Source organism: Herpetosiphon llansteffanensis (assembly GCF_003205875.1).
GTDB lineage: Bacteria > Chloroflexota > Chloroflexia > Chloroflexales > Herpetosiphonaceae > Herpetosiphon > Herpetosiphon llansteffanensis.
The window spans coordinates 1-57,671 of record NZ_PUBZ01000044.1; the positions used below are offsets into that span (position 1 = coordinate 1).

The following is a 57,671-nucleotide window of genomic DNA, read 5'->3' on the forward strand; positions in this document are numbered from 1 at the left end:
GGGGCTGGGGATCAGGAAGTTTGACTATTGACTATTGACTATGGGATTTTGATAGTTGCAACAAATTTCCGCTAGCCTATAGCATTATTCTCCTTCGTGTCCTTCGCGCTCTTCGTGGTTGAGACGCGATGGATCAGGCTATGGGCTATGGTACCCTTGCAACTCCATTCTACGGTTAAGACCTGAGAATCATTCCAATCGTGATCCGATGGTTGGTGGGGCAATTCTGGGTACGCTTATGGCTAGGGGGTTCTCCAACATTTTGCGGAGGAATACACATGGATACGTTGACCGCAGCACGGGCGCAGATGGAAGTCTCGCTCGCGTTTCACATGGTCTTTGCGGCGCTAGGCATTGGCTTTCCCTTGCTGATGGTGATTAGCGAAGGATTGGGCTTGAAAACGGGGCAGGCTCATTATCTTGCGCTGGCCAAAAAATGGGCCAAAGCAACTGCCCTTACCTTTGCGATTGGCGCTGTTTCGGGCACGGCGCTGGCATTCGAACTGGGCTTGCTCTGGCCAACGTTTATGGGGTTTGCTGGCAGCATTATTGGCTCGGCGTTTACGCTTGAAGGCTTTGCCTTTTTTATCGAGGCAATTTTCTTGGGGTTGTATCTGTATGGCTGGAAGCGACTTTCGCCGCTGGCGCACTGGCTAACCGGCATTCCGGTGGCGATTAGCGGCATGCTTTCGGGAGCATTGGTTGTTGCGGCTAATGCTTGGATGCAAACGCCAGTTGGCTTTGATTTGGTCGATGGCAAGGCAGTTAATGTCAATCCGCTTGCGCCGTTTCTCTCGCCTGCGTGGCTTGATATGGCGCTACACTCAACTTTGTCGTGTTATATCGCAACTGGATTTGCAGTGGCTGGCGTGTATGCGATGGGCATGCTCAAAGGCCGCAACGATCGTTATCATCGCTCGGCATTAACGATTAGCCTTGGTTTGGCGACAGTAACCGCCTTGTTGCAACCAATTAGCGGCCATATTAGCGCCCAGCGCGTGGCCAAAGATCAACCAGCCAAGTTGGCCGCCATGGAAGCCTTGTTTGAAACCCAAGCTGGCGCACCCTTGTTGATCGGCGGGATTCCCGACCCTGAAACTGGCGAAATTCACTTTGGAATCGAGATTCCCAAAGCGTTGAGTTTTATGGCAACCAACGACTTTAATGCAGAATTACGCGGTTTAAATAGCTTTCCGCCTGATGAACGGCCAAATGTGGTGATTGCCCACATTGCTTTTCAAGTGATGGTTGGGGCTGGATTTGCCTTGATTGGCTTGGGCTTGTGGTTTTGGTGGCGGCGCTGGCGTGGTAATCTTGTTCTGAGTCGCAAACTATTATGGGCATTAGTGCTTGGCTCGCCATTGGGCTTTTTGGCCTTACAAGCAGGCTGGATTGTGACCGAGGTTGGCCGCCAGCCGTGGATTATCTACGAGGTGATGCGCACTCGTGATGCAGTAACCACCGTTGATGGCGTGCCACAGGTGTTTTATCTGTTTAGTTTGTTGTATATTGGGCTGGCAAGTGTGCTGGTTTATTTATTACGTAAACTTGCAACTGGCTATCCAACTGAAGCAAACGAAAGCGAGGCGACCAATGCCGCTTGAAGTGATTGTGGCCGCAATTGGCTTGCTGGGAGTCATCACCTATGCGATTTTGGCTGGAGCAGACTTTGGCGGCGGCATTTGGGATTTATTCGCGTGGGGGCCACGGCGGGCACAGCAACGTGATGCCATTGCCCATGCGGTTGGCCCCGTGTGGGAAGCAAATCATGTTTGGCTAATTTTTATTATCGTATTGCTGTTTACAGGCTTTCCGACGGCCTTCGCCGCCTTGAGCGTTGGCTTATTTGCGCCCTTTCATATTGCGCTCTTGGGCATTATTCTGCGCGGGGCGGCATTCGTTTTTCGGGCATATAGCCCGCAAAAAGCGCAAGAGCCAAGCCAAAGTAGCCAACGTTGGGGCACGATTTTTGGCGCAGCCAGCGTGATCACACCAGTGATTTTGGGCATGGCTTTGAGCGCGGTTTCTGCAGGCCAATTGCGGGTGATTGATGGCGTTGTGCAAAGTGAAGGCATTGTTTGGCTCACGCCGTTGGCGATTGCCATGGGCTTATTGGCCTTGGCGTTATGTGCCTATCTCGCGGCGGTGTATATGACGCTTGAAACCCGCGACGAACTGCAAGCAGATTTTCGCCAACGAGCGTTACTCGCAGGCACAGCAGTGGTTGGCCTCTCGCTTTTGAGTTTGCCCTTGCTGTATTTCAAGGCCCAACATTTGTGGGATGGCTTGATTAGCTTGCGGGCTGCGCCTGTGCTGGCGGTTGGAGTAGTTGCAGCTTTAATTTCGGGCTGGGCCTTGTTGCGTTGGCGCTTTCAACTGGCACGCGGCGCAGCAATTGTGCAAATTAGCTGCTTGTTGGCAGGCTGGGGCATTGCCCAATATCCCTATATTATTTACCCCGATGTGACCTTGGCAGCAGCAGCAGCACCGCGAGCAAGCTTGATTTTTATTTTGGTGGCCTTGCCGTTGGGCTTGTTAATGTTGTTGCCATCGCTGTGGTTTTTGTTCAAAGTGTTTAAAAGTGCGCCGCTTGAGGATGTATAGACTGCGATCTATAGTATGAGATCGGGAAACGTAGGGGGCATATGGCCCCCCTGCGTTGCAAAAATATGCATGTTGTGGATTACGTATCTCTCTAGTGCCCGATCCCCGATCCCCAAATCTCACGGTTGCGGCTGAGTATCAATTTCGAGCCAAGCGCCACGATCGTCGGGGAATATCATTGTCAGAATTGCAAATTTCTGGCCGTTAATCACCAAAGGTTGCTCCAACGAAACCGTTTGTTTTTCGCCAACGACCTCAAATTGCTGAGGGCGAACCTCGATGATTGCCGTGGTTTCGCCGCGTTTAAAACTGGTTAAGTGCAACCAAACCCCTGGCTGAAACTCGCTTGGTGGTACACCTCGTTTCAAAATAAAACTATCGGGCTTGGTCTGCGCATATTCAGGCAGGGCTGGGTTGGTAATTGAGGTTGGTTCGGTAGTCATACCACATGCTCCTACTATCACGAACAAACTTAACATCAAAATTCGTTGTAAAAGCTGCTGCATGGGCTTTTAGTCCTTTTCGTTAACTGCAACTTGATGCTCATTAACCTTAAAGTGATCATTGGATGCGGAAGTAGGAGGCAAAAGGTGCTCAATCAATCACAAATGAATATACCAAAAACTGCAATCAATTGTCAATAACATAGCGCTATAATAGTCGTTTAGATACAATTTTTAGTATTTTTTCTTGTTAGGAATTATTGAGGCATTGTATGCGAGAGCAGAGCGGATGTAGTTTCCACCAACAAAAAACGCAGGGGTTTTTAAGCCTCCCTGCGTTTCAACCATGCGCTGAAAAAAACGTTTATTCTTCTTTGGGGGCTTTAATTTGGACAGTGCCTTCTTGGGCAGGGAAGCGGCCAGCAGACATGCGTTCGTAGAATTCGCGCAACACTGCAAAATCGGCCTCAATATCGCCTGTTGGGTGCAGTAACGGGCCAAAACCAAGCACTTTGCGTTTGTAGTTGATATAGCTCATGCAAATCGGAATTTTGGCGTTCAAAGCGATATAGTAAAAGCCTGTTTTCCAGTGATCGGTTGCTTTGCGCGTGCCTTCAGGCGCAACCACCAAGACCAATTTTTCGTGGCGTTCGATCTCATCGACGACTTGTTGCACCGCGTTGTAGGTTTTATCGCGGCGAATCGGAATCCCGCCCAACCAGCGCATCAAGGTTTTAAAGGGAAAGCGAAACAGCGAATGCTTGCCAATCCAATAAATTGGCAGTTGGCGCGAAAAGGTTGCCAACAACATCACCGCAAAATCCCAGTTTGACGTGTGATAGGCCCCAATCGCAATCCATTTTGGTTCAGTTGGGATTGTACCTTCGACGTGCCAACCAAAAACTTTGAGGAAAAACTGCGCGAGCCAACGTAACGGACGGCCTGGTTGTAACGACATCCGCGATGGACGAAAGCCACGAAATCGCTTCATTGATGGTTCCTGTTGGGGCGGCAAGCCTACACCTGCCGCCAAAGGCTGAATTAGAGAGCGGTTTTGATCGCCGCTACGATCGCATCACGCGCCACTGCTTGCTGCTCGCCAGTGCGCAAATCTTTCAATTGCACCACGCCAGCAGCCAAATCGTCGGGGCCAAGCACGAGGGCAAAATTGGCACCCTTGCGATCAGCCTCTTTGAATTGGTTGGCAATTTTAACTGGATTATAGGCGGTGAGCACGCTCAGCCCTGCGGCGCGTAATTCGCCAGCCAAGCGCAAGCTTTCGTTCTGAAAATCGCTTGCAAACAGCGTTACATAGGCATCGATCGTGCGTTCTGGGCGTGGCCCCATATTAAGCTCAAGCATCAAATCAAACAAGCGCTCAAGCCCAAAGGCACAGCCAACCGTGGGTAACGAACGCTTGCTGAACATGCCAACCAAATTGTCGTAGCGCCCGCCACCTAATAACGATCCCATCGGCGGTGAATCGAGCACGGCTTCAAAGACACAGCCCGTATAGTAGGATAAGCCACGAGCCAAGCTGGGCGAAATCGTAAAGCTATCTGCCGGCACACCAAAGCTGGTCAATACATCGCAGATGGTGCGCAACGCTGCCACGGCGGCCAACGCAGGCGCATCATTGGCGAGCACACTTTCCATCTCGGCTAAAACTGCATCAACCGAGCCGCTAATGCCAACAAAATGCAAAACCCGCTCGGCAGCTTCAGCACTCACACCGCTTTTGAGCAATTCGTTGCGCACGCCGTCGTTGCCAATTTTATCGAGCTTGTCGATGGCGCGATAGACACCGCCAGCCTCGTTTTCAGCAACCCCAGCTACGCGAGCCAAGCCACTTAAAATCTCGCGGTGATTGAGCAAAACCTTTGCGCCAGTAAAACCAATCGCCCGCAAGCCTTCGACCACCACCGCCACGATTTCTGCATCGGCGATTGGGCTATCTACGCCGACGATATCAGCGTCGAGCTGCCAAAATTCACGGTAGCGGCCTCGGGCTTGGCGTTCGCCACGGAAGGATTGACCAAGTGCATAGCGTTTGAAAGGCATAGTCAATTTGCCTTCGTTTTGGGCCACAACCCGCGCCAATGGCACGGTTTGGTCGTAGCGCAGGGTTAACGCATCGTCACCATATTTCAAACGATAGAGCAATTTTTCTTCGTCGCCAATTTTGCCCTCAAGCGTGTCCGAGTATTCGACAATTGGCGTGGAAAGTGGTTCAAACCCATAGCGCTCTAAAACACCAATTAAGGTGTCGGTGATAAAACGCCGCAAGCGCATGGCTTCTGGCAGGTGGTCGCGCATGCCTTTGTAGGCGCGAGGAGTAATTGGCATAAATTCGGTTCCTTATGACAGGGCACAACGCCCCAACAGCGCTAGCGCTTGAGCGAAACGCCAGTTAAATCAAGCTCGCCCAAGGCAGTAATGGTGTAGCCATCGACATACGATTTTACCAAGGAATAATCGACACTATGCATCAGCGGAATAACCACAAAATCGCTGAGCAATTGTTCCTCTGCTTGGCGATAGAGTGCGCCACGTTTGTCGGCATCAGCTTCGGCCTTGGCTTGCTCAATCAATTGATCAAATTGGCTATTGCTATAGTTTGTGCGGTTGTATTGGCCATTGCTGCCAAACAACACCTCTAAAAAGTTCTGGGGATCAGGATAATCGGCGATCCAGCTGAGATCGTACAAATGGTAGTTATCGCGTTCGAGCGCTGCCAAATAATCGCCAAATTGATCTTGACCACGAATTTCAATCGTCACGCCAAGCTCATCTTTGGCAATTTGGGCTAGCAAACCAACGCCGCTGCCGCTGCTATAGCCAATGATCGGCGGAAATTTATCGACGCTGCCATAGCTCGATTCGCTGATCAATTGTTTGGCGCGGGCAATATCGGCGCGTGGCTCAGGCAAGCGCTCTGGCTCAGCTCCAGGCATACCAGGCGGCAAAATCCCACGGGCAGCAACAACCGAACCATTGTAGGAAACATCGGCCAATTTCACCCGATCGATCAACAAATAAAAGGCTTCGCGCACTTTGGGATCGTCGAATGGCGGTTGGTTGACGTTCAAGCCAATGTAGCTCAATTGGAGCTGTGGCGTGACGCGCAATTCAGCGTGTAATGGATCAGCTGCATCATTAATCCGATCAAGATCATAGGTGCCAATCGCGGTTACGTCGATTTCGCCTTGCTCGTATAAACCCAACGGATTGCTGCCTTCAGCGCCAATCAGATAGGTAATGCGATCCAATTTGGGGGCGCTGCCATAGTAGTATGGGTTAGGCACAAGCTCCATGCGGCGGCGATGGTTCCACAAATCGAGGGTAAACGGGCCAGAGCCATTGGGCTTTTCGCGCCAAGCGCTATTGCCCTCAACCGTGCGCCGATCAAGCACAAAGGCTGGTGGGTGGGTCAATTTGAGCAAAAACAGCGAGCTTGGCTGGCGCAGCGTAATTTCGATCGTCTGATCATCAACGACCTTGACCCCGCTGAGTGAGCTAGCTTTGCCAGTTACTTTTTCGAGCACGCCAGCAATATCATCGAGGTAGGTTGGCGAAACAATCGAACCAATACTGGGGTCGGTCGCTCGCTCGAGGCTCCAGCGCACATCTTCGGCAGTCAGCGGCGTGCCATCTGCAAAGCGAGTATTGCTGCGCAATTTGAAGGTATAGACCGTGCCATCAGCAGAAACATCGATCGTTTCGGCCAAATCGGGCACAGCCTCAAGATCGTTGTTGAGTGTTACCAAGCCACTAAACATCAAGCGCGCAATAAAGCCGCTGGTCGTATCGCCAACCAAGGCGGGGTCAATCGTGGCCGGATCGTCGCCTAAAGTCAGAATAAAGTTGCCACCACCGCCAGCTTGGCTTTGGGCGGCTGGAGTTGGCGCAGGTGCAGGCACTGAAGTTGGGCTGTTGCCAACTGCGCAGCCAACCAAACTGGTCAGCAATAATCCCACAATTGAAAGACGTTTAAACATAGCACTTCCTCGCTCAGATCCCGTCCACAAGCGACGGTTGAACTATTATAGTACACACAAATGGCACGAAGAACGCCCTTCGTGCCATTCTAGGTCAGCAGCAAATGGCTTATTGGGCTGCGGCAAACAGCTGATCGATCGTATCGGCCAAATCAAAATCTTTTTCGGTAATGCCCTTTGCATCGTGGGTCGAGAGGGCAATTGTGACCTTATTATAGCGAATGTCAATATCCGGATGATGATTGACTTCCTCAGCAGCATCGGCAATCTGCCGCACAAACTCAATTGCAAATGGAAAGGTTGCAAGGCTGTAGGTTTTGCTAATTTGGCCATCGACGATCGTCCAATCGCTGCGTTGCTCTAATGCTTGCTGCAATGCTGCCTTCGCCAAAACTGGCATAGTCACTCCTTTGTCGACACTTGGCGCTACATGGCTCCAACCACATCGGCATATGGTTCGCCACACACCACATGATCATACAATTCACGAATCTCGTGAGCGACGGCGGCCCAGCTATAGCCTTGGGCTGCTCGCACGCCGTTACGGCCTAATTGTAAACGCAATGGCTCATCATTCAAGAGCAAACTAATTTTTTCGGCCAAAGCTTCGGGATCTTCGCGCGGCACCAATAGGCCAGTTTCGCCATCGCGCACGGTGTAGCGCAACCCGCCAACGTTGGAAGCGATCACAGGTGTGCCACAAGCCATGGCTTCGAGCGCCACCATGCCAAATGATTCGTAGTGTGATGGCACCACGACCATATCGGCGGCGCTATAAAACAAAGGCAATTTACGCTGATCTTGCGAGCCTTGGAAGGTGACTAAATTACCAATGCCCAATTCGCCCTGCAAACGCCGCAAACGCCGCATCTCACTGCCCCATTGATCAGGTGTTTCGCGCCGATCGCCGCCAATGATGGCCAAACAAATATCGCCACGCAAGCTTGGTTGTTGCTCAGCCAACAAGGCTATTGAACGCAACAACGTATCAATCCCTTTGAGCGGCTCGATGCGGCCAACAAATAGCAACATGCGATGCGGATGCGGTGGAACGCCTAACTCTTTGCGTGCAACATGATGATCAATGGGGTGAAAATGATCAACATCAACCCCACAAGGCACAACCACAATTCGTTCCATGTCGGCGGCATAATGTTCGAGCATTTGGGCGCGATCAAGCGGCGTGGCCGCCACCACTCGATCAACCTCTTGCAACAACATGCGTTCAATTGCGATCCGTTGCTCGGTTTCAGCCTCATCGCCTCGGGCAATCGTATTTTTCATCGCGCCCAAGGTGTGAAACATATGGATGACTGGCGTGCCCCAAGCATGGCGCAACTCGAGCGCGGCAACGCCAGAGAGCCAATAATGGCTATGGACCACATCGTAATGAATATCTTCGCCATCAGCCACGCAGCGAATCCGATGCACAAACTCTGGCAGATAATCTAAAACCCAATTTTTATCGTAGGGTGCGGCGGGACCAACCCGCACCGCAAAAACGCGCACATTGGGCGCGAGATTGGTAATCAACGGCGTGTTTGGGTCTTGCGAACGGGTGTAGATATCGACTGCAACCCCTTGACGACCCAACTCACGGCTTAATTCACGAACATAGACATTCATTCCGCCGGCTTCTTTCCCACCCAAAGCAGCCAGAGGGCTTGAATGGACACTCAACATTGCAACGCGGCGCACAGCTACCTCCCGTGTGTGGTTTCTGCCATCAGCATACCACGAAACGGGCCATGCCTTCTGAAGGATGAAGGATGAAGGATGAAGGATGAGGGATGAGGGATGAACGCAAAAGTCAAAAGTCAAAAAGAACAGAGAACATAGGGAGTTAAATTTAACGCAGCGGCGCAGAGAAACGAGGCTATGGGCTGTTGGCTATTGGCTAGCGGAACATTGATTAAAATCCCCAACAATCTCACATAGCCAAAAGCCTAGAGCCTATAGCCTCATCTTCGTGCCCTTCGCGCTCTTCGCGGTTTCATGCTTCGTGGATCAATCCTTTAATGCAGAGGCGCAGAGCGACCGAAGGATGAAGGATGAAGGATGAAGCCTATAGCCCCATCTTCGTGCTCTTCGCGGTTTCGGGCCTTCGTATCCTTCGTGGCGAAAAATCTACCTGATCCCCGACCCCTACCCCTACTCCGCAACCGCAATCGGCGTGCTGGTTGGCAGCGGCACAAGTTCGGTCGGGGCAGCGCTCAGAATCGTACACGGATCATGGTCTGCATCGCAAATTCGTGGCAATTCAGGCGGAACCAACAGCGAATCGGTATCCAAATAGCCTTGATCATACAAGGCTTTGGCTGAAGCGCGGCCTTGCCAACGCCAATGCCATGGCTCGCTGGTATAGCCCATCAATTCATAGGTAATCAACTCGCCATCGCGATATTTGATCGGATACGATTGTACCCAGCCATATTTATAAGCATTAGCATTCAGCCAATCCTTCAAGGGATCGGGAATGCGGAAGCCAATTTCAGGAGCGCCTTGGGGTAAAAGATCGACCGTTAAGCCAGTTTGATGCTCGCTGGTGCCAGGTTTGGCGCTATAAGTTGCGGCGTAGGCAATCGCCTGTTTACGGCTAATCGGTTTGCCAGCTTGGGCGGCGCTACTCAGTTCGTATTGCACCCAGCCCTCGAAGGTGTTGGATTGCTCTGCATACGAACGATAGGCCGAACGAATTTCCAGCGCAAAACCATCACGGCGGGCAGCATCGATTAACTCTTTGAGGTCAGCAACCGCTTCGCTACGCAACAATTGGCCCGAACGCGAGCCACGCACCCCAGCCAAACGCAAATCAAGCAATTCGGCGTTGGCATCGAGCGCCGGAATCAGCGGCACAATCGTCGGGGTTGGAGTTTGAGTTGGGCGCGGCGTATTGGTTGGAGTTGGCAACGGAGTGCGTGTCGGCTTGGGCCTTGAAGTAGCACTTGGTGCGACCTTAGCATGTTGTAAAGGCACTTGGCGATCAACAAGCGCTGCCTGTGAAACCGTCCCACAGCCACCCAACACCAGTAAACCACATAACCCAGCCAGCAAAGACTTCACGCGAAAAACCCCAATTCGTTAGCCAACGCTTGCGATTGTACCAAAACCGCGCAATTGTGCAACTAGCATGCATCGTTATTGTGGTTTAGCTTTGGTCTGAATTACACTAACGATTTGGGTTGTGAAGCCAGCATTTGGATGAATTGTAGTTTTATAGGCTCCAAACTCCTGATCTGGCAAAAACAACACTTTGAGTACTATACTCTGATAGGAAATGGCGATCACTCGTATGGGTGATGTTAAGGGGGACATCTTTCGACTATAATCACTAGTGAGGATGATTTATCCCTCCCATTTACCATCACATTTTTGAGAGAACCATCCAAAAAAAATTTTTGGTAGGGAGAAACGAATGGCAGCTCCTATCAGACAGCTACATCAGGGAAGTTGGGTTCGACCAACGGCTATGCTCAAGCAGAGTATCCACCAATGAGCCGCCAAGCTTTTCGGCAGCTATGGTTTGCGAGCATTATCCTGAGCCTCATGGCTGGATGTATGACGATGAAGACGAGTGAAACAACTATTTTACCCTATACCCCTCAACCTTTACCCGCCCTAGAAGGCACGCCTGGCAAATATAGTGGCTTGGCATGGCTTGATCAGGGTTTAGTCGTTCAGGCGACAATACCAAGTGCACCATCAGGATTTCGGTTCTTTTGGGTTCAACAATCGATTGATCTCAGCAACCTAGTTGCAATTCCTGATGCCCCTGATGCAGATCTGACGTTCCATCATCGCCCAGAGCGGTTGCCTGATGGGCGCTTAGGGTTGATCTATGAGACGGGTATGAAGGTCATTGGCGCACCAACCGATCAACAGGGCTATGTTGCGTTTGATCCAACCAGCAATACCTTGACCGAATTAATTCCGCGACCGGCTCCGCGCGAGATTCTGGGCCATGGTCGCGTCAGCTGGAATCCAACCATGGATCGGGCTTTGGTCACTGATGCGCAAGAACTTGGCTCGCGGTTTTATTGGTGGACGGCAACAGGTGGCTTTGAACCACTCGATCTCGATGTCGCAGTAGCGCAGTATTTTGCCTGGTCGCCTGATGGCGCAACGATCGCCTTTTTTGGCAAACCACAGATCGGCTCTGGTGGCCCCAGCAGTGCCTTATCAAGCCCTGCCAATCTGTATTTGATGGATGCCGATGCAGGCAATCGGCGCATCATCCTTGAAACGGCCTACAACATTGCTGGCTTACAATGGTCGCCTGATGGCCGCTGGCTGGTCTTGGTTGCCCGCCTTGATGGTGGCCGTACTGTCGTGTGGTTGTTGAACCCAACCACGGGCGAACGCTTGCCGCTCACCCCACCAGGCAGGTATCAATGGCCTGCATGGTCGCCCGATGGCAGCCAGATTGCCGTCATTGCCTATGACCCCAAGAATACTGGCCAACGCGACCAGGATTATATCATCACGCTTGCTGTGCCACCCGAAGCCCGCTAACCCAGCCTAAAACGAAACAGGCAAGCCAACTCATTCTTGGCTTGCCTAGTGTTGAGTAAGCGAATTGCCTGCCTAGGGAATGCGCATGGGCATGACTAAGTGCAGATATTCATCGCCGCCAATTGGCCGAAACACGCCCGGCGAATTGGGAGTTTGGGTTTCCAAGGCCACTTGATCGGTATCAATTGCGCCAAGCGCTTCTTGCAAATAGCGCACATTCAAGGCCAATTTGCCATCGTCGCCATTGATTAACGCACTAATCGCCTCAACCGATTCACCGATTTCGGCAGCATTGGCATTAAGCAGCAAACGGCCAGGCTCGCTGCCATCGCCGCGCTCCATTGTCAAAGTGACAATGTTGCCAGCAGCCTGCGAGAACAGGGCAATCCGTTTGACGGCGCGGCTAAACTCGGCAGTTGAAATCACGCTGCGGGTGGTGTTATTGCTGGCTGGTGGCACAAAACGCTCGTAATCAGGAAACTTGCCATCAATCACCCGCGAAACAAAATCAACAGTATCGCTATGAAAAATAACTTGCCCGCCATTGGGCGTAATACTCATTGCAATCGGGTTTTCGCTGTCGCCAAGGGTGCGGCCCAATTCGGCCATAGCCTTGGAAGGAATCACCAACTCTGCATCGTGGGCCACTGCTTCGGGCAATTCGATTGTGCGCACCGCCAACCGATAGCCGTCAATCGCCGCGAAGGTTGCTTGCGTGCCGCTCAAACGAATCAGCACCCCTTGTAAAATCGGGTTGGGATTGGTATTTTCAGCAGCTGCTGCAACCACAACTTGGCCCACAACTTTGCGCAACAGCTCAGCTGGAATATAGGCCAACACTGGTTCGTCGCCAAGCGCAGGCATCGCCGGAAATTCATCAGCATCAATGCCTTTGATATTGGCTTTGGTGCCGCGACAGGTTACGGTTAAGGTCTGCGTGCGCGGATCAACTTCTAATTCAACGGTATCATTGGGCAAGTTGCCCACCAAATCCGATAATAATTTGGCTGGAATCGTAATTGCGCCATCTTCCTCGACTTTTGCGCCGACGAGGGCGGTAATTCCAATTTCAAGATTATTGCCAGCCAATTTGAGCCGACCACTTTCGGTTGCCAACAGAATATTTGCAAGTACAGGCAAGCTTGAGCGGCCTGCAACAGCATGGCCTGCCAAGGCTAAACCACGCTTTAGATTCTCTTGAAGACACGCTAGGCGCATAGAAAACTCGATCTCCTTGCCGCGATGCGGCAACGATAAGATTGCTACATCACTAAATGATCTAGCTCGTTATTATAGCATAATCGTTCTAAGGCGTTACCCATTGGGCAGTGTACGAACCATCATCAGCCCAGTTAAATTGAGCACGATAGTTGCCATTAAATTGTAATTGCAGCCAATCTAAACTGCGAATCGTGGTTGCAATCAGGCAAAAGTTTGGCCGCCCAACTTCACTTTCTGCCAGCGTTGGTTCGCGATCAAGCAAGGCTTGATTAAGCCCATGATTTGGCTCAGCACTGATTTCTCCGGGCGCAATGCCACAGTAGCAGCGTCGCCCCAACACTGCACTTTTTTGCCACGCCGCCTCAACCAACGCATCGCTGGTATGAATTTCGGCCAATGCTCGAATGCGCAATTGCAAACGCGCAGCAGGATGATACAACAACCAACTCACCCGTGGATCACGTTCGAGCACAGCAAGCTTGGGCGAACGCAGATCGCTGTGAAACCATAAACGCCGCGTTGTCGGATCAAACCCGCGCAGCACAACCACCCGTTGATCGCTGCCATGCTCGTCGCTCGTCCCAAGCACTGGCGTATGGAACGGATCATGGCGAGCATGGACGGCGTGTTCAATCAAGCCCCAGGCATGCTCCAGCAGCATTTCAAAATTGACTGGTTGGCTAAAATCCAGCGGTTTTGCTAATTCAAGGCTCCTACTCATAGGCATTCTCCTAATTATTGCAAAGCTTGGGCTAAAAATCGCATCACGTAGGGCTGCACTTGCTGGTTGCTCACGCCATGCAGATTGAAATCAAAGCCATGGTTGGCCAAGGGCAATTCAATCATGGTATAGGGACGATTGGCTTGCGCCAAGGCATCGGCGACGACATCTGCATCAAGCGGACGAATAAATTGATCGCGCCCACCATGCAGTAATAAGGTTGCTGGAGTTGTTTGATTGACCCATGTGGCAGGACGCGCTTGGCGGTAGGCTTCAGCATGCGCTTCGGGCGGCCCACCAAGATAATCATCTAACGCTCCCGGCGCAAGCTCAGGCTTAATCACGTTGTAATAATCAAGCCGCGTTGGCGCATAATAGCTGACCACAGCTCGTACGCTGGTATCGGGCGCATCGCAACTGGGAGCAATGCTGGCATCGGAATAGGCTGCGATCAAGGCTAATTGCGCCCCAGCCGAGCGCCCAACCAAGCCCAAACGCTGCGGATCAACCCCGAAACGTTCTGCATTGCGCCGCACATAGCCAATTGCACATTTAACATCGCTTACCGCCGCCGGAAACTGGGATTGCGGCGCTAAGCGATAGCTAATATCAAACACAACATAGCCTTGGCCCGCCGCCCAACGATTCCAAGCTGGAATATCACCTTTGCCGCCACCGCGCCACGAGCCGCCATGCACCACCACCAACGCCGGAGCATTAACTGGCGCAGTTGGCGGCACATAAATATCAACCAGCAACGACTCGCCTGCCACCTCTGCATAAACCGTATTTTGTTCGCGCAATACACCTTGCGGCGCATCATCGCCAAGAGCAAATTGGGTTAGGCGGAAGGTGCCAGCCCCAGCATCAACCACCGCTGGCTGATTCGAGCGCACCCGCAAATCGGTCAATAAGCCGCGCAGCAACATGCCTGCAATAATAAAAAAGCTGATCATCGCCAGCAAACCCGTCAAACGATTGATCAAGCGCCATACGCCGTTGGGCGGTGCAAGCCCAAACAAGCAGCCAACCCCAACCAAAAGAACCAGTAAAAACCATGGTGCCCATTCTTGGGCCGCAATGCCAAGCTGAAAAAAGATAAAATTGGGCGCTGGTAAGACCAGCATCGCAGCACTGACCAAGGCCAACAGCACAATTGGCAGCATAATTGCAGTTAAGGCGATACGCACACAGGCTCCTTTATAACGGATTCGGCGTTATTGTACTGCCTTTTGTCCGAGAATTATAGCCAGCAGAATGCCCAATTACTGTCACAATTTTCACTTGTTTTTTTGAAGTTAATACTTGTATTTTTATAGTTAAGCTGCTAGAATCAACGCACAAATGTTTCATTTCAGCACACCATTTCCAGCCAATAGCATTGAGCGCTTGTATTTTCGTGATTCAAGGAGCCTACTATGACCAAGATTGCGCCGCAGTCAATCGCGTTTGTCAGCAACGAGGCATCAACCATGCCCACGATTGTTGATCGCCAGAGCTTCCAAGCCAACGTCGATACGCTACGCATTCGCGAGAAAGCACTTACCCGTGAGGCCGATGCGATCGCCGCCGAACGTCGTCAGTTGCCAATGGTCGAGGTCGATGGATTAACGCCGGTGGTTGGACCAAACGGCGTAGTTCCTTTGATCGAGGCCTTTGATGGTCGCCAACAGCTGATAGTCGCCTATATGATGTGGCACGAGGGCAAATCGGCAGCCGAACAATGCCAAGGCTGCACGATGGTTATCAACCATATCCCCGAACTAGGCTATTTGCACAGCCGCGATGTGACACTTGCCGTCTTCTGCCAAGGGCCGTTTGAGCCAAGCAATCGCTATCGCGAGTTTATGGGCTGGATAATGCCATGGTATTCGGTTCCCAGCAACTCGGTTGAGCCATTGATTGCTGGTCGCCATTTTGGCATGTGGGCCTGTTATCTGCGCCAAGGCGAGCGCGTTTTCGAAACGTATTGGACGACCGACCGTGGTTGCGAGCACATGGGTAGTTCATTTGCCATGCTCGATCTGACCGTTTATGGCCGTCAAGAGGTTTGGCAAACTGTACCAACTGGCTGGCCACAGCAGTTTTTCAATACCATGTGCCTGCCAAATGAACATCCTTTGGCCACACGCCCAATTGCCCAGTGGTCACGCCTAGCCCAAGGACATGCCGACGATCTCTATCCTAGCACGAACGCAAATCCGACCGAGTAACTATTAATTTAAGTGGCCTTTTGAATGGAGCAGTGCAAATGTTGGTAAAAAGTGGCTATGCCCCGATTAATGATCTTCAACTCTACTATGAGATTCATGGCAGCGGCCAGCCGTTGATTTTGCTGCATGGCGGATTAGGCGGCATTGGAATGTTTAGCGATTTACTGCCAGCCCTCGCCGAGCATTATCAAGTGATTGGGGTTGACCTCCAAGGCCATGCTCGAACGCTCGACATTCCACGGCCAATGAGTTATAGCGCGCTTGCCGATGATGTCGCTGGATTAATCGCCTACCTCGGTCTGAACCACGTTGACGTAGCAGGCTTCTCGCTTGGTGGTGGGGTTGCGCTCCAAACCGCAATTCGCTATCAACAGCTAGTGCGCAAAGTCGTTTTGCTTTCTACGCCATTCCGCGATACTGGCTGGTATCCGACGGTGCGCGCTGCAATGGGCAGCCTGAATGAAGCAGCAGCAGCAGCAATGGTTAACTCAATTCCCTATAATTTTTACCAGGAATACGCCCCCAATCCAGCTAATTGGCCTCAGTTAGTGTGCAAAACTAGCGCGATGCTCAACCAAGCCTACGATTGGAGCAACGATCTTGCCAAACTCCAAAGCCCATGCTTATTAATCCAAGGCGATGCAGATAGTATTCCGCCAAGCCATGCGGTCGAATTTTTTGAATTGCTTGGCGGGGCACAAGGCGATGGTGATGCAGGAAAAGGCAGCCAATCGCAATTAGCAATTTTGCCCAATACCGACCACTTTAGCATTATCGGGCGAACCGACCTTTTGATCCCAAGCATCAATCAATTTTTGGCTGATTAAGCGCAAAGGGCGTAGCTTGGCTATGTCCTAGCCAGTACTCATGCAAGCGGATTGCAGGTTTGGCAATATTTAATTGCAGCATCTGGTTGATAATAATTGCGCCATGTTTCTAATTGATCGACTGCGAAGGCAGCAACTTTATATTGAGTACGAGTTGTAAATGCGCCAGCATCCATGCCTGGGCCACGCCGAATATGGCCACAATTTGAGCGATGAACAACATGCGGACCGACAATCGACGATCGAAATACATTCAAAATAAAGCCTTCTGGATGCTGCTCCATCCAATTAAAGTAGCCTTCATCATCACCATCAAACATGATGCAATGGAGATTTTGGCTCATTATTGCTCACTCCTTAGGCAAAAAATCAAATACATCCAGCCATTAGCCCGATCATACCAGTTAATCTGAGCGGATTCAAATTATTCAGCGTTTAGGCCAGCGAGGGCTTGATTGACCCAAAATGGCAAGGCCCAAGCAAATTCTATGCGCGCAGTTGGCGCTAACGCATGCAGCAACGCTTGATAGGTTAAGGCTTGATGCAGCGCATACAACGGCTCAATCTGCTCAAACAACGCTTCTAGGCGCTCGATTGGCTCGTACTCCAGCCATTGGGTCAAATAGGCAGTGCGTAATTGATGCTTGATGCTTGGATCTGGCTCATGAAAAACATCTTGCAAATCGAAAAATGGGTGGCTCAACGCAGCCCCAGCCCAATCGAAAAAGCAATAACCATTACTCTGTTTGGCAACATTGCGCAGGTGCAAATCGCCATGACAGAGCGTCGTTGGAATAGTATAGGTTTGTAGCTGCTCGCAACGTTGCTGCAAACGCGCAATTTGAGCTACCAAGCGTGCATGCAATTCAGTACCAAGCGCCGCGGCCACCAACGGATCAGCGGCAAAAGGGTCAATTGATGCGCTTAGCACAGCGAGATCACGCCGCACCCAACCAAGCGCCGCCAACTGCTCAATAAAGCCCAACGAGGCTTGTTGAATGCGGGCAAAGCTAGTCAAAACATCGGCACGAGTGGCAACACTAGCATTTGGAGCTAAATCCGGCCCCAAATCAGCCAGCAACAGATATTCTGGTGCATGCGGCGCTAAAATTGGGGTTGGCACATGCTTGGGCAAATAGCTGGCGAGAGTCGCTAATACCTGGCTTTCAGCAAGCATCAATCGAGTTTGCAACGCTGTTTTGCAATAAATCCAGCCTTGATCGCTGGCAATTCGCGCCACAAACGATAAATTTGAAGTTTTAACTTGCTCAATCGGGCCAGTTATGTGATAGCCAAGATCGGTTAATGTTTGGCGCAGCCAGATTGCCCAAACTTGATACCAGCCTAAGCATGCCCAAGCCACTGGTTGCAACGGCAATTCCGGTGTAGCCAGCACAGCAAAAAATGCTTGGGCCGCAGCATAATGCTCAGGATTGATAAACAAGGCCGCATCCACATCGGCCACAGCCAACCAGCGACAATTGCGCGGCAAGGCTGATTGCTGTTCATGCACTTCGAGCACGCGCAGCGACTTAACCGTCTGGCTGGTTTGATCAATGTCTTGGCGCAGCAATTGGAGAATCGTGCTCACCACGCCATAGGTTTCGAGCACCAGTTGATTAATGGTCTGGAGCGGAACGAGCCAAAGCTGGGCGATGGGCAAGCGTGGAATGCGCCACCCTTGGGCTGATTGTTCAATTAATATCCGTTGCGTTTGAGCATCAAATACTATTACGTCAACTTGCGATTGCCATTGAGTTGCATCCATCGCTGCTCCACTGCTAAGCCGTTCATCAACGCTAACACTCTGCTGGGTGTGGTTGGATTGACGCGGCAAATCGGCCCACTCTATAATTGAGCTATGCCAATATCCATTCTAGCAACCAAGCTCCATCTGCCGCAACCACGCCCAAACGGGGTGGCCCGTCCGCATTTAATCGCGCGTTTAGAGGCTGCCCAGCATTGTGGCTTGCAGTTAATTTCGGCTCCAGCTGGCTTTGGCAAAAGTAGTTTGCTCAGCGAATGGCAGGCCAGCACCCAGCAGCAGGTGGCATGGCTCGCACTCGACGAAGGCGATAACGATCCCAGCCGATTTTTCAGCTATCTTGTTCATGCCATCCAAACGATTGTGCCCAGTATTGGCGGGGCAGCATTGAGCTTAATTCAAGCCCAGCCACAGGCCATCGAACAAGCGCTGATTAGCTTGATCAATGAAATAAGTGGCCGCAGCGAAAGCATCAGCTTGGTGCTTGATGATTATCATGTGATCGAAAACCATGCGCTTGACCAAGCACTGAGCTTTTTACTGGAACATCTACCAGCTGGGTTGCGTTTGCTCATCGCCACTCGTGAAGATCCGAATTTGCCGTTGGCGCGGCTGCGTGCGCGTGGCCAACTCCACGAATTGCGCAGCGCCGACCTGCGATTTAGCCTCGCTGAAGCCCAACAATTTCTCAATAATGCGATGCAGCTCGATCTGAGTGGAGCAGAAGTTGCGGCCTTAGAAGCGCGCACCGAAGGTTGGATTGCAGGCTTGCAATTGGCAGGGCTTTCGATGCAGCACCAGCCTGATCGCCAAAGTTTTATTGCTTCGTTCACTGGCAGCCACCATTTTGTGATGGATTATTTGCTTGAAGAGGTGCTGCAACACCAACCGCCAGCAATTCAGCAATTTTTATTGCACAGCTCAATCCTCAATCGCATGTGTGGCTCGTTATGCGATGCGCTCCTGCCAAGCAACGAACAAACTGGCCAAAGCACGCTCGAATATCTTGAACAAGCCAATATGTTTATTGTGGCGCTTGATCACGAGCGCGGCTGGTATCGCTATCATCATTTGTTTGGCGAATTGTTGCGCCAACGCTTGCAACGCAGTTTGGCGCAGCAAACAACAACCAGCCTCGAAGCGTTACACATTCGCGCCAGCACGTGGTTTGAGCACAATGAGTTAGAAATTGAAGCGTTTGAACATGCCGCCGCTGCCAACGCCATCGAACGCGCTGAACGCTTAATCGAAGGCAAACGCGTGCCGCTGCAATTTCAAGGCGCATTGCTGCCAATTATGCATTGGCTGCAAGCCTTGCCGACCAGCGTGTTTAATCAATATCCCTCACTCTGGGTCACCGCAGCCTCGGTTTGGCTGGCAACAGGCCAAGTTAATGGCATTGAGCAACGCTTGCAAGCAGCAGAACAAGCCTTGACTAGGCATGAACAAAGCCCAAAATTCCAAGATTTAATCGGGCGAATCGCGGCAATTCGCGGCACGCTGGCGCTCAGCCAAAACGATGCAGGCCAAATTATCGCCCAATCTGAACGCGCTTTGGCCCACCTTGCGCTTGATAATCTCTCGTTTCGCACCTCGACAGTTTGGAAATTGGGCTATGCCTATCAGTTACAAGGCCAACGCGGCGCGGCCAAACATGCCTACGAGCAAGCAATTAGCATCGGCCAGCGCTCAGGCAATTTGGTCACGGTGCTCTTGGCTTCAATCGGTTTGGGCAATCTCCACGAAAGTGATAATCGGCTCAAACTTGCGACGACGACCTACCAGCAAGTGCTTAACGCTTGCAGCAACCTTGGTTTGCCTGCGGCCAATTGTGGAGCCGAGCTTGGCCTCGCCCGCATATATTATCAAGCGAATCAGCTTGATTTAGCAGAGCAGTATTATCAACGGGCGTTGCAATCAGCCCAATTATTACAGCACACCGATCGCGAAGTCGCCTGTCAGGTAGTTAAAGCACGCTTGTTAATTGCCCAAGGCCAGTTTGAGCAAGCAAGTTTGCTGTTGGAGCAAGCGCAGATTGCGGCCCAACAGCATCGTCACACCACCCAGCATGCTAAAATTGCCGCCGAACAGATACGCATTCATTTGCTGCGCGGCCAAATCCAAGCAGCCCAACAGCTGGCCCAAAGCCACAACCTAGCAATTGGCCAAGCTCAAGTATTGTTGGCCCAGCAACAGCCAAGTGCCGCCTTAGCCGTGCTCAAGCCAGCACTCGAACAAGCCCAAGCAAACGGCTGGCACGACCAACAGTTGTGGTTGAGTTTAATTCAATGCTTAGGCTTAGCAGCGCTGGGCGAGCAGGGCCAAGCCTTGCAAATCCTCACAAAAATCTTGATTACTGCAGAAAGCGAGGGTTTTGTGCGCATTTTCCTTGATCATGGCAGTGCAATGCAAACCCTGCTCGCCAGCATCAATCCTCAATCAGCCCAAGCAGCTTACCGCGATGCTTTGCTCGCACAATTTGCCAGCGAGCACCCCAAGCAACTGTATCCCGCCGCCCCAAGCTTGCTTGATCTGCTGAGCCAACGTGAGCGCGAAGTGCTGCACCTCATCGCCCAAGGCTATTCAAATCAGGCAATCTGCCAACAACTCCACCTTGCCTTGGATACCGTCAAAGGCCACAATCGACGAATTTTTGAAAAACTTCAGGTTCAGCGGCGCACCGAGGCGGTAGCCCGCGCCCGCGAATTGGGCTTGCTCAGCCAATAATCCGCAACTCGCACACAACAACACTTTGGTGTCTAACCAAACTCAGCTCAATTGCCTATGCTAGCAGGTAGTTGAGCCGTTGACATTGGGCGCGGCGCTTGTTCCAGCAGAGGCAGTGATGACCAACTACCAGCAACGAGCACCAGAAGCAATGATCTATCAAATTTGCCTGCGTGGCCAGCTTGATCAGACCTGGGCCGAATGGTTTGCAGGCTTGGAAATCGTTGCGCTGACCAATGGCGATACGCTTTTAGTTGGCCTGATTGCCGATCAAGCAGCCTTGTATGGCCTGATCAAAAAAATTCGCGATTTGGGCATGCCCTTAATTTCGCTAATGCCGCTGAACTCAACAACGAGCAGCTTCAATCCACATGAACAAGTATAACCTGGAGTTTTCCGATGCAAGCTATTATTTATCGTGACTATGGCACAGCCGATGTGTTGCAACTCAGCGAGGTAGCTCGCCCAACACCCGTCGACAATGAGGTGCTGATCAAGGTCTGTGTCAGTGCCTTAAACGCCGCCGATTGGCGTTTGATGCATGGCAAACCGCTGCTCATGCGGCTCATGACTGGGCTGTTCAAGCCCAAAAAAGGCACGCCCGGCACTGATGTCGCCGGAATCGTTGAGGCGGTAGGACGCAACGTTAGCCAATTTAAAGTAGGTGATGCCATTTTTGGCGATCTTGCTGGTTGCGGCGCTGGCGGCTTGGGTCAATATGTTTGTGCGCCCGAGCATGTTTTGGTGCTCAAGCCTGAGAATGTTGATTTTGAGCAAGCAGCAGCAGCACCGATGGCCGCCGTTACCGCGCTGCAAGGGTTGCGCCAAGGCCAGATCGCCGCTGGCCAAAACATCTTAATTTACGGCGCATCTGGTGGTATTGGCACGTTTGCGGTCCAACTTGCCAAGCATTTTGGGGCAACAGTCACGGCAGTTGCCAGCGCAAGCAAGCATGATTTGTTGCGTGAACTCGGTGCCGATAGCGTGCTGGATTACGCCAAACAAGATTTTGCCAGCAACGGCCAACGCTACGATTTAATTCTTGGGGTCAATGGCTATCGCTCAATCTTTGATTACAAACGCAGTTTAGCAGCCAAAGGCCGGTATGTGATGATTGGTGGCGAGATGCGCCAAATTTTCCAAGCCCTGATCGTAGGTAAATTGCTTTCGCTTGGCAGCCAACAACAGCTTAGTAATCTATTTGCCAAGCCAAACCAAACCGATCTGGCCAAAGTCGGCTCTTTGCTCGCCAATGGCGATATTAAAGCAGTCATCGATCGCCGCTACCCGCTCGCCGAAGCGCCAGCAGCCATGCGTTATCTCGAAGCAGGCCACGCCAAAGGCAAAATCTTGATCAATCTGCAAGCGTCAACTGAACAAAGCTTGGAGCAAACAGTATGAAAGCGATGCTATGTACTGGGTATGGTTCGCCTGACGTTTTGCAATTTGGTGAGGCCAGCAAACCAACGCCCAAGGCCAACGAGCTGCTCATTAAGGTTCAAGCAGCCAGCGTCACGCCCTCGGATTGCGCCTTTCGCAAAGGCGATCCCTTCGTCGTCAAGCTGATGTATGGCCTGCGCAAACCAAAATTTGCCATTCTGGGGGTTGAATTCGCGGGCACGGTCGAGGCAATTGGCCCAGCAGTTCAACGCTTCAAGGTTGGCGACCAAGTTTTTGGCATGAGTCCCAAAACATTTGGCAGCTATGGCGAATATTTGTGCCTCGCCGAAGATCAGCCAATTGCCAAGCAACCAAGCAACGTCAGCGCCGCCGAGGCTGTGGCAATCTGCGATGGCTCAACCACAGCATTACTCTTTTTACGTGATGTTGCCAAATTGCAAGCAGGCCAACACATCTTGATCAATGGCGCTTCGGGAGCAGTCGGAATCTACGCCATTCAATTGGCCAAATATTATGGCGCGACAGTTACCGCCGTATGCAGCGCTGCCAATCGCGAGCTGGTTAAGCAATACGGAGCCGACCATGTGATCGATTACACCAGCAGCGATTTTACCCAAAGCCAGCAACGCTACGCTGTGGTATTTGATGCAATTGGCAAAAGCACATATGGTCATTGCAAACGCTTGCTTACAGCCAACGGCATCTATTTAATGACCGTGCCAACTCTGAGCATTGTGCTGAACATGGCTTGGACAAGCCTTGGCAAGGGCAAAAAAGCCAAATTTGCCGCCACAGGCCTGAATCAAAAGCCAGCCAACCTTAACTTTTTGGCCGAATTAATTACTGCTGGTACGCTCAAAGCGGTGATTGATCGCCGCTATTGCTTGGCCGATTTAGCCGAAGCCCATCGTTATGTCGAAACAGGTCGCAAAAAAGGCAATGTGGTGATCGAAATTTAGCTATTCAAGGTCAATGGCACCAGCACGAGGCTTTTGGCGCTCTCAATCGAGTAGATCTCCAAGGGCTGCACGCGGCCACGGATCGGAATTTCGCTCAACATCAAATCCTGCAAATCCAAGCTGCTATGCTGCATCACGGCCCGCGAAACGACCAATTGGGTTTGCAAGGTTTTGGTGGCTTCTTCCAAACGGGCGGCAATATTCACCGCATCGCCAATTGCGGTCAGATGTTTAGCCCGTTTATAGCCCAAATCGCCCACAATCACATGGCCGCAATGAATGCCAATGCCCATGCGCAACGGCTCGCTCACATCGTGTTGCAAGCGCTGATTGAGCACATCGAGCTGATGCGCCATCGCTTGAGCCGCCGCAAGTGCATTATGACAAGCTTGCTCTAAAGTGCTTTCCAAGCCAAACAAGGCCATAATCCCATCGCCAATAAATTTATCGAGATAGCCGCCATTGGCCTCGATCACTTGGCCCATCGATTGAAAATATTGGTTGAGGATAAAAACCGTATCATAGGGCAATTTGCCCTCGGAGAGCGTCGTAAAGCCACGCAAATCAGCAAACATAATCACAATTTGCTTATCAGCGCCATGGCTAATCATGGTTGGCGTGCCAGGTTGGGTACGATCGTGGTGATGCAACAATGGCCGAACGACACAAGCGCCAGTAGGAATCGTTTGGCATGCTAAGCGAATATCGCCGCCAGCCCCAAAGCGCTTGAGCAGGCGTTGCTCGGTTTCGTTCGGCGGATTTAACGCTTTAGCCCCTTCGATAATTTCGATTCGGCAGGTGGAACAGCGCCCACGCCCGCCACAACTATGGGCATGCGGAATGCCATTAGCAAGGCTGGCTTCAAGCAAGCTCGTACCAGGTGCAATTGTTACCGTCGCAATGCCCTTATATTCCACCGAAATCAGATAATGCTTGCGCCGCAAACGCAGCACTACCGCTCGCCCACCGCCAAAGCCAACCAGCAATGCAAGATAACCAACTCCAAAGCTCGCCATAAAATTACTGGCAGCAGTCGCCACGTCAACATTGTTTGGGTTGGTAAATTCCATTGCGCGGAAAATCCATGCGGGGTCTTGTTTAAGCTGGTTTACCTCGCGATGAGCGACAATAATGCCAACCATGGCAAGCAAGGGAAGCATAATTTGGGCAATTAGCAAGGGCTGTTTAATGCGCCGAAACCACGGTTTATGCCATAAATAGCTCATCAAACCGAGGTTGCCATGCAACCAAACCACCACCAGCATCAAATACAGATCAAGCGCGATTGCAGGTTGGCCAAGCAGCACATAGCTATAGGTGTCGCGCACGCCATACGCCATCGTGGCATAACGAGTCACATAAATATGCGAGGTAATCAGCAAGGGCATGATTAAGCCCAAGCACAATTGCAGCCATTCGTTCCAATGCAAGCGCCGCCAATTGGTGATGGTCAGTAACTTATAGCTTACCAACAGCACATGCACCAGCAAACTTGCAGGCACAACCCAAAAAATCGCTGGATGTCGCCAAAACCCCAGAAAAAAGCGGCGCGCCGATTCCAAGGCTTCGAGGCCAAAGATTCCCCAAACATGGTTCAGCAGGTGGGTGGTAACATAGAGCAACAGCGCCAAACCAGCATGCAGCCGCAGGCGCGGAATCAGAGCTTGAAACGTGCGAGCCATGCAGCGAATCTCCGTAAAGCTACGAGTAGCCTGAGTATACCACCTATCTTGGTCGCTAGCTTAGTTCGCCCAAGCCCCATTTGTCCTATCCAAATGCTTAGCCTATAGGTTGTTAGCACTCACCCATAGGCTCAATGCCAGCAATGAGCGAACTATCAGCTACGCACCATTGTCGTAGGTATGTGCAATCAGCTATTGTTGCTCTAGAAGATTTAGGTAAGGAGCGTGTATGCAGCATATTCCACGCCATATCGTGACGGTTGCAGGCTGTGTGTTTAATCAGGCTGGCGAAATTTTATTGTTGCAAAGCCCACGCGGTGGCTGGGAGTTTCCGGGCGGGCAGGTTGAGGTTGGTGAGAGTTTGTCTCAAGCGCTCGCGCGTGAGATTTTTGAAGAAACGGGAGTTTATGCCACCCTTGAACGCTTGGTTGGCGTATCATCAAATTTGGCCTTGGGCAGCGTTAATCTTGATTTTCGCTGTGCGTATCAGGCTGGTCAATTAACCACCAGCGCAGAGAGTTTAGCAGTCGAATGGGTTGAACCAAGCCAAGCGCTTAACTTGGTTCAACGCCCATCAATTCGTGCCCGTTTGCTGACCATGCTCAATCCAAGCCAATCAGTCACCTATCGCGCCTACAGTGTAAGTTCGCGCGACCTTGAAGCTGTGTATGAGTTACATGCTGAGTATGCTTATTAATTGTTGCCAATCTCTTTTTCCGACATTGTATATAATCCAGGCTCCAAGCTTGGCTGGCCGCTTAGCAGCAAAAAACGTTCGAGATCATTATTCGTATCGCTAAACACCCGTTCGTAGTTATCGCCTATGATCCAAACAAATCCTTGTTGAACTCGAATTGTACGGGCTGGATTAATAGTCGTAACCACAAACCCTCGATTGCCCAAATTATCAAAGGCTTTTTTAGCCTCTACAGGTGTGAGTTGTTGAAGGAGCGTGAAAAATTCACTACGTTGGGTAGCTGACATGTGCCATGTTGGTGGGGGCATGCCAGCAGTCATATCAAGTTGCACAGTCACTGGATCAGTTTCCATTGCTGAGCCACTTTCAGATTGTTGAGAACAGCCAATCCAAACACTGCTAAGCCCAATGAGCAGGAACAATTTCGTTAACCAACGCATTGTAAGTATCCTGATAGCAATAGTTTAATCAATCCCATGATCTGGGCAAATAAGATCTAAAATTCTTCTTTAATGAGGATAGTACGAAGAGAAGAATGCTTTCTTAAATCAAGGTTATCGGCCAGTGGAATAACAAGAATGTTGATTTAAGCAGGAGTATGCTGTCGTTAATCAACTAATAAAGAAGTATTACAATGTTTTATGCTATTGATTATCCTAGCAATAAATTACATTGTAGGCTGTATGTTAATGTCGAAATAATTATTTGTCAAATTAAATTAATAAATATGATACCGTACGTCTAAAACCCAGTATTGAGCAAGTATAGCTCTATGATTTACTGGCTTCAGCCGAGCATTTAACCATTGCTCGCCACTCAAAGCGAGGCCTATTTCCTTCTCGCAGAAAGAAACTGTTAGTTTTTTGCGTCATAAAGCAGCATTAGCAAGTATCAAGCATCTTCAGGAGTGTGTTATGCAACGACAACAGGCGGTAGTAATCGGGGCCAGTATCGCAGGCCTAGTCGCAGCCCGGGCCTTAGCCAACCATTTTCAACATGTGATTATCGTCGAGCGCGATGGATTGAATGATGCAACTCAGCCCCGCAAGGGCGTACCCCAAGCCAACCATGTCCATATTTTATTAACTGGTGGGCTTAATGTGCTGCAACATTATTTCCCAAGTTTCACCAGCGATATGCATGCCGCTGGCGTGCCAGAGCTGAATTGGTCACGCGATTTGCGTTGGTTTCAAGCTGGCTCGTGGAAAACCCGCCAACCATGCAGTATTAGCTTTTATCCTCAAGCACGAGTTGATCTCGAAAGCCGAATTCGCGAGTATGTGCGCCAACATCCTAAGATTGAGTTTCGCAGCCAAACCAAGGTTGAACAGTTGTTGTTTGATGCCAGCAAAACCAGCGTAACTGGTGTGCTGGTGCGCCACGACGAGCAAACCAGCGAGCTTAACGCCGATCTCGTGGTTGATACAACTGGCCGTGGCTCGCGCACCAGCCAATGGCTCGAAGCTGCTGGTTATCAAACACCCGTCAAAGAAGTAATGCCAATCGATTTGGTCTATGTCAGCCAGATATTCAAAAAAACTGACACCACCCGAGATTGGCAATCCTTAGCCTGTCACCCATCAAAGGACTCGCCACGCGGGGCGATTATTGCGCCAATCGACGACGAGCATTGGATTGTGACCCTGTTTGGTTATCTCGGCCAGCACCCAACTCCCACCAATGAAGGCGTTTTGGAGTATGTCAAACAGCTGCCAATTCCCGATATTTATACCACTTTAGCCGAGGCAACTCCAGTCAGCGAGCCTATTCGTTTTGGCTATCCGCAGCAAGTCCTGCATCATTATGAAAAATTAAAACGTTTTCCCCAAGGATTTTTGGTGCTCGGCGATGCCTTATGTAGCGTTGACCCAGTGTTTGGCCAAGGCATGACCCTCGCCTGCAAAGAGGCCCATGCTTTAGATCAAGTGCTAGCTTCGGCCCAAGGCCAACAAGCTGCCACCGTAGCTCAAGCCTTTTTCAAACAGGCCCAGAAAATTATTGAAGTGCCATGGCTCATCACCCAAGCCGAAGCCTTACGCTTCAAAGGAATGCCAGGCTCGCGTAGCCCGAAAATTCGCTTTTTGCAATGGTATACCGAGCATGTGTTTTGGCTCAGCGCTCAATCAACCGAAATTTACCAAGCCTTTTTGGATGTGATGCATCTATTGGCAGGCCCAGAAGCGTTGCTCCGCCCCAAAGTTGTGCGCGGCGTGCTTGGGCGCATGTTCGGGCGAGCCTAAGCAGGTTGCGATTTGTAAACCTCGATCGATAAAAATAACTATAATTTAGCCAGCAAAACACCGCTACAATAGCCATGATGAGGGCAAAACGACCAAGCATTGGAGCGGTGGCTTTGCGTTAATCGCCAGCTATTGCATGCAATGGCAACCGCACCAACGGCGGTGCGGACAATTGATAAAGGACAGAGCGTTCATGAAAAGTAGTTTACAAATCGCTGCCGAGGCCTCACCCCGACCGATCGCCCAAATTGCCGAGGAACTTGCGATTGCTGAGCAATTTGTCGAGCCATATGGGCGTTATCGCGCCAAAATCAACCTTGATCTGCTTGATACAAGCCACGATCGGCCTCGCGGCAAGCAGATTTTAGTAACCGCCATGACTCCAACCCCGCTTGGTGAGGGCAAAACTGCAACCACCATTGGCCTGAGCATGGCATTAAATCGCTTGGGCAAACGCGCCATCTGCACGTTGCGCCAAAGCTCGCTTGGCCCAGTCTTTGGCATCAAGGGCGGCGGCTCTGGTGGCGGCTATTCGCAAGTTATCCCCTTGGAAGATAGCTTGATGCATTTGACTGGCGATATTCACGCCGTCACCCAAGCCCACAACCAAATCGCCGCCATGACCGACAATAGTTGGTATCAGAAAAATCCACTTGGCATCGACCCCGAGCAAATTCAGATTCGGCGGGTGCTTGATGTTAACGATCGCTTTTTACGATCAATCACGATTGGCCAAGGTGGGGCACAGCATGGCATTCCGCGCCAAACTGGCTTTGACATTACCGCCGCCAGCGAATTAATGGCCATTTTGGCCTTGGTGAGCGGCGAAACTCACGCCGCTGTGGTGCGCGATTTACGCCAACGCATCGGACGCATGGTCGTGGCATTCAATCGCCGAGGCCAACCGATCACTGCCGATGACATTCGGGCAGCAGGCGCAGCGACGGTCATTCTGCGCAACGCAATTCACCCAACGCTGATGCAAACGATTGAAAACACGCCAGTATTGATGCATGGCGGGCCGTTTGCCAACATCGCCCATGGCAACGCCAGCGTGGTTGCCGACCAAGTTGGGCTGCGGATCGCCGATTATGTGGTAACCGAAGCTGGTTTTGCTATGGATATGGGCGGCGAAAAATTCTTCGATATTAAGTGCCGTGCCTTTGATGCCAAACCTGCCGTGGTGGTCTTGGTGGCCACAATTCGCGCACTCAAAGCTCACAGCGGGCGCTGGAACATCAAGCCAGGTCGGCCATTACCAGCAGATTTGCTGCAAGAAAACCCCGATGCCGTGTATGCTGGCGGCGCAAATCTCCAAAAACACATTCGCAACGCCCAATTATTCGGCTTGCCAGTTGTGGTTGCGCTCAATGCCTTCCCCGATGATCATCCCTCAGAAATTGAGGCAGTGCGGGAAATTGCTATGAGTGCAGGCGCATTCGATGTGGCGGTGAGCACAGTATTTAGCCAAGGCGGCGCTGGTGGCGAAGCACTAGCCGAAAAAGTGCTGGCAGCAATTGAGCAAGCAGGCCAAGCCCAATTCTTATATGAGCTTGAGCAACCATTAACCGCCAAAATTGCCAGCATCGCCACGAATATCTATGGGGCGGCTGAGGTCAGCTACAGCCCTGAGGCCAGCGAACAATTGGCCAAGCTCGAAGCCAATGGCTTTGGCAATTTGCCAATTTGTATGGCCAAAACCCATCTTAGCATCAGCCATGATCCGGCGCTCAAAGGCGCACCAAGCGATTATATATTTCCAATTCGCGAGGTACGTGCAAGCATTGGCGCTGGCTTTATCTACCCAATTGCTGGCGATATGATGACCATGCCCGGCCTTAGCGCCCACCCTGCTGCCGAAAACATTGATATTGATGAGCACGGCCAGACCATTGGTTTATTCTAAGCTCATGTCAATGGTTAATGTCTTTTTGTAAAGCAGACATTTCTTTTTGTAAAGCATGCTTGACTTAAACAAACAATGGGTTTATACTCACGCCAGTTCAATGATTAGTCAAGGATGCTTTACAATGAAAGCTCAATCAACAGCAATTCGCCAATTGATTATCGCGTTCGTGTTGTTTCCAATTTTGTTGATGACGGTGATTCTGATTGTGCCAAACCTGCCCGAATCGCCATGGCGCGCAGCGCTAGCAATCGTGCCGTTGGTGCCAGTGGGGCTTGGCATTCAAGCTATGTATCGGGCAATCAGCAGCATGGATGAATTTCAACGCCATGTTCAATTGCTGGCCTTTGCCTTTGCCGTGGGTGCTACTGGTTTTATTAGCTGCGCTTATGGCTTGCTGCAAGTGTTGGTCAATGTACCGCAAATTTCGTGGCTGTGGGTTTTGCCACTTTTGACAACCTGTTGGAGTTTTGGCTTAGCCTTCGCTAACCGGAGCTATCAATGAAAAATCGTTTGCGAGTCTTACGCGCCGAGCGCGATTGGTCACAAGCAGATTTGGCTCAAGCCTTGGGAGTCTCCCGCCAAACCGTCAATGCACTTGAAACCGGCAAATATGACCCTAGCTTGCCGCTGGCCTTCAAAATAGCCGATCTGTTTGAGCTGGCGATCGAGCAAATTTTCGAGCGCCCTAGCGCCGATAATCAATCAGCAAGCAACGATTAAACCTGCTACGGCATGCTTCAAAATAAGCATGCCGTATGCGAGTTTTAGGCTACCAACAATCCCTGCAAGCCGCGTAAAAACAGCTCAACCGAGCGCTCTAGTTCTGCATGCGTTGCCCCATTGACCCGTTGAATCGATAAGCCATTGGAAAAGGCCATAATCGTGCGCGCCAGATCCGCTGCATCAACCTTCTCGGCCAGTTGGCCTGCCTGCGCTGCTTGCGCCAACCGCTCACGAATTAGGCTTTCTTGGCTGAGGCGTTGGTCAACCACAGCCTGGTAAATTGGCGCAGTTGTATCATTGCAGACCGGCACGCCGCGAATTAACAAGCAGCCAGCAGGCACGCTCGGGTTGGTAATTTGGCGAATGTTGATCCGCAGCAATTGCTCAAGCGCCGGATAAATCTCAGCATGATCCAACGCCGCCTGAATCGAAGGCATACTCAGCTCGTGATAACGTGCCAACACTTCGCGAAAAAGGCTCTCTTTATTGCCAAACGCCGCATACAAACTGGGCCGATTAATCCCCATCGCTTCGGTTAAATCGCTGAGCGAAGCACCTTCATAGCCCAAACGCCAAAAGACATTTAACGCTTGAAATAAGGCTTCATCGCGATCAAAGGCCCGCGGTCGCCCAACTTTTTGTTCTGTTATTGCACTCATCATTGCTAACCAATCTAGTCTGGATTGACCATAACGATCATACGTCAAACAGCGTTATAACACAAGCCAATATAAAAGGATGAAGGATGAAGGATGAGGGATGAAGAACAGAGAGCATAGAACATAATGAAAGGATGAAGGCAAAAAGAACAGAGAGCATAGAGCATAGAACATAGTGAAAGGATGAAGGATGAGGGATGAACGCAAAAAGAGCATAGAGCATAGAACATAGTGAAAGGATGAAGGATGAGGGATGAACGCAAAAGTCAGAAGTCAGAAGTCAAAAAAGGATCAGGCTCTAGGCTATGGGCTATCGGAACATTTATTCGGGCAATTCGGGCAATTCGTGGCTAAAAGAAACCCAATCTGCGTCAATCTGTGCCAATCTGTGGCGAAAAAGGGACGATGGCTATAGGCTATGGGCTATGGGCTATCGGAACATTTATTCGGGCAATTCGGGCAATTCGTGGCTAAAAGAAACCCAATCTGCGTCAATCTGTGCCAATCTGTGGCTAAAATCGTTCTTCGTGCGCTTCGTGGATCAAAAACTTACCCTTCGTGCGCTTCATGGATCAAATTAGGGCTTGACAAATCTCAGTACTTTCTATATAGTACCGATCAGTACAAAATATATGTACTTATCGGTACTATATTATTTTTATTGATTTTGGAAGGAAGCCCATGAGCAAGCCATTAGCCGGAAAAGTTGCCTTGGTCACTGGTGGTTCACGCGGAATTGGCGCAGCCAGCGCGGTTGCCTTGGCCGAACAAGGCGCAGACGTTGCGATTAGTTATGTCGCCTCGGCCAGCAAAGCAGAAGCGGTAGTCGAACAATTACAAGCGCTTGGCGTTAAGGCCGCAGCCTTCCACGCCGACCAAGCAGATAGCGACCAAGTGGCCAGTTTGGTCAATAACGTTGTGGCGCATTTTGGCAAGCTCGATATTTTGGTCAATAACGCTGGCGTGTTTCAGGGCGCAGTATTAAGCGACCCAAACACCGATGTTGAAGCGATTGAGCATATGTTTGCAGTCAATGTGAAAGGTGTTGCCACCGCCGTGCGCACGGCAACACCCTTGTTGCAAGATGGCGGGCGAATTATTTCGATTGGCTCGGTGGCCGCTGATGGCTCACCATTTGCCGGTCTAGCCGATTATTCAGCCTCGAAAGCGGCAGTTGCCAGCTACACCCGCGCATGGGCCCGCGAGCTAGGCCAACGCGGCATCACGGTTAATAATGTGCAACCAGGCCCAATCGACACCGATATGGGTCCCGGCGATAGCCCAATGCTGGAAGTATTTACTCAAGCAATTGCGCTCAAACGCTTGGGCAAGGCCGAAGAAGTTGGCGCAACCGTGGCCTTCTTGGCCAGCCCAGCCGCCGCCTTTATCACTGGAGCGACGATCAACGTTGATGGCGGCTTAAGCGCCTAAACGACCAAGGCCTGTGAGTTCATTCCAAACTCACAGGCCTTTATTTTTATTGGGTAGCCAAGAAGGTCTTCAAATCGCTGCTGCGGGTGCGAATCCGCTCCATGAGGCTTGTAACAGCGGCGTTATACTCATCAACGCTGGTTTTTTGAATCGCGCTTGGGCTGATCGTCGCGGCTAGGGCTGTATATTTTTGCACCAAGGCCTCTGCATCAAATTGGCTGCTGGTTTCGCGCAGCGCCGCAATATAAGCCGTATAGTAGGTCGGATCATCAAGCAAGTAGCGAATCAAGGGCCAATCGCTGGTTACGCTGGCTTTATCAAAGGTATTGTTTTGACCACCAAAGCCACCGCCAGGCCCGCGCATCTCGCCGCCATTGGCTGGCCGATTAGGGTTATTGGGCAGAGCTTGGTTGTTGCCATTGGCTGGTTGATTGGGATTATTCTGCATCCCAGCAGGCGCTTGATTGCGACCGCCACCCATACTCGCCCCTAACACAAAATTATGATCCCACGAAACCCACGTCAATTTGCCAGTGGCTGGGTTATTGTAAAGATAATAATTATGGGTCATAGCCCCGTAGGTATCCCAATGCTCCAGCAAGGTGCTCACGCCAAGCCATTTCAGAAAGCTTGGCACATCAAACACGGCCTCTAGTTTGGCTCGCCACGCCGCAGGATTGCTGGTGCGTTCACTTGAATGCAGCACATCGTAGAGCGCTTCAACATCGGCCCAGCCAGTGGTATCGTTATTTTCCTTCTGAAAACTTTCCTGAATTGCAGCCTTGCTGCCTTCGGCCAAACTGGCGGCGCTGCCATCGCCTTCGTAGATATTGCCGCTATCGTCGCCAAAAACGCGAGCAATTGCCGTATCGTCGATCACCTCAACGGCTGTGTACAGGCCCAAGCTTTCAACGCCGTTGACATGATCAAGCAGCACTTCATAGGTCGCAGTTTCAGCTGCGGGCAAGCCCATTTGGGCAAAGAGATCGTAGGCAATCGTTTCGCGCATGGCAGTCAGATCGCCTAAATTATTTGCCAGCGCCAATTGTTTGAAGCCATAAAAGCGTTGGTTATCAATGTCGGGATAGGTTTTTTCAAATTGATCAAAATCGAGCTTGAAGGGCAAGTTGCTTTGCTGGCTATTCCAAGCGTTCATCAACGAAGAATTGCCTTTGTAGCGCACGCCAACATTCGTCCATGTTTGGCCTTCAAAACTCAGCGTTGCCGTTACCAACATCGGGTTTTCAGTCACCAAATCGCCCATATTTGGCATGCCACCGGGCATGCGTTGGGTATCAGTAAATACGCCACTGGGGAAACCACCAGGCATGCCATTGGTATCGGTAAATACGCCACCGGGGAAACCACCAGGCATGCCATTGGTATCGGTAAACGCACCAACTGGGCGCATTGGCAAGCCATTGGTATCGGTAAACACGCCGCCAGGAAAACCGCCACCCATCTGACGGCTACCAGGCTCGCCAAAAAGCTCGGTCATATTCGCTTGCATGGCTTGCCACGAAGCCGAATCGATCGTAATGGTTAGTTGATTGACCGCATTTTGCGGAAAAACCACAGCATAATTTGGTTCGGCACTCTCGCCGTGCGACGCTTCATTCCAGCCAGCAGGCCGCGTCACGCCCGCAACAACGGTCGCTTCAGCAGGCACAACGGTCGCAGTGCTCGAAGCCGTACATGCCGCCAAGTTTAATCCAACTGCCACCAAACACAACCAGCGCCAAAATTTCATAGCAACCTCATAATTTTGCAAATTAAAGAAAGCCAGTAGCCGAATTCTGCTTAGGGCAATTGATGCTGATCGCGCAACACACGGGCATTGGTGGGCTTATGCTTAGCGCTCAAGCGTGGCGTTTCATCGTAGAAAATTTTCAAATCGGCCATATCGTGCAATAAATCGATGCGGCCAATTTCAACCCGTTTGACTGGAATGCCAGTCCGTTGGCGTAAATCGGCGAGCAATTCCTCGGAGCGAGCATCACCAATCAGCTCAATTTTGTCGTAGGCGACACGCTTGTTGGCTTCAAACTGAAAGCCCCAGCCTTTTTCGAGCACAAACAAAATCACCAAAATCACAGCGTTGGCGATGCCAATTTGCAGCAAACTGCCGCTGTGCATCAGCGAATTCATCACGCCCAAGGCAATCAAAATAAACAAATAGGTCATTTCGCGAATTGGAATCTCGTCGGTGCGATAGCGCAGCAGCGAGAAAATCGCAAACAGGCCAAAGCCAACGCCCACGCCCACTTCAACGCTGGTTAGAAAGCCCAGCACAAAGTAGATGATCATATTGAAGCCAATAAAGGTAAAAACGAAATTTTTATCTTGGGTGACGGGGTAATACACACCGCGCACAATCAGCAGTGTTACGAATAAATTAAAGCCCGCACCGAGCAAAAATTGAGTTAATTCGCTTGTCATTGAGCATACTCCATCAAGCTATGCAAATAGCGTAAGGTTGGTTTGAAGCTGTTGCGTGGCAATTCTGGGTAGAGCAAGGCTGCGCCGCTGCAATATTTGCTCATGCCAATCGTGTGCAAATGTTGGCCACGAATGCCTTGAATAAAGGGCGAACTGCGATTAATGCCAGCTTGTTTGACTTCGGCAATCACTACGCCCGTCAGCTCAACGCTGTGCAGATGGGCCTGAAAGTGGATGCCAAGATCAAGGGTTACGCGCTCTTGTTCGGCAATATTCACCAAGGTGATGCGGCTAAAATCGTTGGTCAGCGTTGGCTGCAATAAGCCCACATCGAACGGCACAAGCTGTTGCACAAAGGCTTTGCTGGCTGGAGTTAGGGTTTCCAAGCCAATTGGCGTTGGCATTCGATGCTTGATCGTGCGATATTTATTAATTTTGTGCTTTACTTCGAGAAAATAATGCTGCGTATCAAGATAAGTGCGGCTGCGCACTTTATAGCGATTGCGACCCCCAGCATGATGCCGACGATAGAGCGCAAAATCAGCAGTATCGAAATAGCGCGTATGATAGCGATGCATGCGCCGCCCAGCAATTTCCAGCACCCGATAATCCGCCACTAAAGCGGGCAAGATTGCGGTTAATTGCTGAATTGCGCACACATATTTGCTATCGGTGCGATTCAGCAAGGCCACCGAATCCATCTGTTGCAAACTAATTGGCGTAAATTCAGCCAAGTGTGGTTCAAGCGCCGATTGCGGTAGTTCGCACACTGGCGTTGGCTCAGTTGGCCAGATCAGGGTTGGTTGATAGCGCAGTTGTTGCAGCATAAGCTCATTCCTTCGCACGCCGCAACGCCAAAAGCGATCGGCAATCTGTGTTAGCTTCTGGTTAAGAGTGTAGCGAGCAATTGTTATAAAACTGTTAGGATCTGGCGTGCTTGCTATGAGGATTTAGGTCGAGGTGATACGCAAAAGCCCCTCGCCCGCGTGGCAGGCAAGGGGTTGGGGTGAGGGAATTTACTTAGGCCAATTGAGCAATTACAAGAATTATTCGGCGTTCCAGCCGAGGGCAATTAATTTTTCGCGGGCAATTTGGCGTTCTGCATCGGTAAATAATTCAGCATATTCAGGTTTGAGAATAATTGCTTCTGCAGAAGTATTGAGCAAACCGAGCAAGCAAAGCTGTTGCAAGCCACTGCTAATATCGGGATCTGACACCAGTCTTTTGGCAGCAGGAATTGCGCCTAGCTCTTCCAGCATACGCAAATAATAGGTCGCCTTATAGCCTTGTTTTGCTGCCAAACGATAGCCATCAAGCATTTCTTGGAGAAATTGGGCTTCAAGATTACTCATGAGAACGATCCTCCAACATGATTCTGGTGCTAAATTAATCCTGATCGCAAGTAAGTTAATACCTTTGATTGGTCAATTGATTAATAGCCTTCGGCAATTTGCTCGGAGAGCGTGGCGCGCAATTCTGGCGAAACCCGCATATACAAGCCGGTTGCTTCGGCCACAATCGTGCCATCGGGCAATTGAGCAAAGCCCTCGACTTCGAGCGCCCGTCCACGATCGCGCACGATGCTGCCAGTAAAGGTAATTTCTTGGTCAATTGGGGCTGGCTGCCGATAGCGCACTTCAAAACGGCCAGTCATCGTCCAGGCATCGATCAAAAAGCCAACCCGGCCTAAGGTTTCATCAAGAATCGTCGCAATGATTCCGCCATGGACAAAGCCCGGCCAGCCTTGATGGAGCGAGGTGGAAGTAAAACGCGTCACAACCCGATTTTCTTCCTCGAAGAAATCTAATTGCAAGCCGCTAGGGTTATTTTTACCACAGACAAAACATGCCTGCGAATCTAATTGGCGATTCATGGATGCTCCTTTTGCAAATATAGCCGATTATAGCGCAAAAAAACCACGACTCGCCGTGAGCCGTGGTTGGTGTTTATCTGTTAGTGGGCAATTAATTTAATTGGCGGACAGCAGGATGGAAGCTAAATAAGGTCGTCATAACCAGCATAATTGTGCCACAGGCAACAAACAAGGCTGGTGCACCAAATTGGTCAGCAATGATCCCCGCCAAGCCATAGCCAATTGGCAACAACGAAACTGAACCAAGCAAGTCGATGCTGGCAACCCGTCCAAGTTGTTCGCGCTCAACCATTTCTTGCATGGTATGCGTCCAAATCAAACCAAAGGTTGCAATCCCAATCCCGCGGAATACCAACACGCCCAGCAAGGCAGCCAAAGCGATAGTGCTGCCAAGGATACCAACATTAAAGCCAATTATGCCAACGAGCAAGGTTGCTAAGCCAGCCAATAATAAGGCCCCATAGCCCATCAGCCCACGGCGGCGTAAACGATTGCCTTTGCTCAGCCAAATTGAGGCCGAAACCGCACCCAAGGCAATGCTGGCATGCGCCCAGCCAAGCCGTTCACTCGGCAACAGCAAAAACTTATTGATCAAGATAGGTAAGGCGGTTTGGGCTGGGGCAGCCAAGGTCATGTTGGCCAACGACGAAAGAATAATCGTCATCCACAACCAAGGATTCATGCTGACCGTTCTCAGGCCCGCACCAACATCTTTCAAGATACCGCTTGAGCGTTTGGCTTTCGCGCGGCTCGCATCAGTTGAGAGCAGCGGAATTAAGCACAAGCCCGAAACCAAAAACGAGAAACTGTTGAATAAAAATGCGGTTGGTGCGCCGCCAATGCCCACAATCAAGGAGGCAATCAATGGCCCTAAAATCAAGGTCATTTGGGCACTCAAAGCCGTTAGCGAGTTGGCTCCCGGCAGCGATTCAGCAGGCACTACATCGGGCACTAAGGCACTATAGGCTGGCTGAAAAAACGAATCAAAGAAGCCAAACGAGATACTCGCCGCATAAATATGCCAAAGTTGTAAGGTATTCGTTAGGGCCAGAATCCCAACGCCACCAACAATCAAGGCACGCAACATATCGGAGCTAAACATCAGCCAACCACGCGAAAAGCGATCAACCGCCGCCCCGCCAAGCAGCGAGAAGATGATCATCGGCGCAAATGAACAGATTAACACAATCCCCATTTTGGTAGCAGAACCAGTGTGCTCCAAAACCCACAGCGAGAGCGCAACCTGATACATGGTATCGCCCAAACGCGAAATCGTTTGCCCCGTCCAAAGCATTGCAAACAAGCGTTGTTGTAAGGGCCGAAATAAACCGTTCTCCGAGGTACTTGAGGTCATGCTTCCTCCTACAATTTCGCGCAAGGCTGAGCAACCTCCCCACATTTGGCTTGCTCAGCTTAAATCGTGTGCAATCGTGTGCATGGGAGTTTCAGCGTGGAACCCTTAGCCCAACAATCTTGAAGTTATGAGTACGCTGCGCGGATGCTGAGCATTTGTAAGCATTCGCGGGCATTCGTTGCAAGCATTGGCGCTGAAAGCAGTTATCGGCGTGGATGGCTGTTCTCTCTGGCCTGCTAGACTGTAAATCAGCAGTTGGAATGTAGGCTATGATCGCGAGGCAAATTATACCAATTTTTAACTTTTTCTGCAAGATGCTTTTTTATGCCTGCATGGTATAGTCAGGCAGCAGATTAAAGAGGAAGTTTTTGTTCAGAAATTGAGCTTAATTACAATCAGGATTATGTTAACATATCACCACAAACGGTAGCAGCTTACAATCAACATTCGGCTTCAAGCAGCAGTTAATTGATCAGCCCTGATTGAATCGCTCAAGCTGGTTGCATGCATACCCCAGCGCAGGATCAAGCATTGCCAGCCTGAATGGTCGGCAGAGGATGAGGATTGAGGCAGCACTAGGCTCCATTGGACTGGTGCTGCCTGTAAAGCCTAGTGATGGTGATGATGATCGTGAATGTGAATTGGCTCAGGCCGTGGCGCTGCATACACCTGATCAATCCACGCAATTACCTGATCTAAGCCAGTTTCAGCTTTGAGGTTGGTAAAAACGAGCGGTAATTCGCCACGCATCTGCTTGGCATCGTGATCCATCACCTCTAACGATGCGCCAACCAACTCAGCCAGATCAATTTTGTTGATCACCAATAAATCGGAGCGCGTCACGCCTGGGCCACCTTTGCGCGGCACTTTATCGCCGCCAGCCACATCGATGACATAAATCCAATAATCGACCAACTCTGGGCTAAACGAGGCCGCCAGATTATCGCCGCCGCTCTCAACAAACACAATTTGCAAGTCGGGCAGGGTTGCACACAAATCGGCAATCGCTTCGAGGTTCATCGAGGCATCGTCGCGAATCGCCGAGTGTGGGCAGCCGCCAGTTTCCACGCCACGCACCCGCTCGGCAGGCAATACACCTTGGCGCAGCAAAAATTCTGCATCTTCTTTGGTGTAAATATCGTTGGTAACCACTGCTACCGAGTAGCGCTTGGTCAGATGCACGCTCAAACAATGGGCTAAAGCTGTTTTGCCACTGCCCACTGGGCCGGCAATCCCAACTCGCAACAGGTGTTCCTGCATAGATTCCTCGCAGTTAGAATAAAAAATAGCGCTGAGCCAAGGGCAAACTGCTGGCTGGCTCGCAGGTCAACAATTCGCCATCAGCGCGTACAGCATAGGTTTCAGGGTCAACTTCAATCAGCGGCGTGGCATTGTTGTGAATGAGATCGGCTTTTTGGACACTACGGCAACCACGCACAGCGGCAGTTGTTTTTTGCAAGCCCAATTGTTGGCCAAGGCCTGCTTGCTGAGCAGCAGCCGAAACAAAGGTAAGGCTTGTTGCGCCAATCGCCCCGCCAAACGCTCCAAACATCGGGCGATAGAGCACTGGTTGCGGCGTGGGAATCGAGGCATTGGCATCGCCCATGGCATTCCAAGCAATCATGCCACCTTTGACAATTAGCTCTGGTTTTACGCCAAAAAAGGCTGGCTGCCACAACACCAAATCAGCCAATTTGCCCGGCTCAATCGAGCCAACCTCGTGAGCAATGCCATGGGCCAAGGCCGGATTGATGGTGTATTTGGCAATGTAGCGCTTGACCCGCTGATTATCGTTGCGTGCAGAATCACCAAGCAACGCGCCGCGTTGAACTTTCATTTTGTGAGCAGTTTGCCAAGTGCGGGTCACAACTTCGCCAACCCGCCCCATCGCCTGCGAATCGCTCGAAATCATGCTAATTACGCCGAGATCGTGCAAAATATCTTCGGCGGCGATCGTTTCTGGCCGAATGCGGCTTTCAGCAAAGGCCACATCTTCGGGCACTTGGGGGTTGAGGTGATGGCAAACCATCAACATATCAAGGTGTTCGGCAATCGTGTTGACGGTATACGGGCGGGTAGGATTGGTTGACGAGGGCAGCACATAGCTTTCGCCAGCAATTTTGATAATATCTGGGGCATGGCCACCGCCCGCGCCCTCAGTATGATAGGTGTGGATGGTGCGGCCAGCAATCGCCCGCAGCGTATCTTCTAAAAAGCCAGCTTCGTTGATCGTGTCGGTGTGAATTGCCACTTGCACATCGTATTGGTCGGCTACGCTCAGGCACATATCGATTGCGGCAGGCGTTGTACCCCAATCTTCGTGCAATTTCAAGCCACACGCGCCAGCCTGAATTTGCTGAATCAACGATTCTGGCTGGGCAGCGTTGCCTTTGCCCAAAAAGCCAATATTGACCGGCCAAGCATCGGCGGCTTGCAGCATGCGCGCCATATTCCAAACACCTGGCGTGCAGGTCGTCGCCTTTGTGCCTGTGGCAGGGCCAGTGCCACCACCAAGCATGGTCGTCACACCATTCGAAAGCGCTTCGGAAATTTGGCCTGGCGCAATAAAGTGAATGTGGCTATCGATTCCGCCAGCAGTGACGATCATGTGCTCGCCAGCAATAACCTCGGTGTTGGCTCCAACCACCAATTCTGGGTCAACGCCGGCCATGGTATCGGGATTGCCAGCCTTGCCAACTTTGACAATTCGGCCTTGTTTGATGCCAATATCGCCTTTGACAATGCCCCAATGATCAATAATGATCGCGTTGGTAATGACCAGATCAAGCACAGCGTGGGCGCTACTGCTTTGGCCCATGCCATCGCGAATCACTTTGCCGCCGCCAAAGGTAATTTCATCACCATAGTGGGCAAAATCGTGCTCAATCTCGATAATTAATTCTGTATCGGCCAAACGCAGGCGGTCGCCTTTGGTCGGCCCATATAAATCGGCATAGGTTTGGCGCGGAATCCAGAGGCTCATTCCAAATCTCCTTGAGGACGATGGCCAAACTGCTGCTGCTGGGCAGTGCGTAGGCTCGTTTGCAATTGATCAGCTGCATCTAACGCCCCATTGACCAAGCCATTGTGGCCATAGACATGGCGTGAGCCAGCAAACGCCACCAGATTAACGATTTTGCTATCGCCTGGCTCGAAGCGCACCGCCGTGCCTGCCGGAATATTGAGATGCATACCATACGCAAGGCTGCGATCAAACACTAAAGCCCGATTGACTTCGAAAAAGTGATAGTGGCTGCCAACCTGAATTGGCCGATCGCCAGTGTGGGCAACGATAATTTCGCAAGTTGAACGGCCAAGATTAGCGGCAATTGCCTCGCTTGGTTGATCGATTAAATATTCGCCTGGCTGCATTTGCGGCTCCTGTTTAACGAATTGGGTCGTGCACGGTCACAAGTTTGGTGCCATCGGGAAAGGTTGCCTCCACTTGCACCTCGTGAATCATCGTGGCAACGCCATCCATCACATCATCAACGCTCAAAATCGTCGTGCCATAGCTCATAATTTCGGCCACGCTTTTGCCATCGCGGGCGGCTTCCAACAATTCGGCGGTGATAATCGCCACCGCTTCGGGGTAATTTAGTTTGAGGCCACGCGCCTGACGACGACGCGCCAAATCGGCGGCCACCACAATCAGCAATTTTTCCTGTTCACGCGGAGTTAAATGCATTGGTTAAGCCTCATTCCTAATAAATTTTGCGCGGCAGATTTGGGCTTGTGCCATACAAGGCTTGTTTGGCAATGCGCCAATACTCAAACGCCGTCGCCAGCAAATCGCGGCTATTGGTGCTGAGACCGCGAATCATCAAGCCATGAGCAGCCAAACAACTCACGCCCCACAAGCAGCGCCCAAGCTTGGTTTGACTTGCAGCAAAGGCCATTAATGTTGCTTCGAGGGCTTTCCACTGGGCGGCATCCAGCCCAACCCGACAAATGTAGCCAGTGGCCAAATAGCTGTAGTTGCCAAAATACAATGGATTATTGAGTTGTTGCAGGCTTGGTTGCAAACGCATGCGATCAAGCAATAATGGCCGACCCAAGGCATAAATATCGCAATCCAAACGCAGCCGGCGATAAGCAAAGCGCTCGCCATACGCTTCGCGGCCAGGCGCAAGAAATTCCCACCAACATAACCCAGCATCATCCGCCAAATCGATGCGGGTCTGTTGCTGATACAAACTCTCAGCAAATGGAATCGTCGTATCTGGCCAATATTCCAACAAGCTATGTTCGGCCAAATTGGCCTGCACCGCTTGATACGCCACTTGCTCGCCATCGCTGCGATAGATTCGCGTCGAGCTGGTGGTTGTCAGTTGGACTTTGGTCGCTGCGGCTAAATTGATTGTAGTAGTCAGCTGATCGCCTGCCAACACGCCGCCAGCAACATTATGCAAATGCACAAAACTGGTGCCATCAGCCAGCCCAAAATCGCGCACAACCTGCAACGGTGGTCGATGTTCGCGCACCATCAAACGCGTGCGTTGCTGCTTGAGCGTAAAATCAAGCGCCAAATGGCCATGCATGCGCTCAAGGCGCGACGGTGATTGCATCAGCTAATAAACAGGCGTGTCCCCAACAAGGGGTGACGCATACTCGCACCATCTAAGCCAATGCTGCATGACGCGAGGTCGGCAAACGATGTGCTTGGGGTTTGAGCAACCACCGCTTGAATGCTTGGATGCAACTGCCACAGTAATTGCTGGGCTTGCACTTGGCCAAGCGGCAAAATTTTTTGGCAGGCCAAAATTAAACTTAATGTCATTTGTTGCAAAAGCGCCGCAAGCATGGCCTCGGCCTCAATTGCCAAACCAGCAGCAACCAAACCAAACACACAACTATGATGGGTTTCAATCTGCTGGGTTTGGGCCAAAGTGATAGCTTGCTGCCAACGTGGCAATGGCTCTAGTTGCAAGGCCAAACTTAACAAGCGTCGACCAAGCACAGCACTGGCGTGGCGGCTCTCGCGGGCTGGCTTGAAGGCAGCGGCCTGAGCATTCAAATCCAGCCAGGCTTGGCTAAATTCAGCAGCGCCCAATTGCCAAGCCTGATAGGCCAAATACGCTTCGAGTTGGCCGCTTTCGTGCACAAAGGCGCGCAGAAACTGGCCCAGCCCAGCCACGCCAAGTTGGCCCTCGGCCACCAACGACTCAACCCCATACGAATGGGCGGTTGTGCCAATCGGCAAGGCACTGTCTGCAAGTTGCAATAATTTGAGTTGGGCTAAAGCAGCATTCGACATCATTACGCCAGTATAGCCGAGCAGAAAATCGCCAAGCCTAGGCAAACTATCCAAATCCTATTCGAGCAGATTGCACAAGAATGCGCTAAAAAAAGTGTTGTAAAAAGCTTCCCAAAATACAGGACCCCAAAATAATTACAATTGGCAACACCAATAGGATAACTAACCAATAGTCAGAAAAGGTATTATTTAAGGCTTTAACAAAGTCTTTAATGTGTTTTAGGGTTAATCGCCAATAGGGCATCTGAATTGTTACAACAAACTCTTTGGCCAAGCCATTCGAGCTTGAAGCTTTCAATAAGGCCCGTAAATGACCACCAACGGTTTGTCCGCTAATATTTGCATATAAAGTTAACTGCTTTTTCTCGCGCGGATGCAGTGGCAATAGCACCGCTTTTCGATGTTTATCAGTCCGATCAAGCCAGATCCATGTTGTTGGTTCCAAACGCAGATAGATGTAGCGTTCACCGCTATTAGTAATCGTAATTTGTTTAGGAATCAATTCGTGAGTTATGCTTACACTGCCAAAATCAATTGGATTCGGGGTAATCAGCACATCGGCGTGATAGAGTTTCCCTTCAGTCAAACGCTCAATCATCAAATCCAGCGCCATGTCTATATCCGTTTGATAACTTTTGCGTAACTCGCGAACTTGATTGGCCAATTGGGCATTCAACAAACCTGTTTCGATCACCTCTGGTAAATTACCTTTGAGCCAATCGCTAGCAATCTTCCAATGATCATGACACCAACGGCCCAACTCAACTGGATTTTGAACAATTGAGCCATTAGGGGTTGTAATGCTAACAAACCGCTCATCAGGCTGCAAAACCTGCAAAATTGTTTGGCGAAAAACCTCTGCCGAGGGACGCTGCTCCGGTTCGTAGGCCATTGCTTGTTGAATTAACCGCTCAATTCGTGGGTCGACCGCAGGATTAAGCATTGATACCAACGGAAACTGGCCTTTTGTGCCATCCCGAATCCCTTCTATATCATGGGGCGTTAAAGGCGAATGATACCCAGTCAATAACACATGCAAGGTTGCGCCAAGTGCATAAATATCCGATTTCAGGGTTGCTTTACCCATAAGCTGTTCTGGCGGCGCAAAACCCATTGTTCCTGCAATCATCGAATGTTGCGCATTATCACTAACAACTTGTTGCAATTGTGGGTCGGCTTTGGATAAACCAAAATCAATCAGCCAAACCCGATTATCATCGCCAAGCAAAATATTTTCGGGCTTAATATCTCGATGAAACACATTTTGGCCATGCATATAAATCAACGCGCTGGCAATATCGGCCACATAATTGAGTGCTTGTTCGATTGATAATGAGCCAATTAAATGCTGTAACGAATTGCCTTTAATATATTTCATAATCAAACATGGTTCAGTTGCGATATATTCGTAAATTTCAGGAATATTGGAATGGCCTGGAGTAGTCAGGGCAGCCAGCAATTCGGCTTCGCGAATAAAGTTTTGCTCAGCTCGGCCTCGTTCAAATGTACTCCAATGCGGCTCTGAACGCATCCGTTTGATCACACAATCACGTTTTAGCTGGGTATCTTTGGCCAAAAACGTCTCACCAAACCCACCTTTGCCCAGAAATTTGGTAATCTGATAGCGCAGATTCTGCCCAATCAGATCGCCAGTTTCCCATGTGCTCGTCGAACGAGGTTGGCTTGACGAAACCGGATTCGGGCCGCTTACGCCCATCTGAAAGGTTGCAGTATGCGGACTTGGAGGGCTTGGATTAAATTCGAAGGTTAAACCATCAATTTTTGTGCCACATTGCGGGCAAAAATGCTGGCCAGCGATTAATTCAGTTTGGCAGTTTGAACAAACAGCAGCTGATTGATCCATCTGTCAAGCTCACAATTCAATTTCAAGGATTGTTAGGCAGCAACAGTATACTAGCTTATAAACAAGCCTTCAAGCTTGACTTATTAATCATTCCAGGTTGCAGCAACCAACGCTGGCAGTAGTTGCGCTGCTGGGCCACGTAAACGATGGCGTATCCTCAAGATTGAGATCGATCAAGCGGCACGATGCGCGCGGGCGGTCATGGGAAAGTTTGCTGCTGGCGCAACCAAGCCCGATGTGCCAATTGCCAAAAATACGTCACATTCTTGGCTGGCGAATTCTGCCGCCTGAAGTTTAGCCAAATCCAAACGTTCGCCAAACCAAACCACATCAGGGCGCAATGGCGCACCACAAACCAAGCAAAGCGGTAAGCTTGGGCTAGCCGGCCAGGCGGAAATGCCATGATCGCCAGCACTACAGCGCACCGTATCAATCGTGCCATGCAGCTCAAGCACGGTAGTTGAGCCAGCTCGTTGATGCAGGGCATCAATATTTTGGGTAATCAGCGTGACCTTGGGAATATGCTGCTCAAGTTGAGCTAAAGCCCGATGGCCTGCATTGGGTTGAACCGCCAAAATCTGTTGACGATGGGTGTGATACCACTCCCAGACTGCCTGCGGTTGCTGCAAATAGCCCGCCAAACTTGCCACTTGTTCAAGATCAAATGTGTTCCAAAGCCCAGTCAAACTATCACGAAAGGTTGGGATGCCGCTCTCAGCAGACATCCCTGCGCCAGTTAAAATCGTCAGCGAACGCGCAGCCCGCAAGGTTGCAACCACACCCTGATCAAAGAGTTCAGTCATAGATTCCCTCGTTAGGCCGATCAATAGCCAATGCGCCTAGTATAAGATGCAATTTGGGCCTGTGGAATAGGCTATTTCAAGCGTTCGCGCAATTATTGTGGAGCAGAACATGCAGCTTAATCAAGCCTTGGAGATTTTCACGCAGGGCGAAATTGGCATTCCCAGTGCTGAAAATCGCTCAAGACGCCAGCAATTGAATGGTCTAACGATGCTACATAGTGATGATGTTTGGAATCAGCAGCGCCAAATTGCTGATGAACTTCTGGTGCAAACCCATGCGCCTGCTGAGGTATTGGCAACGCTTGCAGCCTACCAGCCAAGCGCCGATCATCGGATTACCCTGATTGATCGGCCAGCAAGCGAGCATGCTGCCTACCACGCCGCAGGCTATCGCCATAGCGCAACTGAAGTTCTGCTTATACGCTCGCTCAACGATGTGCCAGCGACTGATCTCCGCTATGCTGTGGCCCAAGCTACAACCAGCGCCGATATGGAATGGCTCAACAGCCACGATCCTGCCAAGCGAGCTTGGATCACTGCGACCCGCCTGCATGAGCCACGGCTACGGCATAGTTTTATTCGGCTCGATCAGCAGGTGGTGGCGCGAGTACGGGTTTGTCAGGTTGATTCAGCGCATAGCTATGTGACAAATTTATACACCGCCCCCGACTATCGGCGGCGCGGCATTGCTCAGTCGCTAATGATCGCCAGCTTGCAGCAAGCAGCAGCTCATGGCGAACGCTGGAGCGTGCTCATAGCCTCCGAGGCTGGGCTGCCACTCTACCAAAAATTGGGCTATCAGCAACAGGCAACACTCACGGTTTTTGCACCAGCAGAATCAAACGCTTAAACCAACCAATGGGAATACTTGCAAGCTCGGCTACAATAGGATTGTTATTTTAGCAATGGTAGGGCAATGAGTCGCTTGTTAATTACCGGAGCATCGGGCTATCTCGGCCAGCGTGTTGCTTATTTTGCTCAGCAGACAACAATCTGGAATAACATCTATAGCCAAAGTTGGCGCAACCCAGCGCTAGCAGGCGAGCATGTGGCCTGCGATTTGGCTTATCAAGCGCAGCTTCAAACGCTGCTTGAACGTATTCAGCCAACTGCAATTATTCATACAGCGGCGGTTACGCCAGCCATGGGCCTAGCCATGACCAACGAGGCCTTGTGGGCAGTTAATGTACAAGCCACCGCCACGCTGGCAGCTTGGGCGGCTCAGCATCAGGCGCGCTTGGTGCATGTTTCATCGGATGCAGTTTGGGGTGGGCGCGATGCGGCCTATACTGAAAGCGATGTGCCGGCTCCCATTCATCCGTATGGCGCATCGAAGGCGGCAGGCGAGGCGCTGGTAGCAGCATTAAACCCTGCGGCTGCGATTGCCCGCACCTCGCTGTTGTATGGCCAAAACCCGCTTGACCCCAATACCAGCATGGCCTTGGCGATGTTGCGCGGCGAGCGTGATGGCGTATTATTTACCGACGAAATGCGTTGCCCAGTCTTTGTTGAAGATGTGGCCCAAGCCTTGCTTGAACTTGCGCAAAAACCAAGGCTTTATGGTATATTTCACCTTGTAGGCCCACAAATTCTCAGTCGATTTGAGCTTGGCCAAGCCTTGCTCGCGTGGAATGGCATTGATTCCACAGGTTTGCCCGCTGGCACCACAACTGCCAGTGGTTTACGTCGCCCATCGCGGGTTGTCGTCGATAATCGCGCAACTCAATCGCAACTTAGCACTATTCTTCGAAGCATTGATGATGTCACAAGGAGGTGACGCATGGAGCGCACACCTGAATCGATCGTTCAATTAGTCGCCGATTTGCAACACACCGATGAGTTTGTGCGTTCGCAGGCGGCCTTTACCCTTGGTTTATTTGGCGAACCAGCCGTGCCCTTTTTGATTCCACTGTTGCGCTCGCCACAGCGCGAAATTCGCATGCGCGCCGCATGGACGCTGGGCGTAATCGGTGCTGCCGCCGTGCCAGCCTTGCTCGATCTGATGGAGCAAAAAAACCGCCAATTGCGCATCGAGGCCATTCGCATTTTAGGCGTAATTGGCCAAGCCCGAGTGTTCAATCATTTATTGATTGCATTAACGGATTTCGACCCCGAAATTGCCGCCCGAGCCGCCCGCTCGCTGGGTAAAATTGGCGATCCACGGGCGTTTCATGCCTTGGTGCTGGCCTTGCGCCACGCAGATAGCGATGTGCGCTACGAAGCTGCCGTCGCCTTGGCCGCGCTTCACGTGCCCGATGCAATCAACCATCTACAAGAAGCGTTGCTCCACGAAGATCCACGGGTCGAAACAACCTGGGGTACGTCGGTACGCGAGGGCATGGTTCGCGCCTTGGAAGAAGCAGAAAAACCTCACGATCATAGCCTAATCGAAGCATTAATGCGGCTTGGCGATATGCTGAAATCAAACGAAGAAGAAGCGGATGAGGAAACGCCATGAATGCTTGCCCATTTTGCGATCCCGCTACCCTCGAAATCGAAACCATGCTCGAAAATCACTTTTGCCGCTTTCTGCAACAGCCCGCTAAAGTCCTTGCTGGTTCGGGCGTGATTATTCCCAAACGCCATTGCGAAACCCGCCACGAAATGAATCTCGATGAATGGGATGCGATGCAAGACATGCTCAACCTCGTCAAAATTTTCATCAATATTAGCCATAAACCACTTGGCTATACAATTGGCTGGAATTGCGGCGAGGTTACTGGCTTGGTCATTCAGCACGTTCATATGCACATTATTCCACGTCTCACCAATGAGCCAATTAATGGCGCTGTCCACTTCAACCTCAAACCAACTACGACCAACCGTTTCGACAATTAACAACCAACAACGTCAGGAGGTTGTATGTCTAGGCATGCCTTGCGGCGATTCGCGCTCGTTTGCTTGCTATTGGGATCGGTTTCAAGTCTTGGGGCCAATTATTTGCCGCCAAGCAGCACCTATTTGCCAGTTGTGATGGGCAATTCCGAGTTTACGGCAAACACGTTTGTACCAAGTTATTCAGCACTTTTTCAATTTGGGCTAAACCCTGGCTACTATGGCAACGGCTGGGACGACCAGAAAATTTATGCCATTGGCGCTGATGCTGGCGCGCACAGTGCTCGTGCTTCGCTGCCCGATAGTTTTATTGGTCAATGGGGTGCGGCCATTCGGGTTCCCGTTTTCGAGTATATTTCCACAACGCTCAATTTTCGCGAAAACACGGTCTTTTTAGGCGAACCACGCGCTGCTTGGCGCGATACCGCCAGCTATTTCAGCACCAATGGCACGCCAGTGCAAAGCAAGCTTTGGCAAGGAATGTACGAGCCAATTTGGGATAATGGCGAGAATGGCACACCAGTAAACGATACAAATAAATTTGCAGTCTATGTGTGGCAAATTGCGAGCACCTACGGCAAATATATGCGCTTTTATGAAATTATCAACGAGCCAGATTATACTGGTAGCGCCAGAGCCTATGCTAACCCCGGGGCAAGTGGTGGCAGTTGGTGGGATAGTGCACCAACGCCGAATGAATTACCAAACCTGAACGCACCAATTTATAATTACATTCGTTTATTGCGCATTGCCTACACCGTGATCAAAAAAACTGATCCTGATAGCTATGTGGCTCCAGGTGGCATCGGCTATGCCTCATTTTTGGATGCATTGCTGCGTTATAGCGATAATCCTGATGCTGGCAAAGTTACCAGCCAATATCCATTAACTGGTGGAGCCTATTTTGATGCCCTGAGCTATCATATTTATCCGCAATATGGTGGCTCATATTGGGATAATAATGCAGGTGGCTTTGTCTATGTGCGACATAGCGACCGCATGAGCCAAGTATTCCAAGATCAATATCATGGAATGAACCAAACCTTGGTTAATCGTAACTATAATGGCACAACTTTTCCTCGCAAACCAAGCATCATCACCGAAACGAATGTTTCGCGCAAAGCCTTCAATAATTATGCTGGCGGCGAAGAAATTCAGCGCAATTATCTGATTAAGGCGATTGTCAAAGGCCAGCAGCTTGGTATTTTGCAAATCTATTGGTTTGCAACTGGTGAGGGAGCGGATTATGCAACCGCCCAAGATGAATATCAATTAATGGGTTTTTACGAAAATCTCAAACGTGATGCGCCAAATAATCAAATTATGACAAGTGAAGGCATTGCTAATCGCACAACCTATCAGCAATTATATGGTTGGCGCTACGATGCAGCAGCCACTACAGCGCTCAATTTGCCCAATACCATCGATGGGACTGCCTTTCGCAAAAACAACCAACTGCGCTATGTGCTTTGGGCCAAAACAACACTTGATCGCAACGAAACCGCTAGCGCAAGCATAAACCTAAGCGGAAGCTACAGCAAAGTAACGTGGAATGGCACAAGCAGCACAATTAGCGGCAATAATATTCAACTTACTGGCGCGCCAATTTTCTTAACCCCACAGTAATACAAAAAATGCAGCACCCTTGCTCGAAAATTGAGGGTGCTGCAGCTTCAATTAATCAGCCTGTTCGTCAACTTCCCACTGAAAAACCTCTTCCAAGGGAACTCTGAACACATAGGCAATGCGAAAAGCCGCCTCAAGCGATGGTGAATATTTGCCAGCCTCAATGGCGGCAATTGTTTGGCGAGTTACGCCGATATACTGGCCAAGCTCGGCCTGCGACATCTCGCCATGCTGAAAGCGCAATACACGAATGCGATTGACAAGCGTTGCTTTCATGCCCGCTGCCAGCGATAGCTCAGCACAACAATGCTGCCACACACAACCTCTGCAAGAACGATCATCAACAAAGCACTATTGACCAAGGTCCAACCGCTTTGATTGAACGGCATAATCATACCCACGATCAGCATGCCCGCCATCAACACATAGTAAGCAGCCGTGATTGAACGCTGAGAAATTGCCCGATCACGTTCATCAGGCGGCATACGATCGGCCTTGGGCGAATTGTAGCGCAAATACAGATAGCCACATCCAAGAATGAGCATGCGAACCACGCTGGCGACACCAAACAAGCCGAGTTGGCTCAAATTGGGCAATGTATTATCGGGAGGCCAAAGCAAGGTCATTGCAAAATAAGGGCCAAACGCCACAGCCAGCCCAATCAACGAGAGCCACGCAGTTTTTTCACGATACGCCATCGAACACTCCTCCAAGCTAGTTCAATTAGTTTATGTTAAAAATACTATACATCATGTAAGTTATCTTTGTCAATATGTATAGAAAATATAACATCAAAACTCACAATCTAAATACCTTTCGCCCGCGTTCAGGGGAAGATTGGCAAGGAGTGATCGAATAATTCACGTCTTTACAAGTAAAGCTGTATTCTATTGTTAGGAATATAATTTTTATCGTGTGGGATTGTAGGTTTGGGGGTTTGGTGAGCGAGGGGTTGATGGTGGGCCATGAGGGATTCGAACCCCCAACCAAGCGGGTATGAGCCGCGTGCTCTAACCGTTGAGCTAATGGCCCTTCTCACCGGAGTGTATAGTACCATATTTTTCAAATAATGGTGCAGCAGTCTCTGCTCATTAACCAATATGAGGCATGGGTTTGAACATGCCCTCACCCCCCAACCCCCTCTCCCACTAGATGCGGGCGAGGGGGAGCCGACCGTTTTTCGCCAAGGAATTGTGCAAGAACCACAGCGTTAAAGCCCCTCGCCCGTTGGACGGGAGAGGGGTTGGGGTGAGGGCATGCTAGTCATTGGTCATACTGCAATCCTGAATCCTGATCCCTACTTCTAAAGATATTGGCTAAAGAAGTCGGTGATGCGGTTGTAGCAGGTCACTTTGTTGGCATATTTCAGCACATCGTGGCCTTCATCGCTAAACAACAGATAATCGACGTTTTTGCCCAAGGCTTGCAACTCGTGCACAACCTCGCGTGATTCTTGCTCGATCACCCGTGGATCGTTGGCTCCTTGGGTTACCAACAAGGGGCAGGCCAAATTGTGAATGTAGGTTTTTGGCGAGCGCTCAACCAAGAAATCCGCTTCGGTCACAGGGTCGCCAACTTGGGTCGCCATATAGGCTTTCCAGGTTTCGGGCACGCGGGCCGAGAAGGTGTGCAAATCATACGGCCCAAACATATCGATGCCAGCTTTCCAAAGCTCAGGGTGTCGGCCAACCAAGGTTAAGGTCATAAAGCCACCATACGAACGGCCCATCACCCCAGCGCGTTTGGTATCGATCAAGGGATCGTTGCTCAGCACGTTGGTCATGGCATGCACATGATCAAGCCGATCTTGGCCACCCCAATCGTGGGTAACTTGATTCATATAATTAAAGCCATAGCCGCTGCTGCCGCGCACATTAGGCACAAATACCGCGAAACCTTTCAAGGCCAAAAATTGAATCAACGGCATCGAGAACCAAGCAAAATCAGGCCGTTCTTGGCCTTGCGGGCCGCCATGAATGTAATAGACCAATGGGCGCGGGCCTTCGTAGCCCAAGGCAGGAGCTGGGCGATATAGTCGCGCTGAAATTCGCAAGCCATCGTGCGAGTTGAATGAGGCATCTTCGCCAGCTGATAAATGCTCGACTGGAATGCCCAAAACGCGTTCGTTGGTATGTTGTTGCAACTCTTGGTTGGGCTTGATCGTGAAAAGTTGGGTTGGGGCGATGGCGGTCGAGAACGAAAGCGCAAAGCTATCGCTGTCTGAATCATAGGCAATTGATTCCAAAACGCCATTGTCGAGCGGCGCTTGACCACACAATACTTTGCTAACCAGCATGCGCTTGTTTTCGAGATCAAGTTCAGCTTCGTAGCACCATGAACAGCCATCGATGTTGTAACCAATCAAATAGCGCTGCTCGCTAAGCTTGGTCAAACGATCAAACTCACCTTGGCCAGTATGCACCAAACCCTCAATCGACACAGCATCTAAGCTTTGCGAGCCATCAAGCCGCAACAAGGCCAAACTGTAGCAATCATCAAATAAACTGGTGCTAAACAAGGCATAATCATCGTTGACCCATTCGGCAAAACCCATGCCATTTGGCTCGATTGGGGTTGTGCGCTGTTCCATAGGCGTGCCAAAAATAACGCTGCGATCGGTGCTACCCAGCTGTTGGCGATAAACCACTGTATCGCCAATGCCATAGGCATCGACGGTCAAAATTGTTTGCTGATCGGGTGAGGAAGTGGCATAGAACGGGCCTTCAGCGGCAGTAGCGAGTAAGGTTGCGCTATTCTCAAGTACATTAATTTGATAGCCGCTAAATTCAGGCCGCGTGCGTGAGCTAGCCGTCAAATAGCCAATCCCCGTTTTGAGATCGATTTTGGCAAGGTTGGTTTGCATGCCAGCAAATTGATCGCCGAAAATCAACTCAGGGAAGCCACCAGTTAGGGGAATACGCATTGGCTGATAATTTTCGTCACCATCCTGATCAATCATAACCACAATTTGATTATATTCGGCCAGCACCACGAACGATTTACCATCCATGTGATGCGGCGTTTGCAAGGCAATATTTGGCGGCAACAGTGGCTCGGGCACGCTGCCAGCAAGCAGCATGCGATACAAACTCAAGCGACCATTCAAATCGCTAATAAAATACAGATAGTCGCCCGAGCGTTGGGGCACAACAAATTGACGGGCGGCAAGCAAGGCTTCGATGCGCGACATTTCTTTTCACTCCTTGGTAACAGCAAGTTTGACGCTATTGTAGATAAATCACAGCGATCAAGCTTCATTCAAAAGGTGTAGCCACAAGGTGTAGTTGGCTATGGTAGACTGAAGGACACGTGTTGAGGGATTTTCACATGCTCCAACTTATTCAAACCAAATTAGTTGTCCCGCCACCGCGTGAACGAGTCGTCAAGCGTTCGCGGTTGTATCAACGGCTTGACAATGGGCGCAAACAACGGCTTACGTTAATCAGCGCGCCAGCGGGCTTTGGCAAAACGACCTTAGTCAGCGCCTGGCTGCACGCCAACAATCAGTCGCACAACGTTTGGCTCACCCTCAATAATCACGATAACGATCCATTACGCTTTGCCCAATATTTGCAACGTGGTTTTCAGGCTCAATTGGCGCAATTCAATGGGCAATGGCTCGAAATGATGGGCCATCAGGTCGTAATTAATCTGATTACGACGCTGATCAACCAGCTGCACGAGCAAAGCGAGCAATGGGTGTTGGTGTTGGATGATTATCAAATGATCGATCATCCTGTGATTCATGATGCCATCAGCACCTTGATTGAGCATTGCCCGCCGCAATTGCATATTTTATTGACGTGTCGCCAACAGCCAAGCTTGCCTCTCGCCCGTTGGCGCGCCCGTAATTGGCTGACCACGCTTGGCGTAAACGATCTACGCTTCACCGATAACGAAGGCGGCGAATTTTTGCGCGATGTGATGCATATGCGGCTCAATCAGCACCTCGAAAGCCAAGTGTTGCAACAAAGCGCTGGCTGGATTGCAGGATTACAACTTGCAGCCTTAGCCTTATCTGAAGCCCCCAGCCCCGAACAAGGCTTGCGGGCGCTCAACTCAGGTCAGGCCAGCGATATTAGCATCTATTTGTTGGAAGAAGTGTTTCAGCAACAACCAACGCCAATTCAGCAAACCTTGTTGGCCTTGGCTCCGCTAGAGCGCTTTAATCGTTCGCTGGCGGAGTTTATTCAGCACGCATTAGCACTGGGTCCAAGCCAACTTGAGCAGATTGTCGAGCGCCAATTGTTTATTGGGGCGCTTGATCAAGAGTGGTGGCAACTACACCCTCTATTTCGCGATTTTCTGCTGCAACACGCCAGCTTGGTTGAGCCAACGTTGCGCAATAATGTTTTAGCGCTGGCAGCTCAGTGGTGTAGCGAGCAGCATTATATTCACGATGCGATGAGTTATGCGTTGCAAGCCCAAGCCCATCAATTGGCAGCCAACATTCTTGCGCCTTGGGTTGGCCAATTTGTGCGCGAAGCAGCATTTTATACCTTGCGGCCATGGCTTGATCAGCTGCCAACCAATGTGATTTGGAATGAGCCGCGTTTGTGTATTGCCCAAATGTGGATTTTGATCACGCTGCGCAATGGCGAAGGCGTTCAAGGCTATATCGAACGAATTAGCCAATTGGTCGATAGCAGCGAGCCAAATCCGTTGGCGGCGGAAGCCTTGGCTTTGGGAGCATTAGCCGCCACAATCACCTCGAAATTAGAGCAAGCAACCCTGTGGGGCGAACAAGCCAAACGGCTCAATACCAGCAACGATCCGGTGATTCAAGGCGTAATGACCTTTTGTTTGGCGGTTGTCGCCCATTTTCAAGGCGATGTTGAGCAGGCCGAAGTGTTCTATCAACAAACCGAAACCTTGGGCCAAACGATCAACAGTCGCTTTTTATCAACCGTTGGCGCGGTCAATCGGGCTGGTTTGTTGGCCGATTTAGGCCATTTTAATCGCGCTGAACAGCTTTGTCTGAGCTTGATCGAACAAACGCAAGCCTTGCCAGCGCCACGCCCATTTATGGCTGGCATGCATTGGATGTTGGCCCGCATTTATCACCAGCGCAATCAATTGCCCGAAGCTATGGCTGCAACCGAACAAAGCCTTACCAGCAGCAAAGCCATGGATAATCGCTATATGTGGTGCGTTGCCCAAGCTCAGCGCGTAGCAATTTTGCAATCGCTCAACGATTATCCCCAAGCCTTGCAAGCGCTCCAGCAGCTTGAGGAGCAAGCAATCGACCAAGAGAGCGAAAAAATACGGCTAATTATTCAACAAACCCGCTGCCTAATTGCGATCGAACAACACGATTTGAGCCAAGCAACCCAATGGCTAGCCTTGATCAACACCAATCCAGATGAATTAAACAATCCGGTTAATCAATGGCTTGGTGGTTTGTTAGCCTTGCGCCAAGGCGCATTTGAGCAGGCAACCGAGCTGCTTGATAAAGCTTTGGCAACCGCCGAACGGATTCATTATGTGCCATTGTTGATTAGCGTTCATGCCACCATCGCCATGGTTTTAGCCCGCCAAGGCAAGTTGCCCAAAGCCATCGCTCAATTGCAGCACGCATTAACAATCGCCGAGCCAGAATCGATTATTCAACCATTGCTTGATTTACATGCTGGGTTGATACCTTTGTTGCAACAAGTGCCAAGCAGCCCGTTGGTTGTTCGCTTGCTGCATCATAATCGCCTTGATACCGATGATTTGGCGATAACGCCGCGTGAGCACGAGATTTTGCGCTATTTGGCTGCTGGTTTGGGCAATCGAGCGATTGCTGAAGCCTTAGTGATTGCAGAAAGCACGCTCAAACGCCATATTAGCAATTTGTATCTCAAGCTCGATGTGCACAATCGCACAGCAGCAATCGTAAAAGCCCGCGAACAAGGGCTGATTGATTGATTCCCTCACCCCCCAGCCCCCTCTCCCACTGAACGCGGGCGAGGGGGAGTCGACCTTTTTTCACTACACATTGCAAGAGAACCATCAGTTATAGCCCCTCACCCTTCGTCCATTGAGCGGGCAAAGGGTGAGGGAAATTTATTCGTGGCGCAAGGCATCGATTGGATTGAGTTTTGCAGCGCGTTGGGCTGGGTAGATTCCAAAAAACAGGCCAACGCCGAGCGAGAAGCCAATCGCCACGCCCACAGTTTGCAAATCAATCGGCGCATCGAGCACGCCAAGTTGGGTTACCACAATCGGAATAATGCTGCCAAGCATCAGCCCAATCATACCGCCCGTCATACTCAAAACTGCGGCCTCAACCACAAATTGCATCAAAATATGATGGCTGCGTGCGCCCACAGCTTTGCGCAAGCCAATTTCACGGGTGCGCTCGGTCACACTCACCAACATAATATTCATAATTCCAATCCCACCAACAAGCAGCGAAATGCCAGCAACTGCCGCCAAAAACAGGGTCATCATCGAGGTAATCGTGTTGAGCGTGCCCAAAATTTCAGCTTGGTTGATCACATTAAAATCATCAGCGCTGCCATCGAGTTTAAGGTGATGGCGCTCACGCAGCAGCATGCTCACCCGCGATTGCAAAGCATCAAGATCGCTGGCATTAATCGCTGAAAGCGTAATCGAACCAACCCGATAGCCGTTGCCATCAGGTGTGCGCGCATTGAACAAGCGTTTTTGGGCCGTGGTAATGGGAATATAAGCGCGATCATCTTCCGAGCCAAACGCGCTACCACCTTGCGGCGTGAGCACACCAACGACCCGCAAAGTTTGGTTATTAATCCGCACGGTTTGGCCCAAGGCTTGACCATTACCAAATAAATCTTTGGCTAGGGTTGCGCCCAGCACAATCACCGTATTTGCGCCTTGCAAATGCTCATCGCTAATAAAACTACCTTGCTGCATGGTCAAATT

At 50.7% G+C, this 57,671-nt stretch carries 54 protein-coding genes and 1 tRNA gene (1 of these 55 running past the window's edge); 21 read left to right on the plus strand and 34 right to left on the minus strand.

Features of this window, described 5'->3' with window-relative positions; genetic code table 11:
• The first annotated feature begins 278 nt into the window (after window positions 1-278).
• Both C5S61_RS02525 and C5S61_RS02530 read left to right on the plus strand, forming a co-directional pair.
• Complete coding sequence (locus tag C5S61_RS02525) at window positions 279-1,604, plus strand: cytochrome ubiquinol oxidase subunit I (protein ID WP_110513546.1); 1,326 nt, start codon at window positions 279-281, stop codon at window positions 1,602-1,604.
• The gene (locus C5S61_RS02530; protein ID WP_110513547.1) at window positions 1,594-2,604 is read left to right on the plus strand and encodes a cytochrome d ubiquinol oxidase subunit II; all 1,011 of its coding nucleotides are present in this window, start codon (window positions 1,594-1,596) and stop codon (window positions 2,602-2,604) included. The genes C5S61_RS02525 and C5S61_RS02530 overlap by 11 nt, the downstream gene beginning before the upstream one ends.
• A 119-nt stretch (window positions 2,605-2,723) precedes the next feature.
• Here the strand turns inward: C5S61_RS02530 and C5S61_RS02535 are convergent, their stop codons facing one another.
• The 7 genes from C5S61_RS02535 to C5S61_RS02565 form a co-directional block, all read right to left on the minus strand.
• Window positions 2,724-3,047, minus strand: coding sequence for a hypothetical protein (locus tag C5S61_RS02535; protein WP_110513548.1), 324 nt, complete (start codon window positions 3,045-3,047; stop codon window positions 2,724-2,726).
• 364 nt (window positions 3,048-3,411) lie between these two features.
• Entirely contained in the window at window positions 3,412-4,038 is a 627-nt protein-coding gene (locus tag C5S61_RS02540; RefSeq protein ID WP_110513549.1) for a lysophospholipid acyltransferase family protein, read from the minus strand.
• A 50-nt stretch (window positions 4,039-4,088) separates the two neighbouring features.
• Window positions 4,089-5,393, minus strand: a complete 1,305-nt coding sequence (gene hisS / locus C5S61_RS02545) for a histidine--tRNA ligase (RefSeq protein WP_110513550.1) — start codon at window positions 5,391-5,393, stop codon at window positions 4,089-4,091.
• 41 nt (window positions 5,394-5,434) lie between these two features.
• Complete coding sequence (locus C5S61_RS02550) at window positions 5,435-7,045, minus strand: peptide ABC transporter substrate-binding protein (RefSeq protein WP_110513551.1); 1,611 nt, start codon at window positions 7,043-7,045, stop codon at window positions 5,435-5,437.
• 109 nt (window positions 7,046-7,154) lie between these two features.
• Window positions 7,155-7,445, minus strand: coding sequence for a 4a-hydroxytetrahydrobiopterin dehydratase (locus C5S61_RS02555; RefSeq protein WP_110513552.1), 291 nt, complete (start codon window positions 7,443-7,445; stop codon window positions 7,155-7,157).
• 26 nt (window positions 7,446-7,471) lie between these two features.
• Window positions 7,472-8,728 carry a glycosyltransferase gene (locus tag C5S61_RS02560; protein ID WP_164689197.1) on the minus strand — a complete coding sequence of 419 codons (1,257 nt, stop codon included), beginning with the start codon at window positions 8,726-8,728 and terminating at the stop codon, window positions 7,472-7,474.
• Between the two features lie 468 nt (window positions 8,729-9,196).
• Window positions 9,197-10,108 carry a M15 family metallopeptidase gene (locus C5S61_RS02565; RefSeq protein WP_164689186.1) on the minus strand — a complete coding sequence of 304 codons (912 nt, stop codon included), beginning with the start codon at window positions 10,106-10,108 and terminating at the stop codon, window positions 9,197-9,199.
• 501 nt (window positions 10,109-10,609) lie between these two features.
• Here C5S61_RS02565 and C5S61_RS02570 point away from each other — a divergent pair.
• Window positions 10,610-11,557 (plus strand): TolB family protein, encoded by a 948-nt coding sequence (locus C5S61_RS02570; protein ID WP_164689187.1) that lies wholly within the window; start codon window positions 10,610-10,612, stop codon window positions 11,555-11,557.
• Window positions 11,558-11,629: 72 nt separating this feature from the next.
• On the opposite strand, the gene dnaN is transcribed toward C5S61_RS02570, so the two are convergent.
• The 3 genes from dnaN to C5S61_RS02585 form a co-directional block, all read right to left on the minus strand.
• The gene (gene dnaN / locus C5S61_RS02575; protein WP_110513556.1) at window positions 11,630-12,775 is read right to left on the minus strand and encodes a DNA polymerase III subunit beta; all 1,146 of its coding nucleotides are present in this window, start codon (window positions 12,773-12,775) and stop codon (window positions 11,630-11,632) included.
• Between the two features lie 88 nt (window positions 12,776-12,863).
• Complete coding sequence (locus tag C5S61_RS02580; RefSeq protein ID WP_164689188.1) at window positions 12,864-13,499, minus strand: pyridoxamine 5'-phosphate oxidase family protein; 636 nt, start codon at window positions 13,497-13,499, stop codon at window positions 12,864-12,866.
• Window positions 13,500-13,513: 14 nt separating this feature from the next.
• Window positions 13,514-14,689, minus strand: a complete 1,176-nt coding sequence (locus C5S61_RS02585; RefSeq protein ID WP_110513558.1) for an alpha/beta hydrolase — start codon at window positions 14,687-14,689, stop codon at window positions 13,514-13,516.
• Window positions 14,690-14,917: 228 nt separating this feature from the next.
• Here C5S61_RS02585 and C5S61_RS02590 point away from each other — a divergent pair, with 228 nt between their 5' ends.
• Window positions 14,918-15,712: a DUF899 domain-containing protein gene (locus tag C5S61_RS02590; RefSeq protein ID WP_110513559.1), complete on the plus strand. Its 795-nt coding sequence runs from the start codon at window positions 14,918-14,920 to the stop codon at window positions 15,710-15,712.
• A 38-nt stretch (window positions 15,713-15,750) separates the two neighbouring features.
• Complete coding sequence (locus C5S61_RS02595; protein ID WP_110513560.1) at window positions 15,751-16,539, plus strand: alpha/beta fold hydrolase; 789 nt, start codon at window positions 15,751-15,753, stop codon at window positions 16,537-16,539.
• Between the two features lie 38 nt (window positions 16,540-16,577).
• Here C5S61_RS02595 and C5S61_RS02600 read toward each other — a convergent pair whose 3' ends face one another.
• Both C5S61_RS02600 and C5S61_RS02605 read right to left on the minus strand, forming a co-directional pair.
• Window positions 16,578-16,883, minus strand: coding sequence for a hypothetical protein (locus tag C5S61_RS02600; protein WP_110513561.1), 306 nt, complete (start codon window positions 16,881-16,883; stop codon window positions 16,578-16,580).
• A gap of 80 nt (window positions 16,884-16,963) precedes the next feature.
• Window positions 16,964-18,307 (minus strand): aminoglycoside phosphotransferase family protein, encoded by a 1,344-nt coding sequence (locus tag C5S61_RS02605; protein ID WP_110513562.1) that lies wholly within the window; start codon window positions 18,305-18,307, stop codon window positions 16,964-16,966.
• A gap of 93 nt (window positions 18,308-18,400) precedes the next feature.
• Here C5S61_RS02605 and C5S61_RS02610 point away from each other — a divergent pair, with 93 nt between their 5' ends.
• From C5S61_RS02610 to C5S61_RS02625, 4 genes are all read left to right on the plus strand, one after another.
• Window positions 18,401-21,031, plus strand: a complete 2,631-nt coding sequence (locus tag C5S61_RS02610; protein ID WP_110513563.1) for a winged helix-turn-helix domain-containing protein — start codon at window positions 18,401-18,403, stop codon at window positions 21,029-21,031.
• Between the two features lie 118 nt (window positions 21,032-21,149).
• Window positions 21,150-21,416: a DUF8691 family protein gene (locus tag C5S61_RS02615; RefSeq protein WP_205701348.1), complete on the plus strand. Its 267-nt coding sequence runs from the start codon at window positions 21,150-21,152 to the stop codon at window positions 21,414-21,416.
• Between the two features lie 14 nt (window positions 21,417-21,430).
• A complete protein-coding gene (locus C5S61_RS02620; protein ID WP_110513564.1) occupies window positions 21,431-22,432 on the plus strand; it encodes an NAD(P)-dependent alcohol dehydrogenase in 1,002 nt (333 codons plus the stop codon).
• Window positions 22,429-23,391: an NAD(P)-dependent alcohol dehydrogenase gene (locus C5S61_RS02625; protein WP_110513565.1), complete on the plus strand. Its 963-nt coding sequence runs from the start codon at window positions 22,429-22,431 to the stop codon at window positions 23,389-23,391. Before C5S61_RS02620 ends, C5S61_RS02625 begins: the two co-directional genes overlap by 4 nt.
• On the opposite strand, the gene C5S61_RS02630 is transcribed toward C5S61_RS02625, so the two are convergent.
• On the minus strand, window positions 23,388-25,073 hold the full coding sequence (locus C5S61_RS02630; protein ID WP_110513566.1) for an adenylate/guanylate cyclase domain-containing protein: 1,686 nt from the start codon (window positions 25,071-25,073) through the stop codon (window positions 23,388-23,390). The genes C5S61_RS02625 and C5S61_RS02630 overlap by 4 nt on opposite strands.
• Before the next feature lie 229 nt (window positions 25,074-25,302).
• On the opposite strand from C5S61_RS02630, the gene C5S61_RS02635 reads away from it, so the two are divergent.
• Window positions 25,303-25,770 carry an NUDIX hydrolase gene (locus tag C5S61_RS02635; RefSeq protein ID WP_110513567.1) on the plus strand — a complete coding sequence of 156 codons (468 nt, stop codon included), beginning with the start codon at window positions 25,303-25,305 and terminating at the stop codon, window positions 25,768-25,770.
• Here the strand turns inward: C5S61_RS02635 and C5S61_RS02640 are convergent.
• The gene (locus C5S61_RS02640; RefSeq protein ID WP_110513568.1) at window positions 25,767-26,210 is read right to left on the minus strand and encodes a hypothetical protein; all 444 of its coding nucleotides are present in this window, start codon (window positions 26,208-26,210) and stop codon (window positions 25,767-25,769) included. The two genes, C5S61_RS02635 and C5S61_RS02640, sit on opposite strands and share 4 nt — an antisense overlap.
• 474 nt (window positions 26,211-26,684) lie before the next feature.
• Between C5S61_RS02640 and C5S61_RS02645 the strand changes: the two genes are divergently transcribed.
• From C5S61_RS02645 to C5S61_RS02660, 4 genes are all read left to right on the plus strand, one after another.
• Window positions 26,685-28,010 (plus strand): FAD-dependent oxidoreductase, encoded by a 1,326-nt coding sequence (locus C5S61_RS02645; RefSeq protein WP_110513569.1) that lies wholly within the window; start codon window positions 26,685-26,687, stop codon window positions 28,008-28,010.
• Window positions 28,011-28,203: 193 nt separating this feature from the next.
• Window positions 28,204-29,916 carry a formate--tetrahydrofolate ligase gene (locus tag C5S61_RS02650; RefSeq protein ID WP_110513570.1) on the plus strand — a complete coding sequence of 571 codons (1,713 nt, stop codon included), beginning with the start codon at window positions 28,204-28,206 and terminating at the stop codon, window positions 29,914-29,916.
• A 124-nt stretch (window positions 29,917-30,040) separates the two neighbouring features.
• Window positions 30,041-30,421, plus strand: a complete 381-nt coding sequence (locus tag C5S61_RS02655) for a hypothetical protein (RefSeq protein ID WP_110513571.1) — start codon at window positions 30,041-30,043, stop codon at window positions 30,419-30,421.
• On the plus strand, window positions 30,418-30,639 hold the full coding sequence (locus tag C5S61_RS02660) for a helix-turn-helix transcriptional regulator (protein WP_110513572.1): 222 nt from the start codon (window positions 30,418-30,420) through the stop codon (window positions 30,637-30,639). The genes C5S61_RS02655 and C5S61_RS02660 overlap by 4 nt, the downstream gene beginning before the upstream one ends.
• A gap of 44 nt (window positions 30,640-30,683) precedes the next feature.
• Here the strand turns inward: C5S61_RS02660 and C5S61_RS02665 are convergent, their stop codons facing one another.
• Window positions 30,684-31,301 (minus strand): TetR/AcrR family transcriptional regulator, encoded by a 618-nt coding sequence (locus C5S61_RS02665; RefSeq protein ID WP_164689189.1) that lies wholly within the window; start codon window positions 31,299-31,301, stop codon window positions 30,684-30,686.
• A gap of 681 nt (window positions 31,302-31,982) precedes the next feature.
• Here C5S61_RS02665 and C5S61_RS02670 point away from each other — a divergent pair.
• Window positions 31,983-32,732, plus strand: coding sequence for an SDR family NAD(P)-dependent oxidoreductase (locus C5S61_RS02670; protein WP_110513574.1), 750 nt, complete (start codon window positions 31,983-31,985; stop codon window positions 32,730-32,732).
• 46 nt (window positions 32,733-32,778) lie between these two features.
• On the opposite strand, the gene C5S61_RS02675 is transcribed toward C5S61_RS02670, so the two are convergent.
• The 14 genes from C5S61_RS02675 to C5S61_RS02740 form a co-directional block, all read right to left on the minus strand.
• Window positions 32,779-34,482, minus strand: coding sequence for a CotH kinase family protein (locus C5S61_RS02675; RefSeq protein WP_110513575.1), 1,704 nt, complete (start codon window positions 34,480-34,482; stop codon window positions 32,779-32,781).
• Window positions 34,483-34,532: 50 nt separating this feature from the next.
• Window positions 34,533-35,171 carry a DUF4956 domain-containing protein gene (locus tag C5S61_RS02680; protein ID WP_110513576.1) on the minus strand — a complete coding sequence of 213 codons (639 nt, stop codon included), beginning with the start codon at window positions 35,169-35,171 and terminating at the stop codon, window positions 34,533-34,535.
• Window positions 35,168-35,998: a polyphosphate polymerase domain-containing protein gene (locus C5S61_RS02685; protein ID WP_110513577.1), complete on the minus strand. Its 831-nt coding sequence runs from the start codon at window positions 35,996-35,998 to the stop codon at window positions 35,168-35,170. The genes C5S61_RS02680 and C5S61_RS02685 overlap by 4 nt, the downstream gene beginning before the upstream one ends.
• 219 nt (window positions 35,999-36,217) lie before the next feature.
• The gene (locus tag C5S61_RS02690; protein ID WP_110513578.1) at window positions 36,218-36,523 is read right to left on the minus strand and encodes a hypothetical protein; all 306 of its coding nucleotides are present in this window, start codon (window positions 36,521-36,523) and stop codon (window positions 36,218-36,220) included.
• Window positions 36,524-36,603: 80 nt separating this feature from the next.
• A complete protein-coding gene (locus tag C5S61_RS02695; RefSeq protein ID WP_110513579.1) occupies window positions 36,604-37,044 on the minus strand; it encodes a PaaI family thioesterase in 441 nt (146 codons plus the stop codon).
• A 91-nt stretch (window positions 37,045-37,135) separates the two neighbouring features.
• Window positions 37,136-38,398 (minus strand): MFS transporter, encoded by a 1,263-nt coding sequence (locus C5S61_RS02700; protein WP_164689190.1) that lies wholly within the window; start codon window positions 38,396-38,398, stop codon window positions 37,136-37,138.
• 609 nt (window positions 38,399-39,007) lie between these two features.
• Complete coding sequence (ureG, locus tag C5S61_RS02705; RefSeq protein WP_110513581.1) at window positions 39,008-39,658, minus strand: urease accessory protein UreG; 651 nt, start codon at window positions 39,656-39,658, stop codon at window positions 39,008-39,010.
• Between the two features lie 13 nt (window positions 39,659-39,671).
• Window positions 39,672-41,381 (minus strand): urease subunit alpha, encoded by a 1,710-nt coding sequence (ureC, locus tag C5S61_RS02710; protein WP_110513582.1) that lies wholly within the window; start codon window positions 41,379-41,381, stop codon window positions 39,672-39,674.
• On the minus strand, window positions 41,378-41,770 hold the full coding sequence (gene ureB, locus C5S61_RS02715) for an urease subunit beta (protein ID WP_110513583.1): 393 nt from the start codon (window positions 41,768-41,770) through the stop codon (window positions 41,378-41,380). The genes ureC and ureB overlap by 4 nt, the downstream gene beginning before the upstream one ends.
• A 13-nt stretch (window positions 41,771-41,783) precedes the next feature.
• Window positions 41,784-42,086 (minus strand): urease subunit gamma, encoded by a 303-nt coding sequence (locus C5S61_RS02720; protein ID WP_110513584.1) that lies wholly within the window; start codon window positions 42,084-42,086, stop codon window positions 41,784-41,786.
• Window positions 42,087-42,102: 16 nt separating this feature from the next.
• The gene (locus tag C5S61_RS02725; RefSeq protein ID WP_110513585.1) at window positions 42,103-42,966 is read right to left on the minus strand and encodes an urease accessory protein UreD; all 864 of its coding nucleotides are present in this window, start codon (window positions 42,964-42,966) and stop codon (window positions 42,103-42,105) included.
• Window positions 42,966-43,700, minus strand: coding sequence for an urease accessory protein UreF (locus C5S61_RS02730; protein WP_110513586.1), 735 nt, complete (start codon window positions 43,698-43,700; stop codon window positions 42,966-42,968). Before C5S61_RS02730 ends, C5S61_RS02725 begins: the two co-directional genes overlap by 1 nt.
• Window positions 43,701-43,740: 40 nt before the next feature.
• The gene (locus tag C5S61_RS02735; RefSeq protein WP_110513587.1) at window positions 43,741-45,519 is read right to left on the minus strand and encodes a serine/threonine protein kinase; all 1,779 of its coding nucleotides are present in this window, start codon (window positions 45,517-45,519) and stop codon (window positions 43,741-43,743) included.
• Between the two features lie 173 nt (window positions 45,520-45,692).
• Window positions 45,693-46,322, minus strand: coding sequence for an SIR2 family NAD-dependent protein deacylase (locus tag C5S61_RS02740; protein WP_205701349.1), 630 nt, complete (start codon window positions 46,320-46,322; stop codon window positions 45,693-45,695).
• Window positions 46,323-46,431: 109 nt separating this feature from the next.
• Here C5S61_RS02740 and C5S61_RS02745 point away from each other — a divergent pair, with 109 nt between their 5' ends.
• From C5S61_RS02745 to C5S61_RS02765, 5 genes are all read left to right on the plus strand, one after another.
• The gene (locus C5S61_RS02745; protein ID WP_110513588.1) at window positions 46,432-47,172 is read left to right on the plus strand and encodes a GNAT family N-acetyltransferase; all 741 of its coding nucleotides are present in this window, start codon (window positions 46,432-46,434) and stop codon (window positions 47,170-47,172) included.
• A gap of 66 nt (window positions 47,173-47,238) precedes the next feature.
• Window positions 47,239-48,099, plus strand: coding sequence for an SDR family oxidoreductase (locus tag C5S61_RS02750; RefSeq protein WP_110513589.1), 861 nt, complete (start codon window positions 47,239-47,241; stop codon window positions 48,097-48,099).
• Window positions 48,100-48,102: 3 nt separating this feature from the next.
• Window positions 48,103-48,780, plus strand: coding sequence for a HEAT repeat domain-containing protein (locus tag C5S61_RS02755; RefSeq protein ID WP_110513590.1), 678 nt, complete (start codon window positions 48,103-48,105; stop codon window positions 48,778-48,780).
• Complete coding sequence (locus C5S61_RS02760) at window positions 48,777-49,160, plus strand: HIT family protein (protein WP_110513591.1); 384 nt, start codon at window positions 48,777-48,779, stop codon at window positions 49,158-49,160. The genes C5S61_RS02755 and C5S61_RS02760 overlap by 4 nt, the downstream gene beginning before the upstream one ends.
• 24 nt (window positions 49,161-49,184) lie before the next feature.
• Window positions 49,185-50,783: a hypothetical protein gene (locus tag C5S61_RS02765; protein WP_110513592.1), complete on the plus strand. Its 1,599-nt coding sequence runs from the start codon at window positions 49,185-49,187 to the stop codon at window positions 50,781-50,783.
• Between the two features lie 51 nt (window positions 50,784-50,834).
• Here the strand turns inward: C5S61_RS02765 and C5S61_RS02770 are convergent, their stop codons facing one another.
• The 4 genes from C5S61_RS02770 to C5S61_RS02785 form a co-directional block, all read right to left on the minus strand.
• The gene (locus C5S61_RS02770; protein WP_110513593.1) at window positions 50,835-51,059 is read right to left on the minus strand and encodes a helix-turn-helix transcriptional regulator; all 225 of its coding nucleotides are present in this window, start codon (window positions 51,057-51,059) and stop codon (window positions 50,835-50,837) included.
• On the minus strand, window positions 51,056-51,481 hold the full coding sequence (locus C5S61_RS02775) for a hypothetical protein (protein WP_110513594.1): 426 nt from the start codon (window positions 51,479-51,481) through the stop codon (window positions 51,056-51,058). The genes C5S61_RS02770 and C5S61_RS02775 overlap by 4 nt, the downstream gene beginning before the upstream one ends.
• 258 nt (window positions 51,482-51,739) lie before the next feature.
• A tRNA-Ile gene (locus C5S61_RS02780) sits at window positions 51,740-51,815 on the minus strand.
• Between the two features lie 271 nt (window positions 51,816-52,086).
• Window positions 52,087-53,973 (minus strand): S9 family peptidase, encoded by a 1,887-nt coding sequence (locus C5S61_RS02785; protein WP_110513595.1) that lies wholly within the window; start codon window positions 53,971-53,973, stop codon window positions 52,087-52,089.
• 137 nt (window positions 53,974-54,110) lie between these two features.
• Between C5S61_RS02785 and C5S61_RS02790 the strand changes: the two genes are divergently transcribed.
• On the plus strand, window positions 54,111-56,693 hold the full coding sequence (locus tag C5S61_RS02790) for a LuxR C-terminal-related transcriptional regulator (RefSeq protein ID WP_110513596.1): 2,583 nt from the start codon (window positions 54,111-54,113) through the stop codon (window positions 56,691-56,693).
• Between the two features lie 138 nt (window positions 56,694-56,831).
• Here C5S61_RS02790 and C5S61_RS02795 read toward each other — a convergent pair whose 3' ends face one another.
• Window positions 56,832-57,671, minus strand: partial view of an ABC transporter permease gene (locus tag C5S61_RS02795; RefSeq protein WP_110513597.1) — the 3' portion only. It continues 489 nt past the right edge of the window; only the last 840 of its 1,329 coding nucleotides appear in the window; its start codon lies beyond the right edge, outside the window; the stop codon is at window positions 56,832-56,834.

Coding starts and splice junctions, on each gene's coding strand:
- C5S61_RS02525 (WP_110513546.1), top strand. CDS start 279: ATGGATACGTTGACCGCAGCACGGGCGCAGATGGAAGTCTCGCTCGCG.
- C5S61_RS02530 (WP_110513547.1), top strand. CDS start 1,594: ATGCCGCTTGAAGTGATTGTGGCCGCAATTGGCTTGCTGGGAGTCATC.
- C5S61_RS02535 (WP_110513548.1), bottom strand. CDS start 3,047: ATGACTACCGAACCAACCTCAATTACCAACCCAGCCCTGCCTGAATAT.
- C5S61_RS02540 (WP_110513549.1), bottom strand. CDS start 4,038: ATGAAGCGATTTCGTGGCTTTCGTCCATCGCGGATGTCGTTACAACCA.
- hisS (WP_110513550.1), bottom strand. CDS start 5,393: ATGCCAATTACTCCTCGCGCCTACAAAGGCATGCGCGACCACCTGCCA.
- C5S61_RS02550 (WP_110513551.1), bottom strand. CDS start 7,045: ATGTTTAAACGTCTTTCAATTGTGGGATTATTGCTGACCAGTTTGGTT.
- C5S61_RS02555 (WP_110513552.1), bottom strand. CDS start 7,445: ATGCCAGTTTTGGCGAAGGCAGCATTGCAGCAAGCATTAGAGCAACGC.
- C5S61_RS02560 (WP_164689197.1), bottom strand. CDS start 8,728: ATGTTGAGTGTCCATTCAAGCCCTCTGGCTGCTTTGGGTGGGAAAGAA.
- C5S61_RS02570 (WP_164689187.1), top strand. CDS start 10,610: ATGAAGACGAGTGAAACAACTATTTTACCCTATACCCCTCAACCTTTA.
- dnaN (WP_110513556.1), bottom strand. CDS start 12,775: ATGCGCCTAGCGTGTCTTCAAGAGAATCTAAAGCGTGGTTTAGCCTTG.
- C5S61_RS02580 (WP_164689188.1), bottom strand. CDS start 13,499: ATGAGTAGGAGCCTTGAATTAGCAAAACCGCTGGATTTTAGCCAACCA.
- C5S61_RS02590 (WP_110513559.1), top strand. CDS start 14,918: ATGACCAAGATTGCGCCGCAGTCAATCGCGTTTGTCAGCAACGAGGCA.
- C5S61_RS02595 (WP_110513560.1), top strand. CDS start 15,751: ATGTTGGTAAAAAGTGGCTATGCCCCGATTAATGATCTTCAACTCTAC.
- C5S61_RS02600 (WP_110513561.1), bottom strand. CDS start 16,883: ATGAGCCAAAATCTCCATTGCATCATGTTTGATGGTGATGATGAAGGC.
- C5S61_RS02605 (WP_110513562.1), bottom strand. CDS start 18,307: ATGGATGCAACTCAATGGCAATCGCAAGTTGACGTAATAGTATTTGAT.
- C5S61_RS02610 (WP_110513563.1), top strand. CDS start 18,401: ATGCCAATATCCATTCTAGCAACCAAGCTCCATCTGCCGCAACCACGC.
- C5S61_RS02615 (WP_205701348.1), top strand. CDS start 21,150: ATGACCAACTACCAGCAACGAGCACCAGAAGCAATGATCTATCAAATT.
- C5S61_RS02620 (WP_110513564.1), top strand. CDS start 21,431: ATGCAAGCTATTATTTATCGTGACTATGGCACAGCCGATGTGTTGCAA.
- C5S61_RS02625 (WP_110513565.1), top strand. CDS start 22,429: ATGAAAGCGATGCTATGTACTGGGTATGGTTCGCCTGACGTTTTGCAA.
- C5S61_RS02630 (WP_110513566.1), bottom strand. CDS start 25,073: ATGGCTCGCACGTTTCAAGCTCTGATTCCGCGCCTGCGGCTGCATGCT.
- C5S61_RS02635 (WP_110513567.1), top strand. CDS start 25,303: ATGCAGCATATTCCACGCCATATCGTGACGGTTGCAGGCTGTGTGTTT.
- C5S61_RS02640 (WP_110513568.1), bottom strand. CDS start 26,210: ATGCGTTGGTTAACGAAATTGTTCCTGCTCATTGGGCTTAGCAGTGTT.
- C5S61_RS02645 (WP_110513569.1), top strand. CDS start 26,685: ATGCAACGACAACAGGCGGTAGTAATCGGGGCCAGTATCGCAGGCCTA.
- C5S61_RS02650 (WP_110513570.1), top strand. CDS start 28,204: ATGAAAAGTAGTTTACAAATCGCTGCCGAGGCCTCACCCCGACCGATC.
- C5S61_RS02655 (WP_110513571.1), top strand. CDS start 30,041: ATGAAAGCTCAATCAACAGCAATTCGCCAATTGATTATCGCGTTCGTG.
- C5S61_RS02660 (WP_110513572.1), top strand. CDS start 30,418: ATGAAAAATCGTTTGCGAGTCTTACGCGCCGAGCGCGATTGGTCACAA.
- C5S61_RS02665 (WP_164689189.1), bottom strand. CDS start 31,301: ATGAGTGCAATAACAGAACAAAAAGTTGGGCGACCGCGGGCCTTTGAT.
- C5S61_RS02670 (WP_110513574.1), top strand. CDS start 31,983: ATGAGCAAGCCATTAGCCGGAAAAGTTGCCTTGGTCACTGGTGGTTCA.
- C5S61_RS02675 (WP_110513575.1), bottom strand. CDS start 34,482: ATGAAATTTTGGCGCTGGTTGTGTTTGGTGGCAGTTGGATTAAACTTG.
- C5S61_RS02680 (WP_110513576.1), bottom strand. CDS start 35,171: ATGACAAGCGAATTAACTCAATTTTTGCTCGGTGCGGGCTTTAATTTA.
- C5S61_RS02685 (WP_110513577.1), bottom strand. CDS start 35,998: ATGCTGCAACAACTGCGCTATCAACCAACCCTGATCTGGCCAACTGAG.
- C5S61_RS02690 (WP_110513578.1), bottom strand. CDS start 36,523: ATGAGTAATCTTGAAGCCCAATTTCTCCAAGAAATGCTTGATGGCTAT.
- C5S61_RS02695 (WP_110513579.1), bottom strand. CDS start 37,044: ATGAATCGCCAATTAGATTCGCAGGCATGTTTTGTCTGTGGTAAAAAT.
- C5S61_RS02700 (WP_164689190.1), bottom strand. CDS start 38,398: ATGACCTCAAGTACCTCGGAGAACGGTTTATTTCGGCCCTTACAACAA.
- ureG (WP_110513581.1), bottom strand. CDS start 39,658: ATGCAGGAACACCTGTTGCGAGTTGGGATTGCCGGCCCAGTGGGCAGT.
- ureC (WP_110513582.1), bottom strand. CDS start 41,381: ATGAGCCTCTGGATTCCGCGCCAAACCTATGCCGATTTATATGGGCCG.
- ureB (WP_110513583.1), bottom strand. CDS start 41,770: ATGCAGCCAGGCGAATATTTAATCGATCAACCAAGCGAGGCAATTGCC.
- C5S61_RS02720 (WP_110513584.1), bottom strand. CDS start 42,086: ATGCATTTAACTCCGCGTGAACAGGAAAAATTGCTGATTGTGGTGGCC.
- C5S61_RS02725 (WP_110513585.1), bottom strand. CDS start 42,966: ATGCAATCACCGTCGCGCCTTGAGCGCATGCATGGCCATTTGGCGCTT.
- C5S61_RS02735 (WP_110513587.1), bottom strand. CDS start 45,519: ATGGATCAATCAGCTGCTGTTTGTTCAAACTGCCAAACTGAATTAATC.
- C5S61_RS02740 (WP_205701349.1), bottom strand. CDS start 46,322: ATGACTGAACTCTTTGATCAGGGTGTGGTTGCAACCTTGCGGGCTGCG.
- C5S61_RS02745 (WP_110513588.1), top strand. CDS start 46,432: ATGCAGCTTAATCAAGCCTTGGAGATTTTCACGCAGGGCGAAATTGGC.
- C5S61_RS02750 (WP_110513589.1), top strand. CDS start 47,239: ATGAGTCGCTTGTTAATTACCGGAGCATCGGGCTATCTCGGCCAGCGT.
- C5S61_RS02755 (WP_110513590.1), top strand. CDS start 48,103: ATGGAGCGCACACCTGAATCGATCGTTCAATTAGTCGCCGATTTGCAA.
- C5S61_RS02760 (WP_110513591.1), top strand. CDS start 48,777: ATGAATGCTTGCCCATTTTGCGATCCCGCTACCCTCGAAATCGAAACC.
- C5S61_RS02765 (WP_110513592.1), top strand. CDS start 49,185: ATGTCTAGGCATGCCTTGCGGCGATTCGCGCTCGTTTGCTTGCTATTG.
- C5S61_RS02770 (WP_110513593.1), bottom strand. CDS start 51,059: ATGAAAGCAACGCTTGTCAATCGCATTCGTGTATTGCGCTTTCAGCAT.
- C5S61_RS02775 (WP_110513594.1), bottom strand. CDS start 51,481: ATGGCGTATCGTGAAAAAACTGCGTGGCTCTCGTTGATTGGGCTGGCT.
- C5S61_RS02785 (WP_110513595.1), bottom strand. CDS start 53,973: ATGTCGCGCATCGAAGCCTTGCTTGCCGCCCGTCAATTTGTTGTGCCC.
- C5S61_RS02790 (WP_110513596.1), top strand. CDS start 54,111: ATGCTCCAACTTATTCAAACCAAATTAGTTGTCCCGCCACCGCGTGAA.